The 57671-nt window shown below is 71.3% G+C and carries 42 protein-coding genes and 2 tRNA genes (1 of these 44 running past the window's edge); 13 read left to right on the top strand and 31 right to left on the bottom strand.

The window, feature by feature from the left end; genetic code table 11:
• Nucleotides 1-120: 120 nt before the first annotated feature.
• The 3 genes from ABT296_RS07085 to ABT296_RS07095 all read right to left on the bottom strand — a co-directional run bounded on the left by ABT296_RS07085 (nucleotide 121) and on the right by ABT296_RS07095 (nucleotide 6422).
• The gene (locus ABT296_RS07085; RefSeq protein ID WP_351924120.1) at nucleotides 121-4221 is read right to left on the bottom strand and encodes an Rne/Rng family ribonuclease; all 4101 of its coding nucleotides are present in this window, start codon (nucleotides 4219-4221) and stop codon (nucleotides 121-123) included.
• A 263-nt stretch (nucleotides 4222-4484) separates the two neighbouring features.
• The gene (locus ABT296_RS07090) at nucleotides 4485-5246 is read right to left on the bottom strand and encodes a TIGR03936 family radical SAM-associated protein (RefSeq protein WP_351924121.1); all 762 of its coding nucleotides are present in this window, start codon (nucleotides 5244-5246) and stop codon (nucleotides 4485-4487) included.
• A gap of 48 nt (nucleotides 5247-5294) precedes the next feature.
• Entirely contained in the window at nucleotides 5295-6422 is a 1128-nt protein-coding gene (locus ABT296_RS07095; protein ID WP_351924647.1) for a hypothetical protein, read from the bottom strand.
• Nucleotides 6423-6575: 153 nt separating this feature from the next.
• Between ABT296_RS07095 and ABT296_RS07100 the strand changes: the two genes are divergently transcribed.
• Complete coding sequence (locus tag ABT296_RS07100) at nucleotides 6576-6929, top strand: effector-associated constant component EACC1 (protein WP_351924122.1); 354 nt, start codon at nucleotides 6576-6578, stop codon at nucleotides 6927-6929.
• A complete protein-coding gene (locus ABT296_RS07105) occupies nucleotides 6929-10006 on the top strand; it encodes a caspase, EACC1-associated type (RefSeq protein WP_351924124.1) in 3078 nt (1025 codons plus the stop codon). The genes ABT296_RS07100 and ABT296_RS07105 overlap by 1 nt, the downstream gene beginning before the upstream one ends.
• A gap of 234 nt (nucleotides 10007-10240) precedes the next feature.
• Here the strand turns inward: ABT296_RS07105 and ABT296_RS07110 are convergent, their stop codons facing one another.
• The 11 genes from ABT296_RS07110 to ABT296_RS07160 all read right to left on the bottom strand — a co-directional run bounded on the left by ABT296_RS07110 (nucleotide 10241) and on the right by ABT296_RS07160 (nucleotide 26144).
• The gene (locus ABT296_RS07110; protein WP_351924126.1) at nucleotides 10241-12211 is read right to left on the bottom strand and encodes a TIGR03960 family B12-binding radical SAM protein; all 1971 of its coding nucleotides are present in this window, start codon (nucleotides 12209-12211) and stop codon (nucleotides 10241-10243) included.
• Between the two features lie 88 nt (nucleotides 12212-12299).
• Nucleotides 12300-13802, bottom strand: a complete 1503-nt coding sequence (locus ABT296_RS07115) for a CYTH and CHAD domain-containing protein (protein WP_351924128.1) — start codon at nucleotides 13800-13802, stop codon at nucleotides 12300-12302.
• 84 nt (nucleotides 13803-13886) lie between these two features.
• The gene (rodA, locus tag ABT296_RS07120) at nucleotides 13887-15086 is read right to left on the bottom strand and encodes a rod shape-determining protein RodA (RefSeq protein WP_351924130.1); all 1200 of its coding nucleotides are present in this window, start codon (nucleotides 15084-15086) and stop codon (nucleotides 13887-13889) included.
• A complete protein-coding gene (gene mrdA, locus ABT296_RS07125; protein ID WP_351924132.1) occupies nucleotides 15083-17320 on the bottom strand; it encodes a penicillin-binding protein 2 in 2238 nt (745 codons plus the stop codon). Before mrdA ends, rodA begins: the two co-directional genes overlap by 4 nt.
• 116 nt (nucleotides 17321-17436) lie before the next feature.
• Nucleotides 17437-18117, bottom strand: coding sequence for a rod shape-determining protein MreD (gene mreD, locus ABT296_RS07130; RefSeq protein WP_351924134.1), 681 nt, complete (start codon nucleotides 18115-18117; stop codon nucleotides 17437-17439).
• Between the two features lie 13 nt (nucleotides 18118-18130).
• A complete protein-coding gene (mreC, locus tag ABT296_RS07135; RefSeq protein WP_351924136.1) occupies nucleotides 18131-19078 on the bottom strand; it encodes a rod shape-determining protein MreC in 948 nt (315 codons plus the stop codon).
• A gap of 141 nt (nucleotides 19079-19219) precedes the next feature.
• On the bottom strand, nucleotides 19220-20239 hold the full coding sequence (locus ABT296_RS07140) for a rod shape-determining protein (protein ID WP_004001297.1): 1020 nt from the start codon (nucleotides 20237-20239) through the stop codon (nucleotides 19220-19222).
• 267 nt (nucleotides 20240-20506) lie between these two features.
• Nucleotides 20507-20920, bottom strand: coding sequence for a nucleoside-diphosphate kinase (gene ndk, locus ABT296_RS07145; protein WP_351924138.1), 414 nt, complete (start codon nucleotides 20918-20920; stop codon nucleotides 20507-20509).
• 64 nt (nucleotides 20921-20984) lie between these two features.
• Nucleotides 20985-21341 (bottom strand): DUF4233 domain-containing protein, encoded by a 357-nt coding sequence (locus ABT296_RS07150; RefSeq protein WP_351924140.1) that lies wholly within the window; start codon nucleotides 21339-21341, stop codon nucleotides 20985-20987.
• A gap of 11 nt (nucleotides 21342-21352) precedes the next feature.
• Complete coding sequence (gene folC / locus ABT296_RS07155; RefSeq protein WP_351924142.1) at nucleotides 21353-22837, bottom strand: bifunctional tetrahydrofolate synthase/dihydrofolate synthase; 1485 nt, start codon at nucleotides 22835-22837, stop codon at nucleotides 21353-21355.
• A 682-nt stretch (nucleotides 22838-23519) separates the two neighbouring features.
• On the bottom strand, nucleotides 23520-26144 hold the full coding sequence (locus ABT296_RS07160; protein ID WP_351924144.1) for a valine--tRNA ligase: 2625 nt from the start codon (nucleotides 26142-26144) through the stop codon (nucleotides 23520-23522).
• A 135-nt stretch (nucleotides 26145-26279) separates the two neighbouring features.
• Between ABT296_RS07160 and ABT296_RS07165 the strand changes: the two genes are divergently transcribed.
• The gene (locus ABT296_RS07165; RefSeq protein WP_351924146.1) at nucleotides 26280-27182 is read left to right on the top strand and encodes a hypothetical protein; all 903 of its coding nucleotides are present in this window, start codon (nucleotides 26280-26282) and stop codon (nucleotides 27180-27182) included.
• 72 nt (nucleotides 27183-27254) lie between these two features.
• On the opposite strand, the gene clpX is transcribed toward ABT296_RS07165, so the two are convergent.
• The 5 genes from clpX to ABT296_RS07190 all read right to left on the bottom strand — a co-directional run bounded on the left by clpX (nucleotide 27255) and on the right by ABT296_RS07190 (nucleotide 31993).
• Nucleotides 27255-28541, bottom strand: coding sequence for an ATP-dependent Clp protease ATP-binding subunit ClpX (gene clpX / locus ABT296_RS07170; RefSeq protein ID WP_351924148.1), 1287 nt, complete (start codon nucleotides 28539-28541; stop codon nucleotides 27255-27257).
• A 160-nt stretch (nucleotides 28542-28701) separates the two neighbouring features.
• Nucleotides 28702-29382 (bottom strand): ATP-dependent Clp protease proteolytic subunit, encoded by a 681-nt coding sequence (locus ABT296_RS07175; protein WP_351924150.1) that lies wholly within the window; start codon nucleotides 29380-29382, stop codon nucleotides 28702-28704.
• Between the two features lie 51 nt (nucleotides 29383-29433).
• On the bottom strand, nucleotides 29434-30039 hold the full coding sequence (locus tag ABT296_RS07180; RefSeq protein ID WP_079311141.1) for an ATP-dependent Clp protease proteolytic subunit: 606 nt from the start codon (nucleotides 30037-30039) through the stop codon (nucleotides 29434-29436).
• 320 nt (nucleotides 30040-30359) lie between these two features.
• Nucleotides 30360-31748 carry a trigger factor gene (tig, locus tag ABT296_RS07185; RefSeq protein WP_351924152.1) on the bottom strand — a complete coding sequence of 463 codons (1389 nt, stop codon included), beginning with the start codon at nucleotides 31746-31748 and terminating at the stop codon, nucleotides 30360-30362.
• A 168-nt stretch (nucleotides 31749-31916) separates the two neighbouring features.
• A tRNA-Pro gene (locus tag ABT296_RS07190) sits at nucleotides 31917-31993 on the bottom strand.
• A 130-nt stretch (nucleotides 31994-32123) separates the two neighbouring features.
• Between ABT296_RS07190 and ABT296_RS07195 the strand changes: the two genes are divergently transcribed.
• A tRNA-Gly gene (locus tag ABT296_RS07195) sits at nucleotides 32124-32194 on the top strand.
• Nucleotides 32195-32354: 160 nt separating this feature from the next.
• Here ABT296_RS07195 and ABT296_RS07200 read toward each other — a convergent pair.
• A complete protein-coding gene (locus tag ABT296_RS07200) occupies nucleotides 32355-32549 on the bottom strand; it encodes a hypothetical protein (protein ID WP_093723671.1) in 195 nt (64 codons plus the stop codon).
• Nucleotides 32550-32992: 443 nt separating this feature from the next.
• Here ABT296_RS07200 and ABT296_RS07205 point away from each other — a divergent pair, with 443 nt between their 5' ends.
• Nucleotides 32993-34192 carry an acyltransferase family protein gene (locus ABT296_RS07205; RefSeq protein WP_351924155.1) on the top strand — a complete coding sequence of 400 codons (1200 nt, stop codon included), beginning with the start codon at nucleotides 32993-32995 and terminating at the stop codon, nucleotides 34190-34192.
• Between the two features lie 22 nt (nucleotides 34193-34214).
• Here the strand turns inward: ABT296_RS07205 and ABT296_RS07210 are convergent, their stop codons facing one another.
• Nucleotides 34215-34667 carry an HD domain-containing protein gene (locus ABT296_RS07210; protein WP_351924157.1) on the bottom strand — a complete coding sequence of 151 codons (453 nt, stop codon included), beginning with the start codon at nucleotides 34665-34667 and terminating at the stop codon, nucleotides 34215-34217.
• The gene (locus ABT296_RS07215; protein ID WP_351924159.1) at nucleotides 34664-35854 is read right to left on the bottom strand and encodes a PP2C family protein-serine/threonine phosphatase; all 1191 of its coding nucleotides are present in this window, start codon (nucleotides 35852-35854) and stop codon (nucleotides 34664-34666) included. Before ABT296_RS07215 ends, ABT296_RS07210 begins: the two co-directional genes overlap by 4 nt.
• 162 nt (nucleotides 35855-36016) lie before the next feature.
• On the opposite strand from ABT296_RS07215, the gene ABT296_RS07220 reads away from it, so the two are divergent.
• On the top strand, nucleotides 36017-37273 hold the full coding sequence (locus ABT296_RS07220; protein ID WP_351924161.1) for a GNAT family N-acetyltransferase: 1257 nt from the start codon (nucleotides 36017-36019) through the stop codon (nucleotides 37271-37273).
• Between the two features lie 58 nt (nucleotides 37274-37331).
• Here ABT296_RS07220 and ABT296_RS07225 read toward each other — a convergent pair whose 3' ends face one another.
• The gene (locus ABT296_RS07225) at nucleotides 37332-38138 is read right to left on the bottom strand and encodes an Fpg/Nei family DNA glycosylase (RefSeq protein ID WP_351924163.1); all 807 of its coding nucleotides are present in this window, start codon (nucleotides 38136-38138) and stop codon (nucleotides 37332-37334) included.
• Nucleotides 38139-38388: 250 nt separating this feature from the next.
• The gene (locus ABT296_RS07230) at nucleotides 38389-38874 is read right to left on the bottom strand and encodes a ribose-5-phosphate isomerase (protein WP_351924165.1); all 486 of its coding nucleotides are present in this window, start codon (nucleotides 38872-38874) and stop codon (nucleotides 38389-38391) included.
• Nucleotides 38875-39091: 217 nt separating this feature from the next.
• Here ABT296_RS07230 and ABT296_RS07235 point away from each other — a divergent pair, with 217 nt between their 5' ends.
• Entirely contained in the window at nucleotides 39092-40552 is a 1461-nt protein-coding gene (locus ABT296_RS07235; RefSeq protein ID WP_351924167.1) for an amino acid permease, read from the top strand.
• 52 nt (nucleotides 40553-40604) lie between these two features.
• On the opposite strand, the gene ABT296_RS07240 is transcribed toward ABT296_RS07235, so the two are convergent.
• Nucleotides 40605-42503 carry a serine/threonine-protein kinase gene (locus tag ABT296_RS07240; RefSeq protein WP_502977198.1) on the bottom strand — a complete coding sequence of 633 codons (1899 nt, stop codon included), beginning with the start codon at nucleotides 42501-42503 and terminating at the stop codon, nucleotides 40605-40607.
• 240 nt (nucleotides 42504-42743) lie between these two features.
• Here ABT296_RS07240 and ABT296_RS07245 point away from each other — a divergent pair, with 240 nt between their 5' ends.
• Nucleotides 42744-43472 (top strand): hypothetical protein, encoded by a 729-nt coding sequence (locus tag ABT296_RS07245; protein ID WP_351924652.1) that lies wholly within the window; start codon nucleotides 42744-42746, stop codon nucleotides 43470-43472.
• A gap of 80 nt (nucleotides 43473-43552) precedes the next feature.
• Here ABT296_RS07245 and ABT296_RS07250 read toward each other — a convergent pair whose 3' ends face one another.
• A complete protein-coding gene (locus ABT296_RS07250; RefSeq protein WP_351924169.1) occupies nucleotides 43553-44134 on the bottom strand; it encodes a biotin transporter BioY in 582 nt (193 codons plus the stop codon).
• Nucleotides 44135-44485: 351 nt separating this feature from the next.
• Between ABT296_RS07250 and ABT296_RS07255 the strand changes: the two genes are divergently transcribed.
• Complete coding sequence (locus tag ABT296_RS07255; protein ID WP_351924171.1) at nucleotides 44486-45871, top strand: amino acid permease; 1386 nt, start codon at nucleotides 44486-44488, stop codon at nucleotides 45869-45871.
• Between the two features lie 193 nt (nucleotides 45872-46064).
• Here the strand turns inward: ABT296_RS07255 and ABT296_RS07260 are convergent, their stop codons facing one another.
• Nucleotides 46065-46727 carry a mycothiol-dependent nitroreductase Rv2466c family protein gene (locus ABT296_RS07260; RefSeq protein ID WP_351924173.1) on the bottom strand — a complete coding sequence of 221 codons (663 nt, stop codon included), beginning with the start codon at nucleotides 46725-46727 and terminating at the stop codon, nucleotides 46065-46067.
• Nucleotides 46728-46864: 137 nt separating this feature from the next.
• On the opposite strand from ABT296_RS07260, the gene pepN reads away from it, so the two are divergent.
• Nucleotides 46865-49441 (top strand): aminopeptidase N, encoded by a 2577-nt coding sequence (gene pepN / locus ABT296_RS07265; RefSeq protein ID WP_351924175.1) that lies wholly within the window; start codon nucleotides 46865-46867, stop codon nucleotides 49439-49441.
• A gap of 206 nt (nucleotides 49442-49647) precedes the next feature.
• Entirely contained in the window at nucleotides 49648-50685 is a 1038-nt protein-coding gene (locus ABT296_RS07270) for a hypothetical protein (protein WP_351924177.1), read from the top strand.
• A gap of 92 nt (nucleotides 50686-50777) precedes the next feature.
• On the opposite strand, the gene ABT296_RS07275 is transcribed toward ABT296_RS07270, so the two are convergent.
• From ABT296_RS07275 to ABT296_RS07290, 4 genes are all read right to left on the bottom strand, one after another.
• Nucleotides 50778-51935 (bottom strand): serine hydrolase domain-containing protein, encoded by a 1158-nt coding sequence (locus tag ABT296_RS07275; protein ID WP_351924179.1) that lies wholly within the window; start codon nucleotides 51933-51935, stop codon nucleotides 50778-50780.
• A 107-nt stretch (nucleotides 51936-52042) separates the two neighbouring features.
• Nucleotides 52043-53812, bottom strand: a complete 1770-nt coding sequence (locus tag ABT296_RS07280; RefSeq protein WP_351924181.1) for a TIGR03767 family metallophosphoesterase — start codon at nucleotides 53810-53812, stop codon at nucleotides 52043-52045.
• Nucleotides 53813-54069: 257 nt separating this feature from the next.
• Nucleotides 54070-54948 carry a pyridoxamine 5'-phosphate oxidase family protein gene (locus ABT296_RS07285; protein WP_351924183.1) on the bottom strand — a complete coding sequence of 293 codons (879 nt, stop codon included), beginning with the start codon at nucleotides 54946-54948 and terminating at the stop codon, nucleotides 54070-54072.
• Nucleotides 54949-54950: 2 nt separating this feature from the next.
• The gene (locus ABT296_RS07290; protein ID WP_351924185.1) at nucleotides 54951-55394 is read right to left on the bottom strand and encodes a VOC family protein; all 444 of its coding nucleotides are present in this window, start codon (nucleotides 55392-55394) and stop codon (nucleotides 54951-54953) included.
• 129 nt (nucleotides 55395-55523) lie between these two features.
• Between ABT296_RS07290 and ABT296_RS07295 the strand changes: the two genes are divergently transcribed.
• Together ABT296_RS07295 and ABT296_RS07300 are read left to right on the top strand one after the other, a co-directional pair.
• Entirely contained in the window at nucleotides 55524-56066 is a 543-nt protein-coding gene (locus ABT296_RS07295) for a CGNR zinc finger domain-containing protein (RefSeq protein ID WP_351924187.1), read from the top strand.
• Nucleotides 56067-56232: 166 nt separating this feature from the next.
• A protein-coding gene (locus ABT296_RS07300; RefSeq protein WP_351924189.1) for a S8 family serine peptidase crosses the window boundary here: on the top strand, nucleotides 56233-57671 show its beginning. The gene runs 1852 nt beyond the window's last position; 1439 of the gene's 3291 nt are visible here — the first part of the coding sequence; it begins with the start codon at nucleotides 56233-56235; its stop codon lies beyond the right edge, outside the window.

The raw sequence follows: 57671 nt of genomic DNA on the forward strand, positions 1-57671 counted from the left end.
TGTGGGCCTGCCCTGTGCCCTGCCCCGTCCCCCTGGGGGGGGGGCCGCGCCCCCCGCCCCCCCCGGGGGGGGGGGCGGGGGGGGGGGGGCCCCCCCCCCCCCCCCCCCCACCCCGGTGGATCAGCCCTCGTCGGTGGAGGCCGAGACGGTGGGCAGCGCCTGCTGCGCCGCCGCCGCGGTCTTCTTCGACGTCGACTTCTTGGCGGCCGTGGCGGTCTTGGCCGCCTTCTTGGCCGTCGTCTTCTTGGCGGCCGTCTTGGTGGCCGCGGTCTTCTTGGTGGCGGCCTTCTTGGCGGTCGCCTTCTTCGCCGTCCGGCGGGCGGCGGCCTTCTTGACCGGAGCCTCGGCGGCCTCGGCCTCCGCGACCTCGGTCTCGGCCTCGGCCTCCGCTTCCTCGGTCGCCGCGGGGACGACCACGACGGCCGCCTCCTCGGACGCGGTGGGCGCCGTGGCCTTGCGCACCGCGCGCCGGCGCGGACGGGCCGGGGCGGCGCTCTCGGCGGGCGCCTCGGCGACCGGCTCGGCGGCGGGCGCCTCGGCCTCCGGCGCGGCGGCCGGCTCGGGCGCGGGCTCGCTGCTGACGGTCACCACGGCGGCCTCGGCACCCTCGGGCGCCGACACCCTGCGGGTCGCACGACGGCGCGTACGGCCCTTCGGCGCGGCCTCCACGGGCTCCTCGGCCACGGCGGGCGCGGTCTCGACGACCGCGTCCTCCAGGGCGGCGGGCTCGGCCCTGACCTCGGCGGCGGGCTCCGCAACCACCGGGCGCGCGGCCTCCTCGGCCGTCACGTCCTGGGCGGTCGGCGCGGCGGCCCTCGGCGCGCCCGCCGGAGCGGACGCCCGACGGCCGGCCCGGCGCCGGCCGCGGCCACCGCGGGCGACCGCGGCCTCCGCCTCGGCGACACTGCTGTACAGCTCCTCGTCCGCGGAGAACTCCGGGGCGGGCAGCGCGACCGGCTCGGCGGCCTCGGCGGCCACCTCGGCGACGGTCTCGGTCTCCGGCTCGACCGGCTCGGCGGTCTCCACGGCGCTCGCCGCGGTCTCGTGCGTGTGCTCGTGCCCGTCGCCGCCGCGCCCGCGCTTCTTGCGCTTGCCGCCGCCACCGGCGGCCGTCGGCTGCTCCATGTGCACGATGACACCGCGGCCGTTGCAGTGCACGCAGGTCTCGGAGAACGACTCCAACAGACCCTGGCCGACCCGCTTACGGGTCATCTGCACGAGCCCCAGCGAGGTGACCTCGGCGACCTGGTGCTTGGTGCGGTCCCGGCCCAGGCACTCCAGCAGGCGCCGCAGCACCAGGTCCCGGTTGGACTCCAGCACCATGTCGATGAAGTCGATCACGATGATGCCGCCGAGGTCGCGCAGCCGCAGCTGACGCACGATCTCCTCGGCCGCCTCCAGGTTGTTCCTGGTGACCGTCTCCTCCAGGTTGCCGCCCTGGCCGGTGAACTTGCCGGTGTTGACGTCGACGACGACCATCGCCTCGGTCCGGTCGATCACCAGCGAACCGCCGCTGGGCAGCCAGACCTTGCGGTCCAGCGCCTTGGCGAGCTGCTCGTCGATCCGGTAGGTGGCGAAGACGTCGACCTCGGAGGTCCACCTCGACAGCCGCTCGGCGAGATCGGGGGCGACGTGCGAGACGTACCCGTGGATCGTCGACCAGGCGTCGTCACCGCTGACGACGACCTTGGAGAAGTCCTCGTTGAAGATGTCCCGGACGACCCGGACCGTCATGTCCGGCTCGCCGTAGAGCAGCGTCGGCGCGTTGCCGCTCTTGGCCTTCTTCTGGATGTCCTCCCACTGCGCCTGGAGCCGCTCGACGTCGCGGCGCAGCTCGTCCTCGCTCGCGCCCTCGGCGGCGGTGCGCACGATGACGCCCGCGTCCTCGGGGACGATCTTCTTGAGGATGGTCTTCAGCCGCGCCCGCTCGGTGTCGGGCAGCTTGCGGCTGATACCGGTCATCGACCCCTCGGGGACGTAGACCAGGTAGCGGCCGGGCAGGGAGACCTGGCTGGTCAGACGGGCGCCCTTGTGTCCGATCGGGTCCTTGGTGACCTGCACCAGGACCGACTGGCCGGACTTCAGGGCGGACTCGATGCGGCGCGGCCCGTTGGCCATGCCGAGCGCCTCGAAGTTGACCTCACCGGCGTAGAGCACGGCGTTGCGGCCCTTGCCGATGTCGATGAAGGCGGCCTCCATCGACGGCAGGACGTTCTGCACCTTGCCGAGGTAGACGTTGCCGACGTACGAGGTCGACTGCTCCTTGTTGACGTAGTGCTCCACGAGCACGTTGTCCTCGAGGACGCCGATCTGCGTGCGGTCGCCGTGCTGGCGGACCACCATGACGCGCTCGACGGCCTCACGGCGGGCCAGGAACTCGGCCTCGGTGATGATCGGCACCCGGCGGCGGCCCTGCTCGCGCCCCTCGCGGCGGCGCTGCTTCTTGGCCTCCAGACGGGTCGAGCCCTTGATGGACTGCACCTCGTCGGACGGCTCGGCCTTCGCCCGCGGCTCACGCACCTTGACGACGGTGCGCTCGGGGTCGTCGGTGGACGCCTCGGCCTCGGAGGAGGAGTCCCCGGCCCGGCGGCGACGGCGACGGCGGCGACGGCTGCTGGAGGAGGAACCCGCGGACTCCTCGCCCTCGGCGTCCTCCGCGTCCTCTTCCTCCTGCTCGGCGGTGTCCTCGGCGTCCTGCGCCGCCTGGGCGGCGGCCTCGTCGGACTCGGCGTCCTCGGAGTCGCCGGCCTCGGCGTCGGCGTCGGCGGACTCGCCGCGACGACGGCGGCGTCCACCGCGGCGACGGCGGCGGCGGGCGCCGGTCTCCTCGGCCTCGTCGCCCTCGACGGCGTCCTCGGCCTCGTCCTCCGGCTCGTCCTCGGCGACGGGCTCCTCCGCAGGGACCTCGGCGCGGTGCTCACCGCGGCCCTCGGTGCGGGCCTCGGTGCGGGCCTCGGTCTCCTCGGCGAAGGCGGCGCCCCGGCGACGGCGACGGCGGCGCGAGCCGGTCTGCTCCTCGGGGAACTCCTCGGTCTCCTCCTCCGCCTCCTCGGACACCTCCGGGACCACGGCGGCGGCCTCGGCCGCGGCGCGCTCCGGCGTCTGGAACCTCGGCTCGGTGAAGACGGGCGGCTGGAAGACGGCGACGGCGGGCCGGGCCGGGCGGCGCCGGCCGCCTTCCGCGTCCTCGGCCTCGGTCTCCTGGGCCGCGGCCGCGGCCCTGGGCTTGGCCGGCTCGGAGAAGCCGGTGGCGGCCTTGCGCACGACACGGCGACGGCGCCGGGGGCCGGCGTCCTCGGACTCGGGCGCGGGGGCCTCGGCGGGAGCCTGGGCGAGTGGCTCGGGCGTCCCGCTCTCGTCGGCAGTGGTCACGCTCGCCTCCACGTTCTCGGGCGCACCGGCGGGCGCGGACACGCTGCGCGTGGCACGCCGGCGGGTACGACGGGGGGTGCCGTCCTCGGACGCGGCCGAGGTCTCCTCGGCGGGAGCCTCGACGGACTCCGGCTCGGCGACGGGCTCGGCGCCCACGGCGGAAGTCTCGGCGGCGGGGGCGGCGGTCTCGGCCGCCTCCACGGGCTCGGGCGTGGCCGCCTTCCGGGTGGCCCGGCGGCGGGTACGGCCCTTGGGCGCCGCCTCCTCGGCGGCCGGCTCCTCCACGGGGGCGGCGGCCTGCGCCTCGGGGGCGGTGACAGCTTCGGCGGCGGGCGCGACGGTCTCGGTGACGGCCTCGGCCTCGGCGGCGGGCGTGGCCACCTTGCGGGTGGCGCGCCGACGCGGGCGACGCGGGGCGGCGTCCTCCACGGCTGCGGCGGCGGAGGCGGCCTCGACACCCTCGGTGGCGGGCGCCGACTCCTCGGCGGAAGCCGTCGCGGGGACGATGGTCTCGGCGGCCTCGGCGGCGGCGGGCGCCCCGGCGGGCGCGGACGCCCGGCGGACCACACGACGACGCGTACGGCCGGCGGCGGGGGCCTCGTCGGCGACCGCGACGGCGGCCTCCTCGGCCTCCGGCGTCACGGCGGTCGCGGTCTCCTCGGCCTGGGCCTCATCGGCCTCGGCCTGCTCCGCCTCGACGTCCGGTATGGCCGGCGCGGCCTCGGTCGCGGCGTCGGCGACCGGCGGACCCGCCGGCCGGGAAGCGGCACGGCGCCGCCGACGCGGCGGCAGGGTGTCGCTGGGGGTGTTCGATTCGGAACCCTCGGTGGGGTCGGTCGGTTCGAGCATGCGGGCGTTTCTCCCGTCAGGCTCCCGGGCGCCGCGCCTGGTCCGGCGGTGTGCCGGTGACGTCCGCGGCTCGCGTCGTGCGCGACTGCCGCCGTCCGGGGCGCGGGCGCCGCACGGGAGCTCTCCGTGTCCTGTCTCGCCGGTTCCGTACGCCTCATGCGTACGGCCTGGCGAAAGTCTTCTGGTTCGGTGCGCTGCCCGACCCAGGTGGCTCCCGAGTACGAGGGCGGCGCTACGACGTCCGTCCCTTCGCGGGACCTTCCTTACGCCGGCGCCTTCGCGGCGGCAGCGGATCCGGCCGTGTGGGCCGTCGCCGCCTCGCGGTCAGGCGCGAGCGGGTCGGTCACCGTGCCGGTCTCTTCATCGAACAGCCCCTGCGCCAGCCTGGTCACCGCTGCGGGGACCGGCGGCGCCAGGTCGGCCACGGCGCGGAGACCGGACAGGACGTCGTCGGGTCGAACGGCAGGCGTCACGTGCCGAACAACCAGCCGCAGTATCGCACAGGGCTGGTCGGTCGGCCTATCAGCCGTCGAACTGCGCGTTTCAAGATCGACGACCGCCGGGCGGGCGTCGAAGGTACGGACACCGTTCTTGGTCATCCGCTGGACCTCGACGGACTCGGCGGCGTTGAACGCGGCGACCGCGCGCTCCGCCTCCGCCGGGTCCACGCCCTCCAGCCGCAGCTCCCACTCGGAAGCCGTCAGCCGGTCGGCGAGCCCGGAGGTCCGGGCCTCGACCGCGTCGACGACGTCGAGCCCGGTGGGCAGCGACTCGTCGAGCAGGGCCCGCAGCTGTTCCGGGTCCCGCGTCGCGGTGAGCGCGATCTCCAGGTACTCCGCCTCACTGCCCGTGCCGGTGGGTGCGGCATTGGCGTACGACACCTTCGGATGCGGCGTGAACCCCGCCGAGTACGCCATGGGTACCTCGGCGCGGCGCAGCGCACGCTCGAAGGCGCGCTGGAAGTCTCGGTGGCTGGTGAACCTCAGGCGGCCGCGCTTGGTGTAGCGCAGTCGGATGCGCTGCACCGCGGGTGCGGGCGGCGGGCCTTCGGGCTGTCGCTTGCCCAGTGTCGTTCAGTCCTTAGTGAGAGCGGTCGTACTGCTACCAAGAGTACGTGTCTCGGCCGCCCGCGGTTCCCGCCGGGCCACCGCTTCCCGCTTACGGGGTTCCCCGAACAGCATCCGCCGCACATCGGCCCGGGCCTGTCGTACGGACTCCCGGGCCGACGCGAGCGCCTGCCTGGTGGCCCGTCCGACGGCGCGCCCGGCCTCGGCGCAGGGCCGCAGCACGGCGTCCCGCACGGCGTGCCCGACGGGGGTGAGGACACTCCGGTACACCCAGCGCGCCGGCTCCACGAAGGTCCACCGCACGAGGGTCGCGAGGAAGCGCCCGACCGCCAGCGAGATCCGCCCGGCGATCCGCCAGGCGTGGCCGAGCGCGTCCCAGACCTCCCGCCCCACGAACGCGAGCACGCTCCCGACGGGCACCAGCACCCACCGCCACAGGGCGGCCGCCGGAAGCACGACCAGCACGCGCACGACCCAGTACAGGCAGAACCCGATCCCCCGGGCACCCCAGTACAGGACGAACCCGACGCCCCGGCCGACCCACAGCAGGGCGTGCCCCACGGGCGTCAGCACCCACCGGTACACCCACAGCGCCGGTACGACCAGCAGGTACCGCACCAGCCAGGCGGCACCGGCGTACCCCCAGCCGCCGAGCGCGGCCAGCCCCGCCCCGATGCCCCGCAGCACCCACACGCAGCCCCGCCCGATCGGCGCCAGCACAGACGCGTACAGCCACTCCAGACCCGCCCAGACCCCCCGTCCGGCCCACAGCAGCGCGTGCCCGACCGGCGTCAGGACCCACCGGTACGTCCAAACGAGCGGCACCACGACGAGCACGTTCCCGAGCCAGGCCAGCGCCCGGGCGAGCGGCACCAGCACATACCGCCAGAGCCCGACGAGCGGCCACACCAACAGCACCCGCCCGGCCCACAGCAGCGCCCTGCCCGCCGGCCGCAGCACGGTGTCGTTCAGGAACCGTCCCCCGACGACCAGCGCGTCCCACACCATCCGCACCGGCAGGACCAGCAGCAGCACCACGATCCGCACGGGAAGACGGACGGCGACGACGAGGCACCCCTCGGGTCGCCCGGGCTCGGATCGCCCGGGCTCGGGCAGCGACTTCTCCGGTTCCATACCGGACATGACGCGTCCACGCCGCGTCCGGATGCTCCAGCGGGGTTGCGAAGCCGTCACGGCTCCGTCCCCGGAAGCACGGCTCCCGAAAGCCACGACGTGACTACGCTGGGTCCACGATCGGGCGATGGCGTACATCGGGGGCGACGGGGCATGCACATCCAGGTACTGGCCGGGGGCGACGAACGGGCCCTGAGCGATCTGCACTCCTGGCTCGGGCGCGATCCCGGCGCGAAGGGGCTCCCCGTACGGCCGGTGACCGGCGACGGACCCACCATGGGCGTACTCGAAGCCCTCGACGTGATCCTCTCCAACGCCACCGGCATCGCGAACTTCGCCCTGGCCTACGCGACCTGGCGCACCACCAGGCCGACCTCGACCGGTGGCGGGGCGAGGACCCTGGTCCACGGGGACAGCACGATCGACATCGGCCACCTGTCGGCCGAGGAACTCGCGGAGCTGCTGCGGCGACTGCACCGCGACGGCGAGGACACCGGGACCTCCTGATGACGGTCGACCAGTCCGGGTCCCGCGCGGTGCTGTTCGGGGTCCACGCCTACGACCACCTCCCGCCCCTGGACGGCGTACGCCACAACGTGCCCGCCCTGCGCGACCTGCTGACCGCGGCGGAGGTCGGCGGGTTCGCCGGCGAACACTGCGTGGCGGTACCCGCCAACAGCACACCGGCCGCGCTGCTGGACGCCGTGCAGGACGCCGCGGACCACGCCCGGGACCTGCTGCTCGTCTACTACGCGGGGCACGGGCACTTCGGCCGGGACGGACGCTCCCTCTTACTGGGGACCCAGGCATCCCGCCCGGACCGCCCGCACCACTCCGTCGCCTACGACGAGATCCGGGCCATCATGGCCGGCTCCACGGCCCAGCACGCCGTGGTGATCGTCGACTGCTGCTTCAGCGGCGGCGCCCTGCACATGAGCGCCTCGCGGGAACGCCGGACGCCGGACTTCGACATCGAGGGCGCCTGCGTCCTGACCTCCTCCGCCGAGACCGAGCCCTCGCTCTGCCTGCCGGACGGCAGCGTCTTCACCCGGGAACTGATCCTGCTCCTGCGCGACGGCCTGAGCGGCAACCTCCCCGACGGCCGACGCGGCGAGCACCTGGCCGCCCTGACCATGGCCGACATCTACGAGACCCTGTGCGAGCGCCTGAAGGGCCGCACCGTCGAGGGCCACCGGATCCCGGCCCCCCGCATGAGCACCCGGGACAGCGGCCACCGCATCCCCCTCGCCACCAACAGGGCCCGCCGGACCGAACCGCATCCCACTCCCCTGTCACCCTCCGTCGCCCCGGCCACCGCCTACGCGGCCACCCGCTACTTCACCGGCCGCGAGGACGAACTGACGGCCCTGGCGGGAGCCGTGGCGCAACCGGGCGCGGTGTGCGTCGTGCACGGCCGCGGCGGCCAGGGCAAGACCGAACTGCTGCGGGCCGCGGCCGCCCGGGTCACCTCGCTCTTCCCCGGCGGCTGCCTGGAGATCGACCTGCGCGGCTGGACCCCCGACAGCGAGCCCCGCGACCCGCACATGGTCATCGCCGAGCAACTGCACCACGCGGGCCACGGCCCCGAGCAGATCCCCACGGACCTCACCGCACGCGCCGAGGCGTGGCGCCTGTACCTCAACAGCCACCCCGTGCTCCTGCTCCTGGACAACGCCCGCGACGCCGCCCAACTGGCCCCGCTCCTGCCCTCCGCGGGTGCCCCGAGCGCGGCCATGGTCTCCAGCCGCTCGGAACTCCCCGACGTCGACGCCGACTTCCGCCACGCACTGCGCCCACTGCCGCCCGCGCACTGCGTCACCGTCTGGCTCAAGATGGGCGTACCCCCGGAGACCGACGACCTCCACCGGATCGCCGACCGCATCAACGGCAGCGCCCTGGCCCTCGGCCCGATCGGCACCCGGCTCCTGCGCGGGGCGTCCCCCACCGCGATCCTCGCCGCACTGTCCGGGTCGACCCCCTACGCCGCCTTCCCCACCCTCGACGCCGCCGAACGCGCGGTCTTCCAGAGCGCCTACAACGCCCTCGACCCCGACCTGCGCACCCTCATCCACCAGTGCGCCTGGCACCCCGGCCCCGACTTCGGCCCCGACTCCCTGGCCGCGATGGCCGGCCGCCCCGAGCACGAGGTCGCGATCCGCCTCACCGAGATCGAGCAACTCCTCGTCCGCAAGGCCGACCGCTACAGCCTCCACGACAGCAGCCTCGCGCACGCCCGGCAGACCGCCACCGCCCACTCCACCCCGGACGAGGAGACGGCCAGCAGAGCAAGGCTCTACGACCACCTCGGCACCGGGCTCCTGCGGGCACGCGAGGCCCTGGACTTCGGCACGCCCGACGACGAGTCGAGGACGCCGGCGGCCCGCAGATGGCTGGACGAGCACTTCCAGGAACTCCAGACGGCCGCCCGCACCGCGGGCACGGACGAGTGGCCGGCCCACGAGGACTTCCTCCTGGAGGTCAGCCACTCGCTGCTCATGGACGGCCGCTGCATCGAGCCGCAGGAACTCGTACGGATCGTCCTCGACACCACCGCCCCGGAGTCCATGGCCCATGCGGTCGCCAGCGAACGCCTCGGCGACATCCGCCGACTGCAACGCACGTACGACGAGGCCATCACCGCCTACCAGGACGCCCTGACCCTCTATCAGGCCCTCGGCGACCGGCTCGGCCAGGCCAACGCCACCGGAGCCCTCGGCGAGATCCACCGACTGCAGGGCAGGAACCACGAGGCCATCACCGCCCACCAGGACTCCATGAGCCACTACCGGGCCCTCGGCAACCGGCTCGGCCAGGCCCAGACCACCCAGGGCCTCGGCGAGATCTACCAGGGCCAGGGGCGCTACGACGAGGCCACCGCCGCCTACCTGGAGGCCCTGGCCCTCTACCGGACCCTGGGCAACCGCCTCGGCCAGGCCAACGCCACCAGGAGCCTCGGTGACACCCACCAGGCGCAGGGCCGCGACGACGAGGCCACCGCCGCGTACCAGGAGGCCCTGGCCCTCTACCGGGCCCTCGGCAACCGCCACGGCCAGGCCAACGCCACCAAGAGCCTCGGCGACATCCACCGCTTGCAGGGCCGGTACGCCCGGGCGATCAGCACCTACCAGGAAGCCATGGCGCTCTACCAGGCCGTCGGCGACCGCCACGGCCAGGCCGACATCACCGAGGGCCTCGGCCACGTCCACAAGGACCAGGGCCGCTACGACGCGGCCACCACGGCCTACCGGGACGCACTGGCCCTCCGCCACGCCCTCGGCAACCGCCACGGCCAGGCCAACGCCACCGTGAGCATCGCCGACGTCCACCTCCTCCAGGGCGAGTACGCCCGGGCGACCAGCACCTACGAGAACGCCCTGAGCCTCTACCTGGCCATCGGCAACCGCCACGGCCAGGCCAACGCCACCATGGGCCTCGGCGACATCCACCGCCTCCAGGGCCGGTACGCCCAGGCGAAGTCCGCGTTCCGCGCGGCCCGGGACCTCTACACCGAGATGGGCATCCACGACTGGGCCACCCGCTGCCAGACAGCCCTCGCCGACTGCGACCGCGCCGCAGCGCGCTAGGGCGTGTTTCGAAAGTCCCGTCGTCCGCCCGAAGGGCGGGCCCCGCGGCGTCTGGTGCGTGCGATCGCAAGGCGCCGGAGCGCCCTAATAGCGGAGCTATTAGGGCGTTTCGGCAACGCCGCGAGCGTGCCAGACGCCGCGGGGCAGGCGGGACTTTCGAAACACGCGCTAGCCCGCTCACCCGCCCCACCTCGGTCCGGGGCGTCCATCACGCGCCGCGGCGTCTCGCTCGCGTCAGTGCGAGTGACCGCCCGCGCCAGGCGCCGGCGCCGCGTTCTTGACCGCGAGGGGCAGCAGCTTCTTGCCCGTCGGGCCGATTTGGATGCTCGTGTCCATCTGCGGGCACACCCCGCAGTCGAAGCACGGCGTCCAGCGGCAGTCGTCGACCTCTGTCTCGTCGAGGGCGTCCTGCCAGTCCTCCCAGAGCCATTCCTTGTCGAGGCCGGAGTCGAGGTGGTCCCAGGGGAGGACCTCCTCGTAGGTGCGCTCGCGGGTGGTGTACCAGTCGACGTCCACGCCGAAGGGGGCCAGCGCCTTGTCCGCGCAGGCCATCCAGCGGTCGTAGGAGAAGTGCTCGCGCCAGCCGTCGAAGCGGCCGCCGTCCTCGTAGACCGCGCGGATGACGGCGCCGATGCGGCGGTCGCCGCGGGAGAGCAGGCCCTCGACGATGCCGGGCTTGCCGTCGTGGTAGCGGAAACCGATCGAGCGGCCGTACTTCTTGTCGCCGCGGATCTTGTCGCGGAGCTTCTCCAGGCGGGCGTCGGTCTCCTCGGCGGAGAGCTGCGGGGCCCACTGGAAGGGGGTGTGCGGCTTGGGGACGAATCCGCCGATGGAGACCGTGCAGCGGATGTCGTTGGAGCGGGAGACCTCGCGGCCCTTGGCGATGACCTTCGTCGCCATGTCGGCGATCTGCAGGACGTCGTCGTCGGTCTCGGTGGGCAGGCCGCACATGAAGTACAGCTTCACCTGGCGCCAGCCGTTGCCGTAGGCGGTGGAGACGGTCCGGATGAGGTCGTCCTCGGAGACCATCTTGTTGATGACCTTGCGGATGCGCTCGCTGCCGCCCTCGGGGGCGAAGGTGAGCCCGGAGCGGCGGCCGTTGCGGGTCAGCTCGTTCGCCAGGTCGATGTTGAAGGCGTCCACGCGGGTGGAGGGCAGGGAGAGGCCGATCTTGTCCTCTTCGTACCGGTCCGCCAGGCCGCGGGCGATGTCACCGATCTCGGTGTGGTCGGCGCTGGACAGCGACAGCAGGCCGACCTCCTCGAAGCCGGTCGCCTTCAGGCCCTTGTCGACCATCTCGCCGATGCCGGTGATCGAGCGCTCCCGCACCGGGCGGGTGATCATGCCGGCCTGGCAGAAGCGGCAGCCGCGGGTGCAGCCGCGGAAGATCTCCACGGACATGCGCTCGTGGACGGTCTCGGCGAGCGGGACGAGCGGCTGCTTGGGGTAGGGCCACTCGTCGAGGTCCATGACGGTGTGCTTGGAGACCCGCCACGGGACGCCCGAGCGGTTGGGTACGACGCGGCCGATCCGGCCGTCCGGGAGGTACTCGACGTCGTAGAACGCCGGGATGTACACCGAGCCGGTCTTCGCCAGCCGCAGGAGCACCTCCTCGCGGCCGCCGGGGCGGCCCTCGGCCTTCCACTCCCGGATGATCCTCGTCATGTCGAGGACGGCCTGCTCGCCGTCGCCGATGACGGCGGCGTCGATGAAGTCGGCGATCGGCTCGGGGTTGAAGGCCGCGTGGCCGCCGGCCAGGACGATCGGGTCGTCGACGGTGCGGTCCCCGGACTCCAGCGGGATGCCGGCGAGGTCCAGGGCGGTGAGCATGTTGGTGTAGCCGAGCTCGGTGGAGAAGCTCAGGCCGAAGACGTCGAACTCGCCCACCGGGCGGTGGCTGTCCACCGTGAACTGCGGGACGCCGTGCTCCCGCATCAGGGCCTCCAGGTCCGGCCACACGCTGTACGTGCGCTCGGCGAGGACGCCCTCCTGCTCGTTCAGGACCTCGTAGAGGATCATGACGCCCTGGTTGGGCAGCCCGACCTCGTAGGCGTCGGGGTACATGAGCGCCCAGCGGACGTCGCAGCTCTCCCACGGCTTGACCGTGGAATTGAGCTCTCCGCCCACGTACTGGATCGGCTTCTGCACATGCGGGAGCAGGGCTTCGAGCTGCGGGAACACCGACGCAGCGACTTCGGCAGGCATCTCGCGTACCTTCATGGGCTGGACTGAACGGACAGGGGTGACCATTCAGCGTAACCCGATCGCGGGCACCCCCTGACCGTCCGAGGGATCAGAGGGCCTTCGCGGCGCCCTCGATCCCGTCCCAGAAGCCGGGCAGCTCGGCCTCCACGGCCGCCGCCCGCTGTTCCTCGCGCCCGTACAGCAGGCCGTAGGTGAAGGCGCTCTCGCCGGCCGCGTGGGCGACGGCGGAGAGTTCGCGGAGGGTGCCGCGGGCCATGACGCTGTCCTGGTGCTCGCCGAGCAGGTTCTGGAGGGACTTCATGGTCTTGGCCAGGTCCTTGGCGGGCCGGCCGAGTGCGGGCACGGCGGCCTCCGCCGCGTAGCGGGTGCGCTTGGTCTTCTTGCGGGCCTCGTGGACGGCGACGTCCCGGTCCTCGCCCGGGGGCAGTTCCAGCGCCTCCTCGACCAGTGCGGAGACCTTGCCGAAGTCCTTCTTCACGGCCTTGGGGAGCGCCTTCCCGGGCTTCTTTCCGGCGGCCTTGCGCAGGGGCGGCTCGGCGATCACCGTGTCCAGGGCGTCGAGCAGGGCGAGGTAGCGGTCGGAGTCGAGGACACCGATCAGGCGGCCGCCGGCCCCGCCGGGGCGGTCCCCCGCCCAGCGGGCGACCCGTTCCGCGACCGGTCCGGAGACCAGGGCGGGGGGCACCTCGTCCAGGGCGGCGCCGAGCCGTTCGTTGAGGACCTCGCGGTCCCGGTCCACGCCCAGCTCGCCGGCGAGCCATTTCAGCTCGTCGCCGATCGGGTCGGTGACCGCGCGGTCCAGGACGTTGCGGAAGGACTTGAAGGTGCTGCGGGCGCGGCGGGTGGCGACGCGCATGCTGTGGACGGAGTCCTCGGCGTCGCGGCGCACGGCCGAGTCCAGTTCGACGATGGCGTCCCGCTGGACGCGCAGGTAGGCCAGGACGTGGTCGCCGGCGGTGCCGGGTTCGGGTGCGGCCTTCGCCTTGCGCTTGCGCTTGGGTGCGGTCTCCTCGAGGGCTCTGCCCAGTTTGGAGGTCGCCGCGGAGGGGCGTACACCGGCTTTGCGGAGCCGCTTCTCGACCTTGTCGAGGAAGGCGGGGTCGCCGTCGTCGGCCAGCTCGACCTCGATCTCGGTCCACTGGACGGCGGCGCCGGTGCCGAGGCGTTCGGCGCGTACGGCGTCCACGGAGACCTCGGCGAGGAGGCCGCCGTCGCCGTCCACGAGGTGGCGGACGTCGCGGTCGGAGACGAGGCGGACCAGCGGCACCACGTCGTGGCCGCGGACCCGGGCGCGGACCAGGCCGGCGAGTTCGTCGGGCAGGGTGTCGGAGAGGGGGGCGCGGATCTCGTCGCGGACACCGGCGGAGACGGGGAGTTTGAGGTGCCAGCCGGCGTCGGAGCCGCCGGTGCGGCGGCGCAGGGTGATCGAGGCCGCGGCGAGGCGTTCGTCCTCGGTGTCGTAGTAGGTGGCGTCCAGCTGTGCCATGCCCTTGTCGATGACGGCCGCGACCCCGGCGACGCCGGTGAGGTCCGGCAGGCCGCTCTCGTCGGACTCGTACTTCCGCTCGATCTCGCGCTTGGTGTCCGCCATGAACCGAATCTAATCGGTGTCATGGCGGTACGACAGGGCCACCGGGGCCAAACCCCCGGGGAAACGGGGGATGGCCGCCGGCCGCTACGCGGACATGGGGCGTTGCACTCGGATGGACTGCAACAGGCCGACGGCGACCCATACGGCGAACATCGAGGATCCGCCGTAGGAGACGAAGGGCAGCGGGAGGCCGGTGACGGGCATGATGCCGAGGGTCATCCCGATGTTCTCGAAGGCCTGGAAGGCGAACCAGGCGACGATTCCGGCCGCGACGATGGTGCCGTACAGCTCGGTCGTCTCGCGGGCGATGCGGCAGGCCCGCCAGAGCAGGACGCCGAGCAGCACGATGATGAGGCCGCCGCCGACGAAGCCGAGCTCCTCCCCCGCCACCGTGAAGACGAAGTCGGTCTGCTGCTCGGGCACGAACTGGCCGGTGGTCTGCGAGCCGTTGAACAGCCCGGAGCCGGTCAGGCCGCCGGAGCCGATGGCGATACGGGCCTGGTTGGTGTTGTAGCCGACGCCGGCGGGGTCGAGGCTGGGGTTGGCGAAGGCGGCGAAGCGGGCGATCTGGTAGTCGTCCAGGATGTGCAGCTGCCAGACGGCGACGGCGCCGATCGTGCCGGCCGAGATCAGGCCGAACACCCAGCGGTTGGAGGCGCCGGAGGCCAGCAGTACGCCGAGCACGATGACGACCATCACCATGACCGAGCCGAGGTCGGGCATGAGCAGGACGATCAGCATGGGGACGGCGGCCAGGCCCAGCGCCTGGAGGACGGTGCGGTGGTCGGGGTAGGGCTTGTCGCCGGCGTCGACCCGGGCGGCCAGCAGCATCGCCATCCCGAGGATGATCGTGACCTTCACGAACTCCGAGGGCTGGAGGGAGAAGCCGCCGCCGAGGACGATCCAGGAGTGGGCGCCGTTGACGGTGGAGCCGAGCGGGGTGAGCACCATCAGGATCAGGAAGACCGAGGCGCCGTAGAGGATCGGGACGGCGGTGCGCAGGGTGCGGTGGCCGAGCCAGACCGTGGCGATCATCAGGGCGAGGCCGATGCCGGTGTTCAGCAGGTGCCGGAGCAGGAAGTAGTACGGGTCGCCCTGGTTGATCTCGGTGCGGTTGCGGGTGGCGGAGAAGACCAGGACCGAGCCGATCATCGACAGGGCGAGGGCGGCCAGCAGTATCGGCCAGTCGAGGCGGCGGGCGAGGGAGTCGCGGGCGAGCAGGCGGGTCCAGCCCGCCCGCTCGGGTCCGTACCCGGAGATGTGGAAGCTGTTGGCGCCGGTCACGTCAGCCTCCTCGCACGCCGTCGGCGGCGGCGTGTCTCACGGTTCTCCGTCGTCGGTGTGCCCACCGTCGCGGCCTGCTGCTGCCCGTCCGGCTCGGGCGTGCCCTCCTGGCTGGCCCGCTGGTCCTTCGCCGGGTCCTTGGCGACCTTCGGGGCGTGGATGGAGCCGTCGGTCTGGATCTTCGGCAGCTTCTTCTGGGGGGTCGGCAGCAGGGCGTTCTTCTTGCTGATGGTGCCGTCGTCGGCGACGCCGTAGAGGGCGTCGTATATGTTGCGCACGGCCGGGCCGGAGGCCCCGGAGCCCGTACCACCCTGGGAGATCGTCATGACGATCGCGTAGTCCTTGGTGTACGTGGCGAACCAGGAGGTGGTCTGCTTGCCGTAGACCTCGGCGGTGCCGGTCTTGGCGTGCATGGCGATCTTGTCCTGGGGCCAGCCGCCGAACCGCCAGGCGGCGGTACCGCGGGTGGCGACGCCTTCGAGGGCGTCGTCCATCTGGGCGAGGGTCGACTTGCTGACCGGGAGCTTGCCGTGGGCCTTCGGCTCGATCTCGGTGACCTGCTTGCCGTCGGCGCTGACGACGGCCTTGCCCACCGTCGGGTTGTACAGGGTGCCGCCGTTGGAGATGGCGGCGTAGATGGTGGCCATCTGGATGGGGGTCACCAGGGTGTCGCCCTGTCCGATGGAGTAGTTGATCTCGTCACCGGCGCGCATCTTGTTGCCTTCGAGGCAGTTCTCGTACGCGATCTGCTCGACGTAGGAGCCGCCCTTCTTGCCGGTCTTGCACCAGCCGTCCTTGTTGGCCTCCCAGTAGGACTGCTTCCACTCGCGGTCGGGGACCCGGCCGGTGACCTCGTTGGGCAGGTCGATGCCGGTCTCGGCGCCGAGGCCGAACTGGTGGGCGGCCTTGTAGAAGTAGTCCTTCGGCTTGCCCTTGGGGTTGATGCCGCCGTCCTTCTTCCACTCGTTGTGGGCGAGCTGGTAGTAGACGGTGTCGCAGGAGACCTCCAGGGCCCGGCCGAGGTCGATCGAGCCGTGGTTCTGGGACTCGAAGTTCTTGAAGACCTGGCCGCCGACGGAGTAGGAGCTGGAGCAGTTGTAGCCGCCGTCGAAGTCGTAGCCGGCCTCGACCGCGGCGGCCGTGGAGACCACCTTGAAGACCGAGCCGGGGGCCGCCTGGCCCTGGGTGGCTCGGTTGAGCAGCGGGTAGTTGGAGGCCTTGCCGGTGAGCCTCTTGTAGTCCTTGGCGGAGATGCCGCCGACCCAGGCGTTGGGGTCGTAGTTGGGGTTGGACGCCATGGCGACGACCCGGCCGGTCTTGGCCTCCATCACGACGACGGCGCCCGCGTCGGCCTTGTACCGCTCCTGGGTGTTGCGGTCCCACTCCAGGCGGGCGGCCTTCATGGCCTCGTTCAGTTCGTACTCGGCAACTCGCTGGACGCGGGCGTCGATGCTGGTGACGAGGTTGGCGCCGGGCTGGGCGGCGTCCGCCTCGGCCTCGCCGATGACGCGGCCGAGGTTGTCGACCTCGTAGCGGGTGACGCCGGCCTTGCCGCGCAGTTCCTTGTCGTACTGGCGCTCCAGGCCGGAGCGCCCGACCTGGTCGGAGCGCAGGTAGGGCGAGTCGGTGTCCTGGGCCTTGGTGAGCTCCTCGTCGGTGACCGGGGAGAGGTAGCCGAGGACCTGGGCGGTGTTGGAGCCGCCGGGGCCGGCGTAGCGGCGGACGGCCTGGGGTTCCGCGGTGATGCCGGGGAAGTCCTCGGCGCGTTCGCGGATCTGGAGGGCCTGCTTGGCGGTGGCCTCGTCGGTGATGGGGATGGGCTGGTAGGGCGAGCCGTTCCAGCAGGGCTGGGGGGTCTCGGCGTCGCAGAGCCGGACCTTCTCCCGCACTTCCCTGGGCTTCAGTCCGAGGACACCGGCGAGCTTGGTGAGGACACCGACGCCGTCGTCCTTCATCTTCAGCAGTTCGGTGCGGGAGGCGGAGACGACCAGCCGGGTCTCGTTGTCGGCGAGCGGCACGCCGCGCGCGTCGAGGATGGAGCCGCGCACGGCCGGGTCGACGACCTGCTGGACGTGGTTGCCGGAGGCTTCCTTGGCGTATTCGGCGCCCTCGCGGATCTGGAGGTACCACAGGCGTCCGCCGAGGGTGCCGAGGAGGGAGAGCACGAGGATCTGGATGACGACGAGTCGGATCTGGACCCGTGGGGTCCGCCCGGTCTCGGGGATGTTGGTCACTGTGGCTGCCGCCCCCTCTCAGTGCGCCGACGTGTGTGCGCGTACGAATGATGAACGGCCGACCTGTGAGGCTCCGTTCCGCCTCGACAAACCCGTTCGGGTGAACTCGGGGGTGCTCACAGGCGCTTGACCCCCTTGATGCGTCCGGCCCGGGCAGTGCGCGCACGCGCCGCCTTGACCTTCAGGCCGCCGAGGCCGCCGCGCTGGCTGCCGATGCGCAGTCCGGTGCCCGAGGAGAGCCAGCCGCTGGAGATGTCGGACTTCGGGGCGGAGGCGCCGCCCTCGGCGAGCGGGTCGTTCTCCGCGCGCCGGGCCAGGGCCATGATGCCGGGGACCACGAAGGGGGCGAGCAGCAGGTCGTAGAGGGCGGCGGTGAACAGCAGGCTCGTCAGTCCGACGTGGCGGGCGGCGGTGTCGCCGACGAGGGCGCCGACCCCGGCGTAGAGGAGGGTGGAGCCGATGGCCGCGCCGACCACGACGAGCATGGGGCCGGTGGCCGACTTCAGGCGGCCGTTCTCCGGTTTGATCAGCCCGGCGAGGTAGCCGATGACGCAGAGCACGAGGGCGTAGCGGCCGGCGGCGTGGTCGGCGGGCGGGGCGAGGTCGGCGAGGAGGCCCGCGCCGAAGCCGATGAGGGCGCCGCCGACGTGGCCGTAGACCATGGCGAGGCCGAGGACCGTCAGCAGGAGCAGGTCGGGGACGGCGCCGGGCAGGTGGAGCCGGGCCAGGACGCTGACCTGGAGCATCAGGGCGACGACGACGAGCGAGGAGGAGAGCAGGATCCGGTTGACACGCATGGGACTTCAGCTCCTACTGCTCTTCTTGCGGGTACTGGCCGTCGACGGGCAGGCCGGACGGGGTGACGGTGACCGTCACGGTCGGCGTGGGCTTCGGCTTCGGCTTGTCGGGAAGCACGGTGTCGCGGGGGTCCTTGCCGGGCGCCTGGACGACGACGCCGACGATGTCGAGCTTGGTGAAGCTGACGTACGGCGTGACGTAGAGGGTGCGGGTGAGGTCGCCGCCTGAGGGGTCGACGCGATTGACCACGCCGACCGGCACGCCGGGCACGAAGGGCTTGTCTGCCTGCGAGCCGAAGGTGACCAGCCGGTCCCCGCGCTTGATCTCCGCCTTGCCGTTGAGGAGTTCGACGCGCAGCGGTCCGTCGCCCTGGCCGGAGGCGAAGCCGAGTTCGTCGTTGCCCTCCATGCGGGTGCCGACGGTGAAGTCGGGGTCGTTGGCGAGCAGCACGGTGGCGGTGTTCGGGCCGACCGTGGTGACCCGTCCGACGAGGCCGTCGCCGTTGAGGACGGTCATGTCGCGCTCGATGCCGTCGGCGGCGCCGGCGTCGATGGTGATGGTCCAGGAGAAGCCCTGGGCCGCTCCTATCGCGATGACCTCGGCGCCCTTGATGCCGTACTGGCCGGTGCCGGCGACCTTCAGCATCCGGTCGAGCTGCTTGAGTCTGCTGCGGTTGCGGTCGTCGCTGCCGAGTCTGGCCTTGAGAGCGGCGTTCTCCTTCTCCAGCGTGGCGATCCGGTCGTGCCGTTCACCGGAGTCGCGGATCGCGGAGACCGCGTTGCCGACGGGGTCGACCGCGGCCGAGACGCCGTTCTCGATCGGGCCGAAGACGGTGGCCGCGGCCTGGCGGGCACCGTCGACCGGCGAGTCCTCCCCACCGCGGATGTCGACCGTGATCAGCGCGAACGCTACGGCGACCAGCAGCACCAGGAGCAGCCGGCTCTCTCGTGTGTCCCTCACGTGCGGCGGCCGTGCCCTTCCTCATAGGAATTGTTCGAGCCCCAGGGAAACCCGAGGGCCGCTTTGGGAGCTTATGCCTCTATATCAACGATCCGCCGTACGAGAGGAGATCATCTCGTACGGCGGAATCGAAGAGTTACGTCATCTGCGCGGCTGGGCGTCCAGGACCTGCTGGAGCGCCTCGAACTCTTCGACGCACTTGCCGGAGCCGAGCGCCACGCTGTCGAGGGGGTCCTCGGCGATGTGGATCGGCATGCCGGTCTCCCGGCGCAGCCGCTCGTCGAGGCCGCGCAGCAGGGCGCCGCCGCCGGTGAGGACGATCCCGCGGTCCATGATGTCGCCGGACAGCTCCGGGGGGCACTTGTCGAGGGTCGTCTTCACCGCGTCCACGATGGCGTTGACGGGTTCCTCGATCGCCTTGCGCACCTCGGCGGCGGAGATGACGACGGTCTTGGGCAGTCCGGAGACGAGGTCCCGGCCGCGGATCTCGGTGTGCTCGTCGGAGTCGAGGTCGTACGCCGAACCGATCGTGATCTTGATCTGTTCGGCCGTCCGCTCACCCAGCAGGAGCGAGTACTCCTTCTTGATGTGCTGGATGATCGCGTTGTCCAGTTCGTCGCCCGCGACGCGGATGGACTGCGCCGTGACGATTCCGCCGAGGGAGATGACCGCGACCTCGGTGGTGCCGCCGCCGATGTCCACCACCATGTTGCCCGTGGCCTCGTGGACCGGCAGGCCGGAGCCGATGGCCGCGGCCATGGGCTCCTCGATGATGTGCACCTGGCGGGCGCCGGCCTGGGACGACGCCTCGATGACGGCGCGGCGCTCGACGCCGGTGATGCCCGAGGGCACACAGACGACGACCCGCGGACGGGCGAGGTAGCGCCGCTTGTGGATCTTCAGGATGAAGTAGCGGAGCATCCGCTCGGTGATCTCGAAGTCGGCGATCACGCCGTCCTTCAGCGGGCGGACGGCGACGATGTTGCCGGGGGTGCGCCCGATCATCTTCTTCGCCTCGGCGCCGACCGCGAGGATGCCACCGGTGTTCGTGTTGATCGCGACGACGGACGGCTCGTTGAGTACGATCCCGCGACCCCTGACGTACACCAGCGTGTTGGCGGTCCCGAGGTCGACAGCCATGTCACGGCCGATGAACGACATTGAGTTCCCCATGAGGATTCGTCTGGCCTTCCCGCTGGCTTTTGAGGGCTTTTCAGGTCGGCGAGGTGGGTGCTGTGACGTGAAGGCTTCCATCGTAGACGCGCCTTCGCGGACACGGCGTGAGGGTCCTTCGCCATTGTCAGCAGATCATGTACCGGATCGCTCCTGGAGACGAGCGTTCGGGGGCTCACGTTCCCCCATACGCCCCGCATATGCCAGAAAGTCCGGGGGCTTTGCCCCCGGGCTCTCTGGTCTGCGGCTTTGTCGTCAGGCGCGACCGGGGAAGAAAATCTTCACCTCGCGCTCCGCGGACTCCTCGGAGTCGGAGGCGTGGATGAGGTTCTCACGGACGATCACACCGAAGTCGCCGCGGATGGAGCCGGGCGCGGCGGCGATCGGGTCGGTCGGGCCGGCGAGCGCGCGCACGCCCTCGATGACCCGCTCGCCCTCGACGATCAGGGCGACGACCGGGCCGGAGGACATGAACTCCACCAGCGGCTCGTAGAACGGCTTGCCCTTGTGCTCGCCGTAGTGCTGCTCCAGCGTCTCCTGGTCCAGCGAGCGCAGTTCCAGCGCGGTGATCGCCCAGCCCGCCTTGCGCTCGATGCGGCCGATGATCTCGCCGGTCAGGCCACGACGGACGGCGTCGGGCTTGAGCAGGACGAGGGTGCGCTGGGTCACGACAGGCTCCTTGGTGCCTCGGGTGTGCGGGAAGACGAGGTTACCCGGCGTGTCCGGGCACCTGTCACACAGCGTCAGGTGTAGTGGCCTCGGCCTGCGCCGCGAACCGCGCCTTCGCCTCGTCGATCTGCCGGCCGTAGTGCACGGACGCCCACCACAGGGCCGCGAAGGCGAGACCGAGGACGAACATCGTCGGCACCACGAAGCCGGCGGCGATCAGCAGCACCTGGAGGGCCCAGCCGAGGGCGACGCCGCCGGGCCGGGTCACCATGCCGCACAGCAGCAGGCACAGGAACATCCCGATCCCGCTGACCGTCCACACGGCCGTCATGGACAGGTCGGGATCCTTCATGGCGACCAGACCGGCGAAGCCGATCACGAAGAACTCGCCGATCAGGGTCGACGCGCAGAGCGTACGCATGCTTGAAAACCTCAGCCCTTCCCCAGCAACAGCCGGGCCTCGCCCACGGTGATGACGGAACCCGTCACGAGCACACCGCCACCGGTGAACTCGCCCTCCTCCTCGGCCAGCGTGATCGCGGCCTCCAGGGCGTCCGGCAGCCGCGGCTCGACCTGCACCCGCTCGTCGCCGAACACCTCCACCGCGACGGCGGCCAGTTCGTCGGCGTCCATCGCGCGGTGGCTGGAGTTCTGGGTGATCACCACCTCGGCGAAGATCGGCTCGAACGCCTCCAGCACCCCGCGCACGTTCTTGTCGCCGCTGGCCCCGACCACGCCGATCAGCCGGCTGAAGTCGAAGGCCTCGCCGATCGCCTCCGCGGTGACCCGGGCGCCCGCGGGGTTGTGCGCGGCGTCCAGCACGACGGTCGGCGAGCGGCGTACGACCTCCATCCGGCCCGGCGAGGAGACGGCGGCGAACGCCTTGCGGACGGTGTCCCCGTCGAGCGGCTCGGCGCGCACCGCGCCGACCCCGAAGAACGCCTCCACCGCGGCCAGCGCCACGGCCGCGTTGTGCGCCTGGTGGGCGCCGTGCAGCGGGAGGTAGATCTCCGGGTACTCACCGCCCAGGCCGCGCAGGGTGACCAGCTGTCCGCCGACGGCCACCTGCCGGGACACCACGCCGAACTCCAGGCCCTCGCGGGCGACCGTGGCGTCGACCTCCACGGCCTTCTTCAGCAGCACCTGCGCCGCGTCGACCGGCTGCTGGGCCAGGATGACGGTGGCGTCCTGCTTGACGATCCCGGCCTTCTCCACGGCGATCTCGGCGGGGGTGGAGCCGAGCCGGTCGGTGTGGTCCAGGTCGATGGGGGTGACGACGGCGACGTCGCCGTCGATGACGTTGGTGGCGTCCCAGGAGCCGCCCATGCCCACCTCGACGACGGCCACGTCCACGGGTGCGTCGGCGAAGGCGGCGTACGCCATGCCGGTCAGCACCTCGAAGAAGGACAGCCGGTACTCCTGCTGGGTGTCGACCATCTCGACGTAGGGCTTGACGTCCTGGTACGTCTCGATGAACCGCTCGGCGGAGACCGGGGCTCCGTCCAGGCTGATCCGCTCGGTGACCGACTGCACGTGCGGGCTGGTGTACCGGCCGGTGCGCAGTTCGAAGGCGCCGAGGAGGGCCTCGATCATGCGGGCGGTGGTGGTCTTGCCGTTGGTGCCGGTGATGTGGATCGAGGGGTACGAGCGCTGCGGCTCGCCGAGTACGTCCATCAGGGCGGCGATACGGCTGACCGACGGCTCCAGCTTGGTCTCGCCCCAGCGGGTGGCGAGCTCCGCCTCGACCTCGCGCAGGGCCTTGTCGACCTCGGGGTCCTCGGGGCGGCCGGGGACGTCGGGGGTCGGGGCTCCGCCCTGGGTGCGGAGGGTGCGGCTGCCGGCCTCGATCACCGCGAGATCGGGGTCGCGGTCGGTCTCTTCCGCGACGATCTCGTCGAAGGGGTCGATATCACTCACGGGGCCAGTCTAAGGCGGCGCCTGTCGCGGGGGACGGCCGCCTGTCGAGGGGGGCGGCCGGTCCTGTCCGGCGACTGCTGCCCGCCCGTGGCCGATCGCGCAGTTCCCCGCGCCCCTGGGTATGCCGCCGCCCCCGGCGCTTCACAGCTCCGGCACCTCTGAATAGGCCGCACGCGGACGGCGGTGGTCGGTCCTGTCCGGCGACTGCCGCCCGCCCGTGGCTGATCGCGCAGTTCCCCGCGCCCCTGGGTATGCCGCCGCCCCCGGCGCTTCACAGCTCCGGCACCTCTGGGTGGGCCGCACGCGGCCGGGGGTGGTCGGTCTTGTACGGCGACTGCCGCCCGCCCGTGGCCGATCGCGCAGTTCCCCGCGCCCCTGGGTATGCCGCACGCGGACGGCACCATGCAGATCCGGCTCCCCTGGGGGTGCCGCATGCGCCCGGCGCCATGCAGATCCGGCGCCTCTGGGGGTGCCACATGCGCCCGGCGCTTCACAGCTCCGGCGCCTCTGGGTGGGCTGCCGCGGGCAGTTGCGCTGCTCATCGGTCCAGCCGCGGGCAGTCGTGCCGCTGGGGCGGCACGGGTGGGCGCGGCGGCACCCCGCGAGCGCCGGGTTGCGCGACGTCCCCGCGGCAAGCGAAAGGCCCCGGAACTTTGCAGCTCCGGGGCCTCAAATGACGTGGCTACGCCGCAGGCAGGCGGTCCAGTTGGGACTGGAGGCGGGTGATGTCCTCGTCCGCCTTGGCGAGGCGGCCGCGGATCTTGTCCACGACGTTGTCCGGCGCCTTCGCCAGGAACGCCTCGTTCCCGAGCTTCGCGGTGGCCTGCGCCTTCTCCTTCTCCGCCGCCGCGAGGTCCTTCGCGAGCCGCTTGCGCTCCGCGGCGACGTCGATCGTGCCCGAGAGATCGAGCGCGACCTCCGCCCCCGCGACCGGCAGGGTCGCCGTGGCCGCGAAGCCCTCGCCCTCCGGCTGGAGGCGCAGCAGCTGCCGGATGGCGGCCTCGTGGGACGCCAGCGCCGTACCGTCCAGGGACAGCCGCGCGGGGACCCGCTGGCCGGGCTGGAGACCCTGGTCGGCACGGAAGCGGCGGACCTCGGTGATGACCGACTGGAGGCTCTCGATCTCCTGCTCGGCGCCCCGGTCACGGAAGCCGCTGTCGGCCGGCCACTCGGCGACGACGACCGACTCACCACCGGTGAGGGTGGTCCAGAGGGTCTCGGTGACGAACGGGACCACCGGGTGCAGCAGCCGGAGCGTGACGTCGAGGACCTCGCCGAGGACCCGCTTGGAGACCTCGGCCGGCTCCCCGCCCTCCTGGAAGGTGGTCTTGGACAGCTCGACGTACCAGTCGAAGACCTCGCCCCACGCGAAGTGGAAGAGGACGTCGGAGAGCTTCGCGAACTGGAAGTCGTCGTAGAGCGCGTCGACTTCGGTGACCACGGAGTTGAGCCGGGAGAGGATCCAGCGGTCCGTGGACGACATCGCCGACGGGTCCGGCAGCGGGCCCTCAACCGTCGCGCCGTTCATCAGCGCGAAGCGGGTGGCGTTCCAGATCTTGTTGGCGAAGTTGCGGGAGCCCTGGACCCAGTCCTCGCCGATCGGGACGTCGACGCCGGGGTTGGCGCCGCGCGCGAGGGTGAAGCGGAGCGCGTCGGAGCCGTACTTGTCCATCCAGTCCAGCGGGTTGACCGCGTTGCCGAAGGACTTCGACATCTTCTTGCCGAACTGGTCGCGGACCATGCCGTGCAGGGCGATGGTGTGGAACGGCGGGGTGCCGTCCATCGCGTACAGGCCGAACATCATCATCCGGGCGACCCAGAAGAAGAGGATGTCGTAGCCGGTGACCAGGACGGAGTTCGGGTAGAACTTCGCGAGCGACTCGGTCTGTTCGGGCCAGCCGAGGGTGGAGAAGGGCCACAGGCCGGAGGAGAACCAGGTGTCGAGGACGTCGGTGTCCTGGTGCCAGCCCTCACCGGTGGGGGCCTCGTCGTCGGGGCCGACGCAGACGACCTCGCCGTCGGGGCCGTACCAGACCGGGATCCGGTGCCCCCACCACAACTGCCGTGAGATGCACCAGTCGTGGAGGTTGTCGACCCAGTCGAAGTACCGCTTCTCCATCTCCTGCGGGTGGATCTTGACGCGGCCGTCGCGGACCGCGTCACCGGCGGCCTTGGCGAGCGGGCCGACCTTGACCCACCACTGCATGGACAGGCGCGGCTCGATGGTGGTCTTGCAGCGCGAGCAGTGGCCGACGGAGTGGGCGTACGGCCGCTTCTCGGCGACGATCCGGCCCTCGGCGCGCAGCGCGGCGACGATCGCGGAGCGCGCTTCGAGCCGGTCCAGGCCCTGGAAGGGGCCGTGGGCGGTGATGACGGCGTGCTCGTCCATGACCGCGATGGCCGGCAGGTCGTGCCGCCGGCCGATCTCGAAGTCGTTGGGGTCGTGCGCCGGGGTCACCTTGACGGCACCGGTGCCGAACTCGGGGTCGACGTGCTCGTCCGCCACGACCGGGATGGAACGGTCGGTCAGCGGCAGCTTGATGAGCTTGCCGACGAGGTGCTTGTAGCGCTCGTCCTCGGGGTGGACGGCGACGGCCGTGTCACCGAGCATCGTCTCGGCGCGGGTGGTGGCGACGACGATGGTGTCGTCCCCGTCGCCGTACTTCATGGAGACGAGCTCGCCGTCGTCGTCCTGGTACTCGACCTCGATGTCCGAGATCGCCGTCAGACAGCGCGGGCACCAGTTGATGATGCGCTCGGCGCGGTAGATCAGCTCGTCGTCGTAGAGCCGCTTGAAGATGGTCTGGACGGCCTGGGACAGGCCCTCGTCCATCGTGAAGCGCTCACGGGACCAGGCGACGCCGTCGCCGAGGCGGCGCATCTGGCCGCTGATCTGGCCGCCGGACTCGCCCTTCCACTGCCAGACGCGCTCGACGAACGCCTCGCGGCCCAGGTCGTGGCGGGACTTGCCCTCCTTGGCGAGCTCGCGCTCGACGACGTTCTGGGTGGCGATGCCGGCGTGGTCCATGCCCGGCTGCCACAGCGTCTCGTAGCCCTGCATGCGCTTGCGGCGGGTCAGAGCGTCGATGAGCGTGTGCTCGAAGGCGTGCCCGAGGTGCAGGCTGCCGGTGACGTTGGGCGGCGGGATGACGACGGTGTAGGGCGGCTTGTCGCTCTTGGCGTCCGCCTCGAAGTAACCGCGCTCTACCCAGCGCTCGTACAGCGGCCCCTCTACATCGGCCGGCGCGTACTGGGTCGGCAGTTCGGTGCTGGGCGCTGGTGGCTGCTGATGAGCGTTCTCGGTCACGGGCCCAGTTTAGAGGTGTCGCGGCCTCGTCCCGAACACGTTTCTTCTGTAACGGTGCGACCCCCGGTGCCGTTCTCCGGGCGGGATTGCGTCAGGATGTCGTGAACACATAAGCATCTGGAGGGGAACCCAGAAATGAGCTACAACCAGCCGGGCCCGTACGGCGGGCAGCCCCAGCAGCCCGGTCCGTACGGCCAGCCGGGACCGTACGGCCAGCAGCCGCAGGCCCCTCAGCCCGGCTACGGCTACCCCCAGCAGCCCCAGACCCCGCAGCCGGGTTACGGCTACCCGCAGCAGGGCGCCCCGGGCGTCCCGCCCCAGCAGCCCCCCTACGGCCAGCAGCCCCCCTACGGCCAGGCGCCGTACGGCGCTCCCCCGGCCCCGGGCGGCGGCAAGAAGAAGACGGGCCTGATCCTGGGCGCGGTGGCCGTCGTGGCGGCGATCGGTGTGGGCGTGTACTTCGTGGTCGGCGGAGGCGGCGGCGCGGGCGGCGTCGAGGACGACGGCCCGCACAAGCTGACGGCGCCGGCGTCGGTCCTCGACGGCGAGTACAAGAAGGGCAACGGCGAGGACGTCGACGCGATGACGGACGACGAGCTCAAGGACGCCGAGTCGTGGGGCATCAAGGACCCCAAGCACGTCGGCGCCAGCTACACCTCGGGTGAGGGCGTCAGCGCGAAGAACCTGATGTTCTCCGGCGTCTACGGCACCATCGAGGACCCGGAGAAGGTCGTCGACGCGATGTTCGCCGAGATGAAGAAGGAGGCGGAGGGCGACGAGGACGCCAAGCTGGTCGGCAGCCCGAAGGCGTTCACGCCCGCCGGCTTCGACAACGGCGTGCTGAAGTGCCAGGAGAGCGAGACCTCCGAGTCCGGTCAGACCATCACGATGCCGCTGTGCATCTGGGGTGACCACAGCACGGTGTCCTACGTCTTCTCCTTCGACCTCGCGGCCCTGACCGCCGGGAAGAGCACGTCCATGGAGGACGCCGCCGAGCAGACCGCCAAGCTGCGCGACGACGTCCGCGTCAAGGTCTGACGGTCGTAGGCGCGTTCACGACGAAGGGGCCCCGGTCGACTCGACCGGGGCCCCTTCGCATGCGCGTTGCCGCTACGCCGTCTTCTGCTCGCCCGAGCCGCGCCCGCGGGCGTCCCGGGGGATCAGGGTCGGGTTGACGTTGGAGTGGACGACGTCGGCGGTGATGACCACGCGGGCCACGTCCTTGCGGGACGGGACCTCGTACATCACCGACATCAGGACCTCCTCCATGATGGCGCGCAGACCGCGGGCGCCGGTCTGGCGGAGGATGGCCTGGTCGGCGATGGCCTCCAGGGCCTCACGCTCGAAGTCCAGCTCCACGCCGTCGAGTTCGAACAGCCGCTGGTACTGCTTCATCAGGGCGTTGCGCGGCTCGACCAGGATCTGGAGCAGGGCCTCGCGGTCCAGGTTGTGGACCGAGGTGATCACCGGGAGACGGCCGATGAACTCGGGGATCATGCCGAACTTGACCAGGTCCTCGGGCATGACGTCCTCGAACTGGTCCTTCGCCTCCAGCTCCCGCTTGGAGCGGATCGTGGCACCGAAGCCGATGCCCTTGGCGCCGGCCCGGGACTCGATGATCTTCTCGAGGCCCGCGAAGGCGCCGCCCACGATGAACAGGACGTTCGTCGTGTCGATCTGGATGAACTCCTGGTGCGGGTGCTTGCGGCCGCCCTGCGGCGGGACCGAGGCCGTGGTGCCCTCCAGGATCTTCAGCAGGGCCTGCTGCACGCCCTCGCCGGAGACGTCCCGGGTGATGGAGGGGTTTTCACTCTTCCTGGCGACCTTGTCGATCTCGTCGATGTAGATGATCCCGGTCTCGGCCTTCTTGACGTCGTAGTCCGCCGCCTGGATCAGCTTCAGCAGGATGTTCTCGACGTCCTCGCCGACATAGCCCGCCTCGGTGAGCGCCGTGGCGTCCGCGATGGCGAACGGCACGTTCAGCATGCGGGCCAGGGTCTGGGCGAGCAGGGTCTTGCCGGAGCCCGTGGGGCCGAGCAGGAGGATGTTGGACTTCGCCAACTCGATCGCGTCGTCACGGCCGTTGGCGCCGCCGTTCTCACCGGCCTGGACGCGCTTGTAGTGGTTGTACACCGCGACGGAGAGCGCCTTCTTGGCCGCCTCCTGGCCGACCACGTACCCCTCGAGGAACTCGTAGATCTCGCGGGGCTTGGGGAGTTCCTCCCAGCGCACCTCGCTGGTCTCCGCGAGTTCTTCTTCGATGATCTCGTTGCAGAGGTCGATGCACTCGTCGCAGATGTACACACCGGGCCCTGCGATGAGCTTCTTGACCTGCTTCTGGCTCTTGCCGCAGAACGAGCACTTGAGCAGATCGCCGCCGTCACCGATGCGTGCCACGGTGTGCTTCCCCTTCGCCTGGGAGACGCCTAGGTCCAGCGGCTCCTGGTGCTGCCTTAATCCGACGGTACCTTGCCGGGGGCCTCGTTCGGGCCCCCCTTGGCACGGTTCACTTTGTCGTGCACCGCGCCAGGGAGCGCCCGACGATACATCCTCCGGGTCAGCGCACGGCCGCGTTGTTCATCTTCCGGGTGGAGATGATCTGGTCGATCAGGCCGTACGAGAGCGCTTCCTCGGCCGTGAGGATCTTGTCGCGCTCGATGTCCTCGCGGATCTTCTCGATCGGCGTGGTGGAGTGCTTGGCCAGCATCTCCTCCAGCTGCGCACGCATCCGGAGGATTTCGTTGGCGGCGATCTCCAGGTCCGAGACCTGGCCGCGGCCGGTCTCGCTGTACGGCTGGTGGATCAGCACCCGCGCGTTCGGCAGCGCCATGCGCTTGCCGGGCGTACCGGCGGCCAGCAGGATCGCGGCGGCGGAGGCCGCCTGGCCCATGCAGACCGTCTGGATGTCCGGCTTCACGAACTGCATCGTGTCGTAGATGGCCGTCAGCGCCGTGAAGGAGCCACCGGGGCTGTTGATGTAGACCGAGATGTCCCGGTCGGGGTCCATCGACTCCAGGCACAGCAGCTGCGCCATGACGTCGTTGGCGGAGGCGTCGTCGATCTGGACGCCGAGGAAGATCACACGCTCCTCGAAGAGCTTCGCGTACGGGTCGTACTCGCGGATGCCCTGCGAGGTGCGCTCGACGAAGCGCGGGATGACGTAGCGGGACTCCGCCGCGGGACCCGTGTACTCGGCGCGCGTGCGGTCGTAAATGCCGCTGCCGGGGAAGTCGTTCACTGTCTCTCTCCTAGGGGCTGAGGCGGTCGGCTGGGGGCTGCGCAGGGGGTGTCAGGCCCCGGTGCCGCCGCCGCCCGGCATGTTGGCGGCCGTGGTGATGACCTCGTCGATGAGGCCGTACTCCTTGGCCTCCTCCGCGTCGAACCAGCGGTCGCGGTCGGAGTCGCGGGTGATCTGTTCGAAGGACTGGCCCGTGTGCTGGGAGGTCAGCTCGGCCATGCGCTTCTTGGTGTGCAGCAGCCGCTCGGCGTGGATCTTGATGTCCGACGCGGAACCGGCCAGGCCGGCGGAGGGCTGGTGGATCAGGATCTCGGCGTTCGGCAGGGCGAAGCGCTTGCCCGGGGTGCCGGCGCTGAGCAGGAACTGGCCCATCGAGGCGGCGAGGCCCATGGCGATGGTCACCACGTCGTTCTTGATGTACTGCATGGTGTCGTAGATCGCCATGCCGGCCGTGATCGAGCCGCCGGGGCTGTTGATGTACAGGTAGATGTCCTTGTCCGGGTCGGCGGCAAGGAGCAGCAGCTGTGCGGTGATCTTGTTGGCGATGTCGTCGTCGACCGGCTGGCCGAGGAAGATGATCCGCTCGTTGAGCAGCCGGTTGTAGACCTGGTCGCCGAGGCCACCACCGATGGAAGGCTCGCCGGCGGCTGAGGGCATCAGATTCGTCACGTATCCACCTGCTCGTCTTACGACGGCGCCGGGCCGTCTCACGTTTCCCTAGCTGGGCTGGAGCCGATTCGGGGACTCCCCTGCCCTCTTATTCATGGACCCTAACGCGCTGCTCCCTTCGGGGAATCCCGGAGCAGGGAGTGTTCGCCGGGGGCGTAGCGCAGTGGTCACATTTCGTGCGTGGGCGACTGCGGGTCGTCCGTGGTTGCTCGCGCCCCTGAGAGGTACGTCCACTCGCCGCGGAACCGAAGGGGCCCTGGGGAATCACTCCCCAGGGCCCCTTCTACGCGCTATGCGGTGCCGTCGGCTCAGGCCTCGGGCTTGTCCTCGGTGGCGTCGGCCTCGGTGGCCTCGGCGGCGACCTCGGCGGCCGTCTCGACCTCGTCCTCGTCGTCCAGGTCGATGACCTCGCCGTTGGTGTCCTTGACCGTGGCCTTCTCGACCACGACGGCCAGGGCCTTGCCGCGGGCGACCTCGCCGACCAGGAGCGGAACCTGGCCGCCCTCGACGACGGCCTGGGCGAACTGGTCGGGGGACATGCCGGAGGAGGCCGCACGCCGCATGAGGTGCTCGGTGAGCTCCTCCTGGTTGACGTTGAGCTTCTCCTGCTTGACGAGCTCGTCGAGGACGAACTGCGTCTTGATGCCCTTGACCGCGGCTTCCTTGGTCTCGGCGTCGAACTCCTCCTCGGTCTTGCCCTGGATCTCCAGGTACTTCGCGAGGTCGAGGCCCATCTGGCCGAGCTGGTGGTGCTCCAGGTTGTGCTTGCGGGTGTTGATCTCGTCCTCGAGCAGCTTCTCGGGGACGGGCACCTCGACGAGCTCCAGCAGCTTCTCCAGGACGCGCTCCTGGGCCTGCGTGGCCTGGTCGTACTGCTTCATGTTCTCGAGGCGCTTGCGGCTGTCGGCCCTCAGCTCGTCGAGGGTGTCGAACTCGGACGCGAGCTGCGCGAACTCGTCGTCCAGCTCGGGCAGTTCGCGGGCGGCGACCTGGGTGACCTTGACGGTGACCTCGGCCTCCTTGCCGGCCGCGGAGCCGCCCTTGAGCTCGGAGGTGAAGGTGGCCTCGGCCCCGGCCTCCAGGCCCTTCACGGCGTCGTCGATGCCGTCGAGCAGCTCGCCGGAGCCGATCGTGTAGGAGACACCGTCGGCGATGCCGTCCTCCAGGACCTCGCCGTCGACCTTGGCCTGCAGGTCGATGGTGACGACGTCGCCGTCCTCGGCGGCACGCTCGACCGGGGAGGTGGAGGCGAAGCGCTCGCGGAGCTGCTCGACCGACTTCTCGATGTCGTCCTCGGTCACCTCGACGGCGTCGACCTCGACCTCGATGCCGGAGAAGTCCGGGATCTCGATGGCCGGGCGGATGTCGACCTCGGCGGTGAAGTTCAGCGTCTCGCCGTCCTTCAGCTCCGTGATGTCGACCTCGGGCTGGCCGAGGACGTTGAGCTCGGCCTCGTTGACCGCCTCCGTGTAGAACTTCGGAAGCGCGTCGTTGACGGCCTCCTCCAGCACGGCGCCACGGCCGAACCGCTGGTCGATGACCCGGGCGGGGATCTTGCCCTTGCGGAAGCCCTTCACCGTGACCTGCTGGTTGATCTTCTTGTACGCCGCGTCGAGGCTGTCCTTGAGCTCCTCGAAGGGCACCTCGACAGTGAGCCGAACCCGGGTCGGGTTCAGGGTCTCCACGGCGCTCTTCACGGTTCGGTCTCCTTGTGGCTGACTTCTTGGGTTCTGCCGGAGCCAGACTGGTCCCGGCGGATTCGCCGCCCGGGGGCTTCAGTGGATGAGAGACACGGGCGCGCAGCTTGCATAGTAACCGCAGGCACTGAACAGCCCAAAGGCGATCACTCGGGATGATCGGGCAGGTGGTCGGGGTGGCGGGATTTGAACCCACGGCCTTCCGCTCCCAAAGCGGACGCGCTACCAAGCTGCGCCACACCCCGTCTGGTGCGACACGTAGGGTACATGCCCGCAGGCCATGGAGCTGCCGCATTTACGGGGTGTGCACCCAGGGGGGCCGACCCGCTACGATGCCTTCAGTGCCGCGGTCGACTGACCTGCGGCGCGTCCTGTGCGGGCGTAGCTCAATGGTAGAGCCCTAGTCTTCCAAACTAGCTACGCGGGTTCGATTCCCGTCGCCCGCTCTGCAACGGCCCGGGGCCGGCCGGAGGATCTGATCCTTCGGCCGGCCCCGGTTTGGTTTGTCCGTATGTTCAGCCGTCCGGTTGTCCTGATGCGGGGCCGCCGGGGCGGGCAGGGGTGAGCGCCGCCGCTCGGTCCGTGGGGCGAGGGCGGGGCCGGGGGTCAGAACTGGATCGAGTTGATCGTCTCGGCTATCGAGTCGAGGAAGCGCTGGATGTCGTCGGCCATGCCGGTCGAGGCCAGGAAGAAGCCGAACAGCACGGCGACCACGGCGGGGCCGGCCTTGAGGGAGCCGCCACGGATCAACACCACCATGATGATCGCCAACAGCAGCACCACTGACAGCGAAATGGCCACAACTGATCACACCCTCGGTCGGTCGCTCTCCCGGCCCGGGGGTGCCATCCCCGCGCACCCCCGCCAGAACCATCGTGCCACCAACAGGCCCGCCCTATGCGGCGGGTGGGGCATCAGTGGCGACAACTCCGCCCGGTCCAGGGGGCACCGGACCGCGCGCCCGGCCATCCGGGGTGCCCCGCACGGCAATTCGAAGTGACACTCGAACGAGAAATTCGACGTGATCGTTTCCATGTCCACACAACGTGTTCGCGGGTATTTCGAATTGTCATCACAGGTGCCGCCAAGCGCCCTTCGGGGCTGCCGATATGTACCATTTGACATGGATTCATCGACACAAAGCGGTCACATCTCGCTTACAACCGCCACTTATTCACCCGGCCGGTACGGCGACCACGGCGCACGTTTTACGAATACGCACAGCCGCCGCTAGGGTGCCTCAGATGTTCCACGCCGCCTCGTCCCCCGAAAAGGCAAACCCGCCGCCACCGCACGGCCGCCAAGGAGCACCACTGCCGCCGGTCCGGCACCAGCAGGACAGACCCGGGCAGCGGCCGCCCGACGGCAAGCGGCGCGACGCCTTCTTCGACAACGCCAAGTTCCTGGCGATCGTGCTGGTCGCCGTGGGTCACACCTGGGAGCCCCTGAAGGGTGACAGCCGGGTCCTGGAGGCGCTGTACACGGTGGTGTACGCCTTCCACATGCCGGCGTTCATCCTCATCTCCGGCTACTTCTCGCGCAGTTTCGACATGCGCCCCGACCGGCTGCGGCGGCTGATCACCGGTGTCGCCGTGCCGTACATCGTCTTCGAGACCGCCTATCCGCTGTTCAAGCGGGCGATCGACGACGACCCGAGCATGAGGATCAGCCTGCTCGACCCCTGGTACCTCACCTGGTTCCTGGTCGCGCTGTTCGTGTGGCGGCTGACCACCCCGGTCTGGAAGCTGATCCGGTATCCGCTGCCCGTGGCGCTGGGCATCGCCATGCTCGCCTCCGTCTCCCCGGAGATCGGCGACGATCTGGATCTCCAGCGCGTGCTGCAGTTCCTTCCGTTCTTCGTGCTCGGGCTGAGCATGAAGGCCGAGCACTTCCACCTGGTGCGCCGGCGCTCGGTGCGGATCCTGTCGGTGCCGGTGTCCGCGCTGGCGCTGGCCGTCGGCTGGTGGTCGGTGCCGCGGATGAACACCGGCTGGTTCTACCACCGTGACTCCGCGCAGGAGTTGGGCGCGCCGTGGTGGACCGGGCCGGTCATGGTGCTCGCGCTGTTCGGCTGCTCCCTGGTGCTGACCGCGTGCTTCTTCGCCTGGGTGCCGCGTCGCTCCCTGTGGTTCACCGCGCTGGGCGCGGGCACGCTGTACGGCTATCTGCTGCACGGTTTCGTGGTGAAGGCCGGCGACTACCAGGGCTGGTTCGAGACCGCGTGGCTGCACGGCCCACTCGGCGCGCTCTTCGTGACCGTCCTCGCGGCGGCCGGTGTCACCCTGCTGTGCACCTCGCCGGTGCGCAGGGTCTTCCGGTGCGTGATGGAACCCGAGATGAGGTGGGCGTTCCGGCCGGACGCGGCGCGGTCGGCCCGCGAGCGGGAGCGGGAACGGCAGCCGGTGCGGGAGGCGGAGCGCGAACGGTCGACGGTCGGTGCCTAGGCGCGCCGCAGCCGTGGCCGGTTCACGGGTGGGGCAGGCCGAGGAGTGCGCGCATTCCGGCGTACTTCTCGGTCAGGCGCCGGCGGGTCGGCTCGTCCAGGACGGCCAGCCGCACCGGGTCCGCGTTGTGTGCGAGGTCCGACTCCTTCACCAGCAGCGCGCCCGGCGTCGCCAGGATCCGCCCGGCGTACTCGCGCGGCGGCTCCCCCGGCCGCTTGCTGACGGCGCGGACGATGTCCTTGGTACGGCGGCTGAGCGCGGCCTCCTCCAGCCAGCGCTCGGAGAGGGCGTCGTCCTCCACCGCGTCGTGCAGCCAGGCCGCCGCGATCTGGTCGTCGTCGCCGCCGCGGGCCCGGACGCCTTCGGCGACCGCGCTCAGGTGCTCGGCGTAGGGCCTGCCCGCCTTGTCGGTCTGGCCCTCGTGGGCGGCGCGCGCGAGGGCCTCGACCTCGGTGAGCGTGAGCGGTCGGGTCATGCCTGGCCCCCTGACCGTGCCGTGACCGTGGGGCCCTCGCGGGAGATCAGCAGCAGGGCGCGGTCGTCGTTGACGTCCTTGGCGACCGCCTCGATGAGGTGCCAGGCGGCGCCGTGGAAGCCGCCGACGACATAGCGGTCGGCCTCGCCGGTGAGGCGGTCGATGCCCTCGACGATGTCCCGGTCGGAGGTCTCCACCAGTCCGTCCGTGAACAGCATCAACACGTCCCCGGGGCGCAGCGAGCCCTTCACCGGGTCGAACTGGGCGCCGTCGTACACGCCCAGCAGCGGGCCCTCGGCGGCCTTCTCCTCCCAGCGGCCGCTGCCGGCGCTGAGCTGGAGGCCCGGCGGATGGCCCGCGGAGTACAGCTCGTAGTCACCGGAGTCGAGGTCGAGGACGAGGTGGATGGAGGTGGCGAAGCCCTCGTCCCAGTCCTGGCGCAGGAGGTAGCCGTTGGCGGCCGGGAGGAAGGCGTGCGGGGGCAGGCTGCCGAGGAGGCCGCCGAAGGCGCCGGACAGCAGCAGGGCCCGGGAGCCGGCGTCCATGCCCTTGCCGGAGACGTCCGTCAGTACGGCCTCCAGGGTGCGGCCGCCGTTGGTCCGGGCCGCGACGACGAAGTCGCCGGAGAACGACTGGCCGCCCGCCGGGCGCAGCGCCATCTCGCGGTGCCAGCCGTTGGGCAGCTGCGGCAGCTTGCTCTGCACCCGGATGCGTTCGCGCAGGTCGAAGAGCATGGTGCCGCCGCGCCGCCAGGGCACGCCGACCCGGCTGCGGAACTGCGCGATGAGCAGGCCGACGAACCCGCAGGCCGCGACCACCAGGACCACGCCGGGGGTGACCCGGGCGGCGCCCTCGGTGTACGGGCCGAGCCGCACGGACTCCACGATGAGCGCGGTGGCGGAGGCCGCGTACAGGCCGAGGAGGCTGGCCGGGCGGAGCAGCAGGCCGCCGACGACGATCGGCAGGACCAGCGCGGCCGGTGAGGCCCAGACCGGGTTGGCCAGCGTGACGGCCGCGATCAGCGGGACGGTGAGGAGCAGTCCGGCGAGCGCGATCCAGTCCGAGCCGTCGCCGCGGAAGTAGTCCACGGCGCTTCTGCGCAGGCCGACGCGGACCCGGTGCCACTGCATTCGCAACCGGGCCGCGAACGTGTCGGCGGCGGCGCGCCGCTCTCGTCCTGCTGCCATTAGTTCGGGACCCTATCCATCGGACCAGGTGCTTGGCACGGGAGGTCCCACTTGTCCCCCGTCCGAGGCTCGACTTCACAGTCAACGCCACTGGAAGCCGTCGTGCGGCCAGCCGGAGGAAATTCCCTGGCTCGTCCCGCATTGCCCTGGTAGGCATGGGACATGGGGACACACTTCACCACCGGTACCGCCATCGACCTGCGACAGCTGCGACCCGAGCAGTGGGACACCTGGTACGACGTCCTGCTGCGGGCCTTCGGCGGGGTGCCGGAACCCTCCGAAGAGCGTGAACTGTACCGGGAACTCACCCAGTTCGACCGCTCCTTCGGCGCCTTCGACGGCGACCTGTGCGTGGGGTCGGCCGGGGCGTTCCGCTTCGGTGTGACCGTGCCCGGCGGCGCCTCGGTGCCCGCGGCGGGCGTGACGATGGTCAGCGTCGCCGCCACCCACCGGCGGCGCGGCATCCTCACGTCCATGATGCGCAGGCAGTTGGACGACGTACGGTCCTGGGGCGAGCCGCTGGCCGTGCTGACCGCCTCCGAGCCCGCCATCTACGGCCGGTTCGGGTACGGCGTGGGCACCTTCCAGCTGGCCGCCGAGATCGACACCAGCAGGGTGCGGCTCGCGGTACCGGACGGGACGGACGGCGTACGGCTGCGGTACGCGGAGCCGGTGGACGCGATCGACGCCTGCGAGGCCGTGTACGGGCCGCTGGTGCCGGCGCGGCCCGGGATGCTGGCCCGGCGGCTGCCCGGCTGGGAGCGGGTCGGGGTGCTCGATCCGGCGGGACGGCGGGAGGGGGCCTCGCCGCTGCAGTGCGTGATCGCGGAGCGGGACGGCGAGAGCGTCGGGTACGCCCGGTTCGCCGTGAAGCCGGAATGGGACGCGGGCGGGCCCCGGGGCACGGTGGTGCTGCACGAGCTGGCCGGCCTGGACCCCGCGGCGCAGGGCGCGCTGTGGCGGTTCCTGTTCGACATCGACCTCACCACGACCCTGCAGGTGAACGGGCGTCCGGTGGACGAGGCGTGGCAGTACCAGGTCTCCGACATCCGGCGCTGCCGTCCGCGCTTGAAGGACGCGCTGTACGTGCGACTCGTCGACGTCGGGGCGGCGCTCGGCGCGCGGACGTACCAGGCGCCGGTGGACGTGGTGTTGGAGGTCGAGGACGCGTTCTGCCCCTGGAACGCCGGGCGTTGGCGGCTGTCGGGGGACGCGAAGGGCGCCTCCTGCGAGCCGACCCGGGACGCGGCCGATCTGGCCCTGTCCGTACGGGAGTTGGGGTCGGCGTATCTGGGTGGGGTGAGCCTGGCGTCGTTGGCCGCGGCGGGACGGGTGCGGGAGTTGCGGGCGGGTGCGCTGGCGGAGGCGTCGGTGGGGTTCGGCTCCGCCGTCGCGCCGTGGATGCCGCACGGGTTCTAGAAGGTCCCGACCCCGGACCCCGGGGGCGAACCGAGGGGCCCGGGCGGCCGGGTGCCGGTCAGCGGCGCTGGCACTTCGGGCACCAGAAGAGGTTGCGGGCGGCGAGGTCCGCGGTGCGGATCTCGGTGCCGCAGATGTGGCAGGGGAGGTTCGCCCTGCGGTAGACGTAGACCTCGCCTCCGTGGTCGTCCACGCGGGGCGGGCGGCCCATCGCCTCCGGGGTGTGCTCGGGGCGGACGGTGTCGATGCGGTTGTTGCGGACGCCCTCGTGCATCAGCTCCACGAGGTCGGTCCACATCGCCTCCCACTCGGCGGGGGTGATGTCCCTGCCCGCGCGGTAGGGATCGATTCCGTGGCGGAAGAGGACCTCGGCGCGGTAGACGTTGCCCACGCCCGCGATGATCTTCTGGTCCATCAGCAGGGCTGCGATCGTGGTGCGGCTGCGCGCGACGCGGCGGTACGCCGTGGTGTGGTCGGCGTCGGTGCGGAGGGGGTCCGGGCCGAGGCGGTCGTGTATCGCCTGCTTCTCGGCGGGGGTGATCAGGGCGCAGGTCGTGGGGCCGCGGAGGTCCACGTACGTGGTGTCGTTGGTCAGGCGCAGGCGGACCGTGTCCGTGGGTGGGGGTTCGGGGGTGGGGCCGAAGCCGACCTTGCCGAAGAGGCCGAGGTGGATGTGGACCCAGGACTCGGTGAAGCCGAGGAAGAGGTGCTTTCCGTGGGCCTCGGTGGTGGTGAGGCGGGTGCCGGTGAGGAGGGCGGCGGCGTCCGAGAACTTGCCCTGGGGGCTGGTCACCTGGGGGGCTGTGCCGGTGAAGGCGGCGGCGTAGTCCTTCGCCAGGCGGTGGATCGTGTGCCCCTCCGGCACGGTGGCTCCTTGTGTGGTTGGGTTTTCGCCCCCGCCGCCCCTTCCCGGCCCGACCCCGGGGGCGCTGCCCCCGGACCCCCGTTCGGCCCTTGAGGGGCCTTGTCCTCAAACTCCCCCAGAGGGGGCGCCCCCAGACGGGCTGAAAGGGGCGGGCCTTGTCCTGGACAGCCGGGCGAGGTGGAGGGGGCGGGCCCTGTCCTGCGAAGCCGGACGGCGTGGATCGGGCGGGTCGGGCGGGTTGGGGGTGCTGTTACTGCTGGGGGTGGTGTGCGGGGATCGGGGGGAGGTCGCCGGTTGTCTCGTAGGTGGCGAGCATCTCGATTCGGCGGGTGTGGCGGGCGTCGCCCGAGTACGGGGTGGCCAGGAACGTCTCGATGAACTTGGTCGCCTCGTCCTGGGTGTGCATCCGGGCGCCCACGGCCACGACGTTGGCGTTGTTGTGCTGACGGCCCAGGGCCGCCGTCTCCTCGCTCCAGGCGAGGGCCGCACGGACGCCCTTGACCTTGTTCGCCGCGATCTGCTCGCCGTTGCCGGAGCCGCCGATCACGATGCCGAGGGCGTCGGGGTCCGCGGCCGTGCGCTCGGCGGCGCGCAGGCAGAAGGGCGGGTAGTCGTCCTGGGCGTCGTAGATGTGGGGGCCGCAGTCGACGGGCTCGTGCCCCGCCGCCTTGAGCCATTCGGCGAGGTGGTTCTTGAGTTCGTAGCCCGCATGGTCGGAGCCGAGATACACGCGCATGGGAGGAGTGTGTCATGCGCTCCCGGGTAGCGGCGTGAGGGGCCCGCCGAAGGCAGATCTGTGAGAAAGACTACAGAACCTCAGAGAAACCTCAAGTAACGATCTGGATTCAAAGGTTCACGAATCCATTTACCTCCGATTCACTGGACCGGCTCGTGCGACACCACCTGTTCGCGCACGAGTTCCCCCCTCCCCCGGCGCAAAGGAAATCCATCCAATGACCTCGCAGCCGAACCCGACGAAAACCGGAACCGGCGATCCCGGTTCCGGTCTCCAGGCTGGGCTGAAGAACCGGCACCTCTCGATGATCGCCATCGGCGGTGTGATCGGCGCCGGTCTGTTCGTGGGCTCCAGCTCCGGTATCGCCACCGCGGGCCCCGGCATCCTGCTCTCGTACGCGCTCGTCGGCACGCTCGTGGTGCTGGTGATGCGGATGCTCGGCGAGATGTCCGCCGCCAACCCCACCTCCGGTTCGTTCTCCGCGCACGCCGACCGCGCGCTCGGCAGCTGGGCCGGGTTCTCCATCGGCTGGCTGTACTGGTTCTTCTGGGTCGTCGTCCTCGCGGTCGAGGCGACCGCCGGCGCGGTGATCCTGGAGGGCTGGATCCCGGCCGTCCCGCAGTGGGCCTGGGCGCTCATCGTGATGGTGGTGCTGACCGCCACCAACCTGGTCTCCGTCGGCTCCTACGGCGAGTTCGAGTTCTGGTTCGCCGGGATCAAGGTCGTCGCGATCGGCGCCTTCATCGTGGTCGGCGGGCTCGCCGTCTTCGGTGTGCTGCCGGGCGTCGACGCCGATTCCGCGGGTCTGGGCAACCTCACCGACCACGGCGGCTTCCTGCCCAACGGCCCCGGCGCCATCCTCACCGGTGTGCTGCTCGTCGTCTTCTCCTTCATGGGCAGCGAGATCGCCACCCTGGCCGCCGGCGAGTCCGAGGACCCGCAGCGGGCCGTCACCAAGTCGACCAACAGCATCATCTGGCGCATCGGCGTCTTCTACCTGGGCTCGATCTTCGTGGTCGTCACCCTGCTGCCCTGGGACTCCGAGGCGATCGCCGAGGACGGCTCGTACGTCGCCGCGCTGGACTCCCTCGGGATCGCGCACGCCGGTCAGATCATGAACTTCATCGTGCTGACCTCGGTGCTGTCCTGCCTCAACTCCGGTCTCTACACGGCCTCCCGGATGGCCTTCTCGCTCGGTCAGCGCGGTGACGCGCCCAAGGCGTTCGCGAAGACCACCCGCCGGGGTGTGCCCGTCGTCGCGATCACGGCGTCCGTGGTGTTCGGTTTCGTGGCGGTGTTCTTCAACTACAAGTTCCCGGACTCCGTCTTCCTCTTCCTGGTCAACTCCTCCGGTGCCGTCGCGCTGTTCGTGTGGCTGGTGATCTGCTTCTCGCAGCTGCGCATGCGGAAGATCATCATGCGGGAGTCGCCGGAGAAGCTGGTCGTCCGGATGTGGCTGTACCCGTACCTGACCTGGGCCGCGGCCGGTCTGATCGTGTTCGTGCTCGGCTACATGCTGACCGACACCGAGCACGACGGACGCAAGACGGTCCTGCTGTCGCTGCTGGTCGCCGCGGTCGTGCTGGCCATCGCCTTCGTCAAGGAGAGGGTCCGCCGCCGCCGTCCGGCCGAGGTGGGGAAGGTCCGTACCGAGGCCGACAAGGTCGAGGTCGGCTGAGCCCGTCGCCGTACCGCACCGGAAGGGGCCCTTCGGGGCCCCTTTCCCGTGTTCAGAGGATGGTGAAGCTCTCCTTCACCTCGTCGTACGTGCTCAGCGCCCGCTCCTCGATGCCGGGCTGGTACCAGGTGTTGATCTGGTACGACTTGCCCTTCTCGTTGAAGCCCAGCAGCTGGGCGTGCCAGGGGACGCCCTGGAGGGTGAAGGTGTACTCCCACACGACCGCCGGATAGCCGCGGAACGTCGTCTCCTCCAGCCGGATCTTCCGGTACGCCTGCCCCTGGTGGGCGTTCTGCTCCGAGGTCTCCCACGTCGTCATCAGGTCGCCGCGGGCGAGGGAGGACTTGGCGACGAGTTCCTGCCTGCCGTCGGGCGAGGTGTAGTGCACCTCGGCACCCGTCTTCACGTCCCGCCGCCAGCCCTCGGGGGTCACCCAGGCGAACCCCCCGGCCTCCGCGCGCGCTCCCGGCGGCAGGGTCCGCGGGCGGGCGGTGCCCTCCACGGTCGGGGAGGGCGAGTCGGTCGCCTGCGCGGAGGACGGGGTCGGTGAGCCGCCCGCCTTGTCGTCCCCGGGCGGACCCGGGTTCAGGAGCAGCACCACGGCCACGACGGTTCCCGCGGCGACCACTCCCGCGGCGGCGAGGAGACCCGTCCGGCGCCCGTTGCGGCCCTCGTTCCGCCGATCGCCCGGCACGGCGGGGCCGAGCGGTTCGCCCGGGGGCATGACGGGGTCGGGCGGTTCGGCGGGAGGGGTGGCGGATCGGTCGGGGGTGGGACCGCGGGTGGCCGCGGGGGTGGAGTCGGGGGTGGTGGCGGCCGCCACCCTGGCCGCCGCGTCGGCGTCGACCCTGGTTTCCGCCTCGGACGCCGCCCTCGTCTCCGCCTCCGCGGTCTCCGCCCGGGAGGCAGCGGCCCCGGCCTGCGTCTCGGCCGAGGCCAGGGACGAAGCCGGAGCCTGCGCCGGGGCCGCCGACTCCCGCCGCGGGTTCTCCCTGACCAGCGAGACGCCCGCCGTCGTGGCGAGCCGCGGGCGTCCGAAGTCGTGCGTGGGGCGCGGGGCGTCGGACCGCTCGGGCGGTGCGGGCTGCCGGGGGTCCGCCCCCTCCGGCGCCTCCGGTGCGGCGATGGACGCCCGCCCCTCGGCAACCGGCGACGGCTCCGGTTCCTCCACCCTGCCCACCGCGACCGTAGGCGTGGGCGGTGGAAAGGCGATCGGCCGCAGGGCGTTCTCCAGGTCCCCGAGCCCCGGCCGCAGTTCGGGCTCCTTCTCCAGCAGCGCGGCCAGGACGGACGCCAACGGTCCGGCGGAGGAGGGCAGTTCCGGCTCCTCGTAGAGGACCGCGTGCAGGGTGGCCAGCGTGGTCTCCCTGCTGAACGGGGAGCGGCCGCCGAGTGCCGCGCACAGGGTGGCCCCGAGCGACCAGATGTCGGACGGCGGGCCCTGCGGGCGCCCGGAGATGCGCTCGGGGGCCATGTAGTCGGGCGAGCCGACCAGCATGCCGACCATGGTGAGCGCCTTGGCGTCCTGGATCGCCGCGATGCCGAAGTCGGTGAGGACCACGCGCCGCGCCCTCGACTCCACCAGGACGTTGCCGGGTTTGATGTCCCGGTGCAGCACGCCCCGTTCGTGCACCTGGCGCAGGGCGGCCACCAGGCCGACGCCGATCCGGGCCGCCTCGGCGGGGTTCAGCGGCCCGTCCTCGACGATGAGCCGTTCCAGGGAGCGGCCGGCGACCAACTCCATGACGATCCACAGCCGTTCGCCCTCGTCCACGACGTCGTACACGCGGACCACGTTGGGGTGGTCGATGCGGGCGGTGGCGCGGGCCTCGCGCAGGGTGCGTTCACGGCGGGTGCGGGTGTCCTCCGCGTCGAGGCCGTCTATCCGCATTTCCTTGATCGCGACCGGCCGGTCGAGGATTTCGTCGACGGCTCGCCACACCCGCCCCATTCCACCCTGGCCGATACTCTCGGCCAGTCGATAGCGTCCGGTCACCAGCAGCCCTGGAACCCCGCCGCTCCTCGTGTTTCCCGTATTCCCCGGCAATCCGCTGCACCCCCTCAATTCCCCACGGAGCCTGTCCGTTTGAAACACGATGGTCACACTTCGAGCCACACCAGCATAGTGCGGAGAAATCTTGTGGTACCTCTTCAAGTACTGCGAATTCAGGCGCAGCCAAGGGGGACGAACATGAGTTCTCGTCGTACGACGACCATCGCGGGATCGCTGGTTGCAGCATCCTTCTCGGCAGTGTTGATCCTTCCCTTCTCCGCCGCGGCGGATGACGAGGGACCTCAGAGCAGCAAGGGGGGAAAGGCCGTCGACGAGGCACCGGCGGGAGTGGAACTGACCACGACCCTGCCCGAGAAGATCTCGGTCGACAACAAGTCGCGGGAGACCGCCATTACCGCCACGGTGAAAAACGAGGGGACCGAGGAGAGCGGCGAGATCAGGCTTCTGGTCGTCGGATTCGACGGCCTGACGGTCAAGAATGTTCAGGGCTGTTCAGAGATCGCCGAAAGCGATCTGCCGGAGGGTTCGAACAGCGGATTCGCCTGCGCGGTGGACAATCTCGCGGCCGGGGATTCGAAATCGTACGACGTCGAGGCGACGTACGACCTGGGAAAGACGGGCAAGATCTGCCTGCCCGTCCAGACCCCGTCGGGTGACAAGACGTACTGGCAGCAGGGCCCGGTGCCGTTCGGTACGACGAACCCGTCGCCGAACGCCCCCGCCACCCCGCTGCTGCTGGGCACCGACAACCAGCCGGTGGCACCCGGCGGGGACGAACTGGCCGAGACCGGCGCCCTCGGACGCGACGCCCTGCCGCTGGGGGCGGCCGGGGCGGCGCTCATCGCGGCCGGCGCGGCCGGGCTGTGGTGGTCGCGGTTCCGGCGGCCGGTGACACGGGAGAGCTGAACCCGCGTTCCACGCGCAAAGGCTCGCCGGTCCGACCTCTGGAGGTCGGACCGGCGAGCCTTGTGCGCGGGGCGGGGGCCCTACTTGTCGAGGAGCTTCCAGGCCGTGGGCAGCAGGCCCATCGCCAGGGCCGCCTTGAGGGCGTCGCCGATGAGGAACGGGGTGAGGCCGGCCGCGACGGCGGCGGACACCGACATCCCGGCCGACAGGGCCAGGTACGGGACGCCGACGGCGTAGATGATCGCCGAACCCAGCAGCATCGTGCCGGCCGTGCGCAGCACCGAGCGGTCTGCGCCGCGGCGGGCGAGGGCGCCCACGGCGGCGGAGGCGAGGAGCATGCCGAGGATGTAGCCGAAGGAGACGCCGATGCCGTGGCTGCCGCCCGCGAACCACGGCACGCCCGCGAGGCCCGCCAGCGCGTACAGGGCGAGCGCGGCGACACCGCGGCCGGCGCCGAGGGCGGTGCCGACGAGCAGCGCGGCGAAGGTCTGGCCGGTCACCGGGACCGGGGAGCCCGGCACGGGCACGGCGATCTGGGCGGCGAGCCCGGTGAGCGCGGCGCCGCCGACCACGAGCGCGATGTCCCGGACGCGGGAGGCGGGGAGCAGGTCGGCGAGGACCTGGCCGGTGCGGGTGGGTGCGGCGACTGCGGCGGTGCTCATGGTGACTCCGCGAGGGTTGGGGCAGGTGGGGACACGGCGACGCTATCCCAGCGGCCCGGGGCCGATCACCGTCAGTGGTCGACAAAGCCCGGAACGTGGGCTTGGTGGGCTCTTCACAAAGGAAGGCGGTTACGCACCCCTGGACGTGATGCCGGTCACTGAGGTGAGGACGCGCAGCTCACGAAGGGCGCCACGGAGGCTCTGTAGGGTTCCGCCAATTCGTCGGGGTGAGGGGCTCCGTACCCTCCGTGGCGTACCTGTCCGCATTCTGGGCAGCCCTTTCTCCTGAGCGGACACGGCACCCAGACTGTGGGCGTTTTTGCCCCCTCACGCATTGGACGAGCCGCGCCCATGCCCAGCACCACAGTCGAGACACCGCCGCAGCAGGACGGCGTCTCCCTCTCCCACGGCCTCAAGCAGCGCCACCTGTCGATGATCGCCCTCGGCGGTGTCATCGGCGCCGGCCTGTTCGTCGGCTCCGGCGCCGGTATCGCCGCCGCGGGCCCTTCGATCGTCGTCGCCTATGTCCTCTCCGGCCTCCTGGTGATGCTGGTGATGCGGATGCTGGGCGAGATGTCGGCCGCCTACCCCTCCTCCGGTTCCTTCTCCGCGCACGCCGAGCGGGCGATCGGCCCGTGGGCCGGTTTCACCGCGGGCTGGTCCTTCTGGGTCCTGCTCTGCACGGCGGTCGGCCTGGAGGGCATAGGCGCCGCGAAGATCGTCACCGGCTGGCTGCCGGGGACGCCGGAGTGGGCGTGGGTCGCCCTGTTCATGGTGGTGTTCTGCGGCACGAACCTGGCCGCGGTGAAGAACTTCGGCGAGTTCGAGTTCTGGTTCGCCGCGCTGAAGGTCGGCGCGATCACGCTGTTCCTGGGACTGGGCGTGCTGGCCGTCGCGGGTGTGCTGCCCGGCACGGACTCCCCCGGCACCTCGAACCTGACCGACTTCCTCCCCAACGGCAGCGAGGGACTGATCATCGGCCTGCTGGCCTCGGTCTTCGCGTACGGCGGCATGGAGACGGTGACCATCGCCGCCGCCGAGTCGGAGAACCCGGTCAAGGGTGTGGCGAGCGCCGTGCGCACCGCGATGTGGCGCATCGCGCTCTTCTACATCGGCTCGATGGCGGTCATCGTGACCCTCGTCCCGTGGGACTCCCCCGAGGTCCTGGAGAAGGGCCCGTACGTCGCCGCCCTCGACGAGCTCGGCATCCCGGGCGCCGGCCAGCTGATGAACGTCGTCGTCCTGGTCGCGCTGCTGTCGGCGATGAACGCCAACATCTACGGCTCCTCGCGCATCGCCTACTCCCTGGTCCGGCGGGGTCAGGGGCCGAAGGCGCTGGGCCGGGTCTCCTCGGGCGTCCCGCGGATCGCGGTCCTGGCCTCCTCGGTGTTCGGCTTCGCGTGCGTCCTGCTCAGCTACTGGCGTCCGGACGACGTCTTCCCGTGGCTGCTGAACATGATCGGCGCGGTCATCCTGGTCGTGTGGATCTTCATCGCCGTCTCCCAGCTGCGCCTGCGCGCCCGTCTGGAGCGGGAGGCCCCGGAGAAGCTGACCGTGCGGATGTGGGCGTTCCCGGTGCTGACCTGGGTCGCGCTGGCCGGCATGGCGGCGATCTTCGTCCTGATGGCCCGCGAGCCGGACACCCGGGTGCAGCTGTACTCGACCGGCGCGATGACCCTGTTCCTGGCCGCCTTCGGCTACGCCCGGCAGCGCAGGCGGGCGGCGGCCGGGAGCTGACCGCTCCCGCGCCTCCCCCCGTTCGCCCTTAATGCTGCTAGCCTGCTATTGCAACTAGCTCGCAATAAGAGCTCTTGTGGCGCCCAGGCGTCCTGCCTCGTGATCGTCTTCTCAGCCTTCACGCGGGCGGGCGGAATGACGGGAGCCCCCGCGAGGACGTGACTCGCGGGGGCTCTTCGCGCCTCGGTACGGGTTACAGGTTGCTGAAGTCGGGGCCCTTGGTACGGCTGCGCTTGATCTCGTAGAAGCCGGGCACCGAGGCGACCGCGAGGGTGCCGTCCCAGAGGCGGGCGGCCTCCTCGCCCTTCGGGGCCGGGGTGACGACCGGGCCGAAGAAGGCGATCTGCTCGCCGTCGTCACCGGGGACCGCGATCACCGGGGTGCCGACGTCCTGGCCGACCTTGTCGATGCCCTCCTTGTGGGAGGCGCGCAGCTCGGCGTCGAACTCGAAGTCCTTCTGGTCGAAGTAGTCGATCAGGTCGGCCGGCAGACCGACGTCGGCCAGCGCGCCGGCGACCGCGTCACGGGTCGGGCCCTGGCCCTCGTTGTGGATACGGGTGCCGAGCGCGGTGTACAGCGGGCCGAGTATGTCCGAGCCGTGCTTCTGCCAGGCCGCGGTCACCACCCGGATCGGCTGCCACGCCTTGGTCTCCAGCAGGTCGCGGTACTCGTCGGGGAGTTCGTCCAGCTTCGGCTCGTTCAGCACGGCCAGGCTCATGATGTGCCAGCGGACCTCGATGTCGCGGACCTTCTCCACTTCCAGCACCCAACGGGAGGTCATCCAGGCCCAGGGGCACAGCGGGTCGAACCAGAAGTCGACGGGGGTCTTCGCGGACGTCGTGGCGGTCTCGGACATGGCTCTCCTTGGGAGGCGGTCGGTTGACATCGGCAACACCCGCCGCTGCCGCCCCCATTCCCGGCTGCCGCCGATTCCCCTGCCGTGGGAGGATCAGCCCTGTCCGCATACTGAACACCCTGTGAGGAGCGTCACCCGTGCCCGGTGAGAACCTGTCCCGCGACGAGGCCCGGGAGCGGGCCGCTCTGCTCTCCGTCGACGGGTACGACGTGTCCCTCGACCTGCGCTCGGCCATCGGCGAGGCGCCCGCGGACGGGCCGCGCACCTTCCGCTCGGTCACCACGATCCGGTTCCGCTGCGCCGAGCCGGGCGCCACGACCTTCGTCGACCTGATCGCGCCGGCCGTCACCGCGGTCTCCCTCAACGGCCGCGACCTCGACGCCGGCGCGGTCTTCGACGGCTCCCGCATCCTCCTGGAGGACCTCGCCGCCGACAACGAGCTGGTGGTCGACGCCCGGTGCGCCTACTCCCGCACCGGCGAGGGCCTGCACCGCTTCGTCGACCCCGAGGACGGCGAGGTGTACCTCTACACCCAGTACGAGCCGGCCGACTCCCGCCGGGTGCACGCCTGCTTCGAACAGCCGGACCTCAAGGCGCCGTTCCGCTTCGAGGTGCGGGCCCCCGAGGGCTGGACGGTGTGGGGCAACGGCGAGGGCCGGCACACGGACGGCGTGTGGCGGTTCGCGGAGACCAAGCCGATCTCGACGTACATCACCTGCGTGGTGGCCGGCCCCTACCACTACGTCACGGACACCTACACGCGCACCTTCGAGGACGGTACGACGCTGGAGATCCCCCTCGGCGCCCTGTGCCGCAAGGGGCTCGCGCCGCACTTCGACTCCGACGACGTGTTCCTGGTGACCAAGCAGGGGCTGGACTTCTTCCACGACCACTTCGACTACCCGTACCCGTTCGGCAAGTACGACCAGGCGTTCGTGCCCGAGTACAACCTCGGCGCGATGGAGAACCCGGGCCTGGTGACCTTCCGCGAGGAGTACATCTTCCGCGGGAAGGTGACCCAGGCGTCGTACGAGGCGCGGGCCAACGTCATCCTGCACGAGATGGCGCACATGTGGTTCGGCGACCTGGTCACCATGGAGTGGTGGGACGACCTGTGGCTGAAGGAGTCCTTCGCGGACTTCATGGGCTCCTTCGCGACGGTCGGCGCGACCCGCTTCACCGACGGCTGGATCACCTTCGCCAACCGCCGCAAGGCGTGGGCCTACCGCGCCGACCAGCTCCCCTCCACCCACCCGGTCACCGCCGACATCCGCGACCTCCAGGACGCCAAGCTCAACTTCGACGGCATCACCTACGCCAAGGGCGCCTCGGTCCTCAAGCAGCTGGTGGCGTACGTCGGCCAGGACGCCTTCCTGGAGGGCGCCCGGCGCTACTTCAAGCGGCACGCCTACGGCAACACCCGCCTCGGCGACCTGCTCTCGGTGCTCGGCGAGACCAGCGGCCGGGACATGGCGGCCTGGTCCCGGTCCTGGCTCCAGACGGCCGGCGTCAACTCCCTCACCCCGCAGGTGCTGCTCGCCCCCGACGGGCGGATCGAGGAGCTGGCGGTGGTGCAGGAGGCCGCCGAGTCGCACCCCGAGCTGCGGCCGCACCGGATCGCGGTGGGCCTGTACCGCCGTACCGGCGACGCCCTCGAACGGTACGCGCGGGCGGAGGTGGACGTCGCCGGTCCGCGCACGGTCGTGGCGGAGCTGGCCGGGGCCGGGGCTCCGGACCTGGTGCTGGTCAACGACGACGACCTGACGTACTGCAAGACCCGGTTCGACGAGACCTCGCTGGCCGCGCTGCGCGAGGGCCTCGGCGACATCACCGATCCGCTCGCGCGCGCCCTGTGCTGGTCGGCGCTGTGGAACATGACGCGGGACGCGCTGCTGCCGGCCCGGGACTTCGTCGACCTGGTGCTGCGGTTCGCCGGGCGGGAGTCCGACATCGGCGTGCTCCAGATGGTGCAGGTCTGGGCGGAGTCGGCGGCCGTGCACTACACCGCCCCCGAGCGGCAGGGCCTCGCCGGCCGGCTGCTCGCCGAGGGCGCCCGGCGCGAGCTGGACGCGGCCGGTCCGGGCAGCGAGCACCAGCTGGCGTGGGCCCGGTTCTTCGCGCGGGTGGCCGACGGGCCGGCCGACTTCGAGCTGCTGACCGAGCTGCTGGACGGCACGCGGACCCTGGAGGGCCTGAGTGTCGACCAGGAGCTGCGCTGGGTGTTCCTGGACGCGCTCGCCGCCCATGACGTGGTCGGCGACAAGGAGCTGGCCGCGGAACTCGCCCGCGACGACACCGCCTCCGGCAAGCGCCACCAGGTGCGCTGCCTGGCCGCGCGTCCGCAGGCCGCCGTCAAGGCGCAGGCGTGGGCGCGGGTGGTGGAGTCGCAGGAGCTGTCCAACGCGCTGGTGGAGGCGACCATCGCGGGCTTCGCCAGGCCCTCGCAGCGGGAGCTGACGGCGCCCTACGCGCAGCGGTACTTCGAGGTGATCGAGCGGCTGTGGGAGGAGCGGTCCATCCAGATCGGCATGGTCGTCGTGCAGGGCCTGTTCCCCTCCCTGCAGGAGTCCGAGGAGACCCTGGAGGCGACGGACGCCTGGCTCGCCGCCCACGGGAGCGCGGCCCCGGCGCTGCGCCGGCTGGTCCTGGAGGCCCGGGACGATCTGGCGCGGGCCCTGCGGGGGCAGGAGTGCGACGCGACGGCGATCGCATGACCTTTGGCCATCGGTTTGTCCGTCCGTGACCGTTACGAAATTCAGGCAAGAGTAACCGTAACCCCTGGTCCCACCCGAACGGACCAGGGGTTTTCGCCGCCTACTCGGCATCCGAACATCCGTCCTTTAGGGCGAGCTTGTCCCCAATTGTCGACGAGCGTGTAACAGGGGTTAGGAGGCGGTCCCGGGGCGGGCATTCCCGGGTCATGAACCACAACACCCCGATCTCCCCCCGCCCCCTCCACCAGCTCGCCGACGTCCGGCGCCGGGTCCTGACGGCCGGACAGCTGCGGGCGCACGGAGTCCCGGCCGCCGAGACGGCCGAGCAGTGCCGGGCGGGCGGACCCTGGCAGCAGATCCTCCCGGGTGTCTACCTGCTCCACCCCGGCCCCCCGACCAGCGAGGAGCGGCTGAACGCGGTGCTGCTGTACGCGGCGCGGGACCGCAAGGCCGGGGTGCCGCCCCAGCCCGGCGCCGGGGACCCGCACCGGCCCGCCGCCACCGAGGCGATGATCACCGGGCTGGCGGCGCTGACCCTGCACGGCTTCTCGTCGGCCCCGCCGCTCACCGCGCTGGACACCTTCGACGTGCTGGTCCCCCGCCTGCGCCGGCTCCGCTCGACGGGTTGCGCCCGCATCGTCCGCACCCCGTCGATGCCGGCGCCGGAGCAGGTCACGGGTCTGCCCGTCGCCCCGGTGGCGCGGGCCCTCGCCGACGCGGTCGCCGAACTCTCGGACGCGGGCGCGGTACGGCGGCTGCTCACCGAGGCGGTGCGCGGCGGCCACTGCGAACCGGCCGCGGTCGTACGGGAGTTGAACCAGGCCAAGCTGCTCGGGCGGCCGCATGTCGTGGACGCGGTGGACTCCCTGGTGGCCGAGGGACGCGCCCTCGCGGAGGACCGGCTGTACGCGATGGTCCGCGAACACGGGCTGCCCGCCCCGCTGTGGAACGTGGACCTGCGGCTGCCGGGCGGCCCGCACCTCGGCGGCCTCGACGCGTACTGGCCCGAGCACGCGGTCGCCGTCGAACTGGACACCAGGACGCCCCGCCAGGACGACGACGCCCAGTGGACGGAGTACGCCCGCAAGCGCGAGCACCTGGAGCGGCTCGGCATCACGGTCGTGCACATCACGCCGAGGAAGCTGCGGGAGTCGACGGAACAGCAGGCGGCGGTGGTCCGCACGGCCCTGATGGCCTCGGCGGACCGGGACCCGGCGGCGTATGTCGTGGTGCTGCCCCGGTAGGAGGGGGACCGGGGCAGCACCCGGAGGGAGTGAAGGGGCCGCCGGGCGGAGGGGACCGGGCGGCCCCTCCGCTCAGGTCGCGGAACGGGCGGCTACCTGCCGCAGAACTCCGCTTCCACGACCGCCTCGCTGTCGCCGGACCAGTCGCCGTTGAAGTTGAAGGACAGGGAGTGGCGGCCGTTGCCGGTGGTGACGGCCTCGGAGACGGAGCCGTGGATGCCGCCGCCGTGGCCCCAGACGGTGGTGCCGCAGCTCAGTTCGCGTTCGATGAGGCCGAGGCCGTAGCCGGCGTTCGGGACGCCCTCGACCTTCACCGTGGTCTTCATCTCCTTCAGCTGCTCGGCGGGGAGCAGCCGGCCGCCCAGCAGGGCGGTGTAGAAGCGGTTCAGGTCGGCCGAGTCGGAGATCATCTCGCCGGCCGCGTACGCCAGGGTGGGGCTGATCCGGGTGACGTCGTAGGTCGGGCCGGTGGTGGTGGGGGCGAGCTTGGAATAGGCGCGGCTGCTCGGTCCGGGGACGGTGACCCGGGTGCCGGGGACGGAGGTGGCGCGCATGCCGAGCGGGCGGAGGATGCGGTCGCGGATCTCGTCGCCGTAGGGGTGGCCGGTGACCTTCTCGACGACCAGGCCGGCCAGGACGTAGTTGGTGTTGGAGTAGGACCAGGAGGCGCCCGGCGCGAAGACGGGTTCGTGGGTCATGGCGACGGCGACCAGGTCGCGCGGGTCCAGGGTGTCGTAGCGGTGCTCGAAGAACTGGTCCGCGGCCATGTACGTGGAGACGAAGGTGTCGTCGTCGGTGTAGTTGTAAATGCCGCTGGTGTGGTTGAGGAGCCGGCGGACCGTGATCGCGCGGCCGTCGTGGCCGTGGCCGCGGACCAGTCCGGGCAGCCAGGTGTCGACCGTGTCGTCCAGGGAGAGCCGTCCCTCGGCCTCCAGTTGGAGCAGGACGGTGGCGACGAAGGTCTTGGTGATGGAGCCGACTCGGTAGCGGTCGTGGGTGGAGCGGGGCGTGTCCGTCCGGAGGTCGCCGACACCGGTCGTCGCCGACCAGGTGCGGCCCCTCTCGCGTGCGGTGGCGGTCGCTCCGGGCACACCGTCCTTGACCGCCGCCCGCAGGGCGTCCCGGGTGGCGGCGTGTCCGCGGCCGTCGGCGTGGGCGGGTGCCGCGGCGAGCGCGGGACCCGCCAGGGCCGCCGAGACCAGTACGGCGGTGGCCGCCACCAGCGTCGCCCTTGCTCGGTTGGTCCTCATGTCTTCCCCCTTCGTCCGCCGAAGCGTCCGCGCTTCGGACCGGTCGGGAAGGCAGACTCGCCGAGGTTTCCCGAAGGTTGAGCGGTTGTGAGCCGGTTGGGTCAGTTTCAGCCCTTTGTAAGGACCAGTTCGGTGTTCCGGTCGGCGCGGGTGCCGGCGAGGTCGGTCCGGGCTCCGGGGGCGTTGCAGGACAGTTCGCGGTACAGGGCGGCGAGGCCGGTCTGGGAGAGGTCGGTGAAGTCGGTGCGGTGCGGGGCCGCGGCCTCCACGCAGGTGGTGAACACCGAGAGGGTACCGTCCCGGTTGTCGGCGATCTCGATGACCCGGGCGAGCTGCGGGTAGTCGACGTGGGAGGCCGTGGAGATCTCCCAGAAGGAGCGTCCGTCGGGTGCCGAACGGGGTGTGACGGCGTTGCGGTGGATGTGGCCGTTGATCCAGGCCAGGACGTTGCGGTGGCTGCCGAGGAGGGCGATGACCTCCTGGCCGTTGTGGCGTCGTTCGCCGGGGCGGGCCGGGTCGCGGCGGGTGTTGTCCATGGTCTGGCTGGTGTGGTGGCTGAAGACGACGGCGTAGGAGTCCGCGTTCTCCCGCAGGGTCCGGTCCAGCCAGCGCAGCTGGGCGCTGCCGATGGAGCCCTCGTAGTGGCCGCCGGCGTCGGTGGTGTCGAGGCTGATGCCGATGACGTCGTCGGCGATGCGGAAGCTGTAGTACTGGGTGCCCGCGTCGAGGTTGGCCGAGGAGTAGCCGTGGCCGGCCGGGCCGACGCCCCGGTAGGCCGGGTCGAGGTGGGCCTTGATGTACTCGCCCTGGGTGTAGGGGGCGCGGCGTTCGTCGGCGGTGACCGGGCGCATGTCGCGGGCGTGGGCCTTGAGCAGCTCGCGGAACCGGGCGCCCTCGGGGTCCTGGGCGTTTCTCAGGGCCTGCTGGAGCTTCTTGGCCTCGGCCGCGTCCAGGTTCATCAGTTTGCGGCCGCCGACGGCGAAGTCGGTGAGGTAGGTGTCGCCGTGGCTGGCGTAGCAGCCGAGCGGCATGGCGTCGTGGTTGCCGACGGTGGAGTACCAGGGGATGTTCAGGCCGGGGCTGCGCAGCTCGCGGGTGGCGGCGGCGAGGAAGCCCTCCAGGTGGGGGAAGCCGCGCTGCTTGTCGGCGTCGCGGACGGCCGAGTCGGGCTGCCAGTACTGCTTCAGTCCGCTGTCCAGGACGCCCTCGTAGTGGCGGGGGTCTCCGGAGTTCGGGGTGATGCGGCCGCCGCTGAGCGCGGTGAGGAACCAGTCGAGTTCGGTGCGGGCGTTGTTGTCGGTGTTGTCGCCGGTGGTGACGGCGAACTGGAGCGGGGCGCCGGTGGCGGGCCCGACGCGCAGCGAGTTGACCCGCTCGACGAGGGAGACGGCGCCGTGCACGGTGAGCGCCTCGTGCGGCCGCCAGGCGTGCACGTCGGTGGAGCGCAGGAACTCCAGGCGCATCGGGTGCTGGGCGTCGATGATGTGCAGGTCGGTGAGCTGCACGAACGCGGCGAGTGTCGTACGGCGTTCCGTGCGGCCCGACTTGGGCTCGGCCAGCTCGGCGCGCACGATCCGGCGCCAGCCGGGTCCGCCGGTGAGCCTGCGGTACCCGGAGGTGCCGCGGGGGGTGGCGACGGAGGCGAGGGTGGTGCCGCGACTGTAGGGGGCCTGCGGCGGGAAGGCGGCCCGGCGCGCGGAGGCGACCGGGGTCTCCTGGGCGGCGGCCGGGGTGCCGGTGGTGGTGGCGGCCTGGCTGTCGGTGGGGCGCAGGGCGTAGCCGACTCCGGTGGAGAGGGACACCGCGCCGGCGGCGGCGAGGACGGAACGGCGGTGGACGCCCAGCGCGGAGCTGGCGACAGAGCGTGTGCGCGACATGGCGCGGTCTCCCCGAGTGCGTGACGCGTCGGCAGTGGTCGCGGGCGTCGCTGTCGCGAACAACCCGCTCGCTCTGGATCGTTGGCACCGGGGATGACCTGCGCGTGAACGAGACGGCAACGCGCAGCGCCGATCACCGTACGTGGATCTTGGCCCACCCTGGGTGCCCCCGGGCGCCCTTGAGTGCTCCTCGGGCGGCCGGGGGCCGGTTACTCCGTGTTCATCTTTCCGGGTATCGGGGGGTACTCAGGGGGTATTCAGGGCTGTTCCGGGTTCGCGGGCGAGTACTCCGGCGGGGACCAGCGCAGGGGGACGGCGGCCGGGATCTCGACCGCCTCGAACAGGGTGAAACGGACGCGGCGTTCGGGGGTGTACTCGGTCCGGGCCTCGCCGGTGAGGTGGAGCGCGGTGCCGGACGTCCAGTCGAGGAGGAGGAGTCCGGCGCGCGGGTCGGCGGCGAGGTTGCCGAGGCTGAGGAACATGGCGTTGCCCGGGTAGTCGCGCCAGCTCAGTTCGCGCGGCGAGTCGACGCGCAGGAAGCCGGGGTTGCCGCCGCGGTGGCTGGCGTCGGCGCCGCCCTCGTGGACGCTGGCCAGGAAGAAGGTGTCGGCGGCGGCGACGAACCGGGCCTGTTCCGGGGTGAGTTCGGTGCCCCGGCGGGGCTCGCCCGGGGTGCGGTCCGGCAGGATCCGGTAACTCTCCCTGCGCTGGAGGTACTTCGGGCAGTTGGCGAAGACCCGGTCCGCCTCGACGGCGAACCCCCGCGGTGTGGGCCTGATCCGTCCGCCGAGCCGCATGCGGCGCCGGGTGCGCGGGTCGAGGGCGATGGCGCCGGCCGGGGTGGCGTCGGTGGCGAGCGCCGCCGCGAGGGGGTTGGTCGGGGCGGCCCTTCCCACGACGGAGACCCGGCCGGGTCCGGTGGCCCGTACGAATCCGGGCTCCCCCGCCAGCGCCGCCGCCCACACCCGCCCCGTCGCCGGGTCCGCGGCGCCCATCACCAGCAGTGGCTGAAGCTCCAGGAAGGCGGCGGCCACCGGCTTGATGCCCGATCCGACGGACCGCCCGACATGCGCGGCGAGGTCCCGCACACCGAGCCGGTCCTGCACGGCGAGCGAGCCCGCGTGATAGACGCCCATGGCTAGAAGAACCCGCAGGTCGGGGCCGCCTCATGAGGAGCCGGCGCGTCCTCGGCGCCGGCGGGCGCGAAGATCTCCAGGCGGGTGCCGTCCGGGTCGTGGAAGAAGATGCCGCCGGACGCGGCGCCCTCGGCGTGCGCGACGACCCCTTCGTGGGCGAACTCCACGCCGTACTCGCGCAGCGCGCTCTCGTAGGCGCGGACCCGGTCGATCGAGTCGGCCCGGAAGGCGAGGTGGTGCAGGCCGGCACGGCCCCGGTCGTACGGCTCCCCGGCCTGCTGCCACAGGGTGAGGACGAGCTGTTCGCCGTCGCCGAGGAACGCGTACCGGCGGCCCTCCTCCTTGCCCTCGGCCAGCGGCGAGAAGCCGAGGACGTCGCGGTAGAAGGCGAGCGAGCGGTCCAGGTCGGTGACGTTCAGGCCCAGGTGGCCGGTGCGCAGGGTCATGTCTGGCTCCATCGTCGGTGGGTCCGCACTCTTGTTTTTCTAACCTCTGTAATTGAGATTAGAGGTTAGTAGTGGGGTGCGTCAACCGGTCACGTACTCTTGACCGGTTAGCACGAAGGGAGCATCCGTATGCCCGCCGCCTCCGACCCCCGCCCGCTCACCGGTGAGCCGCTCTCACTGGATCTGCTCAACACCCGCTGGATGCAGGACGGGACCCTTCAGGACCTGCTGACGGACACCGAGGGGCTCGCGGTCTGGCTCGCCGCCAACGGCCTGGACGGCACCTGCGCCGCCGACGCCACCACCCTGCGGCACCTGCTGACCGCCCGCGACGCGCTGCGGGCGGCGGTCGACGGGTCACCCGGGGAGGCGGCGGCGCGGGTCGACGCGGTCCTCGCGCACGGCCGGATCCGGCCCACGCTCACCGCCGACGGCCCCGGCGAGGTGCCCGAGTTCCACTCCCCCGCCTGGGCCCCGGCCTGGCTCGCCGCCCGGGACTATCTGCGGCTGCTGTCCACCGCACCCGACCGGATCCGCGCCTGCGCCCACGAGGCGTGCGTCCTGCACTTCTTCGACACCTCGCGCAACGGCACCCGCCGCTGGTGCTCGATGGCCGCCTGCGGCAACCGCGCGAAGGCGTCCCGGCATTACGCGCGCTCGAAGGAGGATTGACGGCGTCCGGGGCGACTTGGGCGGTTCGCCGTGATCGCCCCGGAAGGGGATAGCGGGTTTTCCCCATGCCTCGATTTCGTTTGGGCCAACTCTCCCCAAACATCTGATCCTTGCGTAAGGCTGAGCGATCGTTCCACGCTCGTTCCTTTACCTACAAGGGATGCCGATGACCCACACCCCCCAGCGCGATCCCATATCGGGTGCCAGACGCGCGGCCCGGATAGCCGTGGCCGCGGGGCTCGTGGCCGCGCTCTCCGCCGCGGGGCCGATACCCATGGCCTTCGCCGAGGACGCCCCGGCCGCCGCCGACCCCGCCGTCAAGTCCGCGCACGACAAGCTCGGTTCGGACGACGCGGACCTGCTGGCCGACGCCAAGGCGGCCGGCGACAAGAACGTCACGATGATGATCGCCACCGCGCCCGGCGGCACCGAGCAGGTCGCCGAGCAGCTGGACGCGGTCAAGGGCGGCTCCGTGGGCCGCACCTACGACAAGCTCGGCTACGTCCGCGCCACCGTGCCGACCGGCAAGGCGGACGCGGCGATCGCCGCCGCGGCGAAGCTGTCCTCCGTGCACGGCATCGACCTGCGCGAGGAGATCCCGCTCGACGACCCGGCCGTCTCCACCAGGAAGTCGGCGTCGACCGCGGCCACCTACCCGGCCCCCGGCAAGCGGACCCCGGCCGAGAACCCGTACAACCCCTCCTTCGAGACCGGTGCCGTCGACTTCGTCGAGGACCACCCGAAGGCGGACGGCCGCGGCGTCACCATCGGTGTCCTGGACTCCGGCGTGGACCTCTCCCACCCCGCGCTCCAGAAGACCACCACCGGTGAGCGCAAGATCGTCGACTGGGTCACCGCGACCGACCCGATCCTCGACAGCGACGCCACCTGGCGTGCGATGACGACCGACGTCTCCGGGCCGAGCTTCACCTTCTCCGGCCGCACCTGGACGGCACCCGCCGGGTCGTACCAGGTCAACGTGTTCCGTGAGTCCGTCACCGCGGGCGGCGACGCCAAGGGCGACGCGAACCGGGACGGCGACACCACCGACGTCTGGGGCGTGCTGTACGACTCCACCGCCGGGACCGTCCGGGTCGACCTGAACAACAACTTCGACTTCGGTGACGACACCCCGATGAAGCCGTACAAGGACGGCTTCCAGATCGGCTGGTTCGGCACCGACAACCCCGACACCGACGTCGCCGAGCGGCAGCCGTTCGTCGTGGAGATCCGCAAGGACGTCCCGATGGACCCCTACGGCGGTGACTGGGTCGGCCAGAAGCGCGACTTCGTCAACATCGGCGTCATCGAGTCCGAGCACGGCACCCACGTGGCCGGCATCACCGCCGCCAACAGCCTGTTCGGCGGGAAGATGAACGGCGCGGCGCCCGGCGCCAAGGTCGTCTCCTCGCGGGCCTGCACCTGGACCGGCGGCTGCACCAACGTCGCACTGACCGAGGGCATGATCGACCTCGTCGTCAACCGCGGCGTCGACATCGTCAACATGTCCATCGGCGGTCTGCCGGCGCTCAACGACGGCAACAACGCGCGCGCCGAGCTCTACACCCGCCTGATCGACACCTACGGCGTCCAGCTGGTGATCTC

It is taken from the genome of Streptomyces sp. NPDC000983, from assembly GCF_040299205.1.
GTDB lineage: Bacteria > Actinomycetota > Actinomycetes > Streptomycetales > Streptomycetaceae > Streptomyces.

What these genes read in the sequence shown, in the direction of transcription:
- ABT296_RS07085 (WP_351924120.1), bottom strand. Translation starts at nt 4,221, where the DNA reads ATGCTCGAACCGACCGACCCCACCGAGGGTTCCGAATCGAACACCCCC.
- ABT296_RS07095 (WP_351924647.1), bottom strand. Translation starts at nt 6,422, where the DNA reads ATGGAACCGGAGAAGTCGCTGCCCGAGCCCGGGCGATCCGAGCCCGGG.
- ABT296_RS07100 (WP_351924122.1), top strand. Translation starts at nt 6,576, where the DNA reads ATGCACATCCAGGTACTGGCCGGGGGCGACGAACGGGCCCTGAGCGAT.
- ABT296_RS07105 (WP_351924124.1), top strand. Translation starts at nt 6,929, where the DNA reads ATGACGGTCGACCAGTCCGGGTCCCGCGCGGTGCTGTTCGGGGTCCAC.
- ABT296_RS07110 (WP_351924126.1), bottom strand. Translation starts at nt 12,211, where the DNA reads ATGCCTGCCGAAGTCGCTGCGTCGGTGTTCCCGCAGCTCGAAGCCCTG.
- ABT296_RS07115 (WP_351924128.1), bottom strand. Translation starts at nt 13,802, where the DNA reads ATGGCGGACACCAAGCGCGAGATCGAGCGGAAGTACGAGTCCGACGAG.
- mreD (WP_351924134.1), bottom strand. Translation starts at nt 18,117, where the DNA reads ATGCGTGTCAACCGGATCCTGCTCTCCTCCTCGCTCGTCGTCGTCGCC.
- ABT296_RS07140 (WP_004001297.1), bottom strand. Translation starts at nt 20,239, where the DNA reads ATGTCGTTCATCGGCCGTGACATGGCTGTCGACCTCGGGACCGCCAAC.
- ABT296_RS07150 (WP_351924140.1), bottom strand. Translation starts at nt 21,341, where the DNA reads ATGCGTACGCTCTGCGCGTCGACCCTGATCGGCGAGTTCTTCGTGATC.
- ABT296_RS07165 (WP_351924146.1), top strand. Translation starts at nt 26,280, where the DNA reads ATGAGCTACAACCAGCCGGGCCCGTACGGCGGGCAGCCCCAGCAGCCC.
- ABT296_RS07180 (WP_079311141.1), bottom strand. Translation starts at nt 30,039, where the DNA reads ATGCCCTCAGCCGCCGGCGAGCCTTCCATCGGTGGTGGCCTCGGCGAC.
- ABT296_RS07205 (WP_351924155.1), top strand. Translation starts at nt 32,993, where the DNA reads ATGTTCCACGCCGCCTCGTCCCCCGAAAAGGCAAACCCGCCGCCACCG.
- ABT296_RS07210 (WP_351924157.1), bottom strand. Translation starts at nt 34,667, where the DNA reads ATGACCCGACCGCTCACGCTCACCGAGGTCGAGGCCCTCGCGCGCGCC.
- ABT296_RS07215 (WP_351924159.1), bottom strand. Translation starts at nt 35,854, where the DNA reads ATGGCAGCAGGACGAGAGCGGCGCGCCGCCGCCGACACGTTCGCGGCC.
- ABT296_RS07220 (WP_351924161.1), top strand. Translation starts at nt 36,017, where the DNA reads ATGGGGACACACTTCACCACCGGTACCGCCATCGACCTGCGACAGCTG.
- ABT296_RS07230 (WP_351924165.1), bottom strand. Translation starts at nt 38,874, where the DNA reads ATGCGCGTGTATCTCGGCTCCGACCATGCGGGCTACGAACTCAAGAAC.
- ABT296_RS07235 (WP_351924167.1), top strand. Translation starts at nt 39,092, where the DNA reads ATGACCTCGCAGCCGAACCCGACGAAAACCGGAACCGGCGATCCCGGT.
- ABT296_RS07240 (WP_502977198.1), bottom strand. Translation starts at nt 42,503, where the DNA reads ATGGGGCGGGTGTGGCGAGCCGTCGACGAAATCCTCGACCGGCCGGTC.
- ABT296_RS07245 (WP_351924652.1), top strand. Translation starts at nt 42,744, where the DNA reads ATGAGTTCTCGTCGTACGACGACCATCGCGGGATCGCTGGTTGCAGCA.
- ABT296_RS07250 (WP_351924169.1), bottom strand. Translation starts at nt 44,134, where the DNA reads ATGAGCACCGCCGCAGTCGCCGCACCCACCCGCACCGGCCAGGTCCTC.
- ABT296_RS07255 (WP_351924171.1), top strand. Translation starts at nt 44,486, where the DNA reads ATGCCCAGCACCACAGTCGAGACACCGCCGCAGCAGGACGGCGTCTCC.
- ABT296_RS07260 (WP_351924173.1), bottom strand. Translation starts at nt 46,727, where the DNA reads ATGTCCGAGACCGCCACGACGTCCGCGAAGACCCCCGTCGACTTCTGG.
- ABT296_RS07270 (WP_351924177.1), top strand. Translation starts at nt 49,648, where the DNA reads ATGAACCACAACACCCCGATCTCCCCCCGCCCCCTCCACCAGCTCGCC.
- ABT296_RS07275 (WP_351924179.1), bottom strand. Translation starts at nt 51,935, where the DNA reads ATGAGGACCAACCGAGCAAGGGCGACGCTGGTGGCGGCCACCGCCGTA.
- ABT296_RS07280 (WP_351924181.1), bottom strand. Translation starts at nt 53,812, where the DNA reads ATGTCGCGCACACGCTCTGTCGCCAGCTCCGCGCTGGGCGTCCACCGC.
- ABT296_RS07285 (WP_351924183.1), bottom strand. Translation starts at nt 54,948, where the DNA reads ATGGGCGTCTATCACGCGGGCTCGCTCGCCGTGCAGGACCGGCTCGGT.
- ABT296_RS07290 (WP_351924185.1), bottom strand. Translation starts at nt 55,394, where the DNA reads ATGACCCTGCGCACCGGCCACCTGGGCCTGAACGTCACCGACCTGGAC.
- ABT296_RS07295 (WP_351924187.1), top strand. Translation starts at nt 55,524, where the DNA reads ATGCCCGCCGCCTCCGACCCCCGCCCGCTCACCGGTGAGCCGCTCTCA.